Origin of the sequence: Vogesella oryzae, from assembly GCF_902829295.1 — a bacterium.
In the GTDB taxonomy this organism is placed as follows: Bacteria; Pseudomonadota; Gammaproteobacteria; order Burkholderiales; family Chromobacteriaceae; genus Vogesella; species Vogesella oryzae.
Genome location: NZ_CADEPL010000001.1, coordinates 56,258 through 106,082 on the forward strand (window position 1 = coordinate 56,258; position 49,825 = coordinate 106,082).

The 49,825-nt window shown below is 64.8% G+C and carries 44 protein-coding genes and 2 pseudogenes (1 of these 46 only partly in view); 24 read left to right on the forward strand and 22 right to left on the reverse strand.

The window, feature by feature from the left end; all coding sequences use genetic code 11:
- Positions 1-1,683, reverse strand: the 5' portion of a protein-coding gene (gene ilvB, locus HU218_RS00305) for a biosynthetic-type acetolactate synthase large subunit (RefSeq protein ID WP_174872921.1). Its footprint begins 84 nt before the window's first position; only the first 1,683 of its 1,767 coding nucleotides appear in the window; its start codon is at positions 1,681-1,683; its stop codon lies beyond the left edge, outside the window.
- 217 nt (positions 1,684-1,900) lie between these two features.
- On the opposite strand from ilvB, the gene HU218_RS00310 reads away from it, so the two are divergent.
- Positions 1,901-2,413: an RDD family protein gene (locus HU218_RS00310; protein WP_174872922.1), complete on the forward strand. Its 513-nt coding sequence runs from the start codon at positions 1,901-1,903 to the stop codon at positions 2,411-2,413.
- A gap of 66 nt (positions 2,414-2,479) precedes the next feature.
- Here HU218_RS00310 and HU218_RS00315 read toward each other — a convergent pair whose 3' ends face one another.
- The 4 genes from HU218_RS00315 to HU218_RS00330 all read right to left on the reverse strand — a co-directional run bounded on the left by HU218_RS00315 (position 2,480) and on the right by HU218_RS00330 (position 6,232).
- A complete protein-coding gene (locus HU218_RS00315) occupies positions 2,480-3,100 on the reverse strand; it encodes a lytic transglycosylase domain-containing protein (RefSeq protein ID WP_174872923.1) in 621 nt (206 codons plus the stop codon).
- Positions 3,101-3,109: 9 nt separating this feature from the next.
- The gene (locus tag HU218_RS00320) at positions 3,110-4,819 is read right to left on the reverse strand and encodes a proline--tRNA ligase (protein ID WP_174872924.1); all 1,710 of its coding nucleotides are present in this window, start codon (positions 4,817-4,819) and stop codon (positions 3,110-3,112) included.
- An 86-nt stretch (positions 4,820-4,905) separates the two neighbouring features.
- Positions 4,906-5,511, reverse strand: a complete 606-nt coding sequence (locus tag HU218_RS00325) for a flavin reductase family protein (RefSeq protein ID WP_174872925.1) — start codon at positions 5,509-5,511, stop codon at positions 4,906-4,908.
- A gap of 79 nt (positions 5,512-5,590) precedes the next feature.
- Positions 5,591-6,232 carry a substrate-binding periplasmic protein gene (locus tag HU218_RS00330; protein ID WP_174872926.1) on the reverse strand — a complete coding sequence of 214 codons (642 nt, stop codon included), beginning with the start codon at positions 6,230-6,232 and terminating at the stop codon, positions 5,591-5,593.
- Positions 6,233-6,579: 347 nt separating this feature from the next.
- Here HU218_RS00330 and kup point away from each other — a divergent pair, with 347 nt between their 5' ends.
- Entirely contained in the window at positions 6,580-8,448 is a 1,869-nt protein-coding gene (gene kup / locus HU218_RS00335) for a low affinity potassium transporter Kup (protein ID WP_174872927.1), read from the forward strand.
- 97 nt (positions 8,449-8,545) lie between these two features.
- Here the strand turns inward: kup and ampD are convergent, their stop codons facing one another.
- Both ampD and HU218_RS17150 read right to left on the reverse strand, forming a co-directional pair.
- Entirely contained in the window at positions 8,546-9,100 is a 555-nt protein-coding gene (ampD, locus tag HU218_RS17145; RefSeq protein WP_425509237.1) for a 1,6-anhydro-N-acetylmuramyl-L-alanine amidase AmpD, read from the reverse strand.
- A gap of 93 nt (positions 9,101-9,193) precedes the next feature.
- Positions 9,194-9,577, reverse strand: a pseudogene (locus tag HU218_RS17150) (hypothetical protein); the annotation flags it as partial.
- A gap of 149 nt (positions 9,578-9,726) precedes the next feature.
- On the opposite strand from HU218_RS17150, the gene HU218_RS00345 reads away from it, so the two are divergent.
- Both HU218_RS00345 and HU218_RS00350 read left to right on the forward strand, forming a co-directional pair.
- Positions 9,727-10,257: a hemerythrin domain-containing protein gene (locus tag HU218_RS00345; protein ID WP_174872929.1), complete on the forward strand. Its 531-nt coding sequence runs from the start codon at positions 9,727-9,729 to the stop codon at positions 10,255-10,257.
- Between the two features lie 411 nt (positions 10,258-10,668).
- A complete protein-coding gene (locus tag HU218_RS00350; protein ID WP_174872930.1) occupies positions 10,669-11,220 on the forward strand; it encodes a hypothetical protein in 552 nt (183 codons plus the stop codon).
- A 63-nt stretch (positions 11,221-11,283) separates the two neighbouring features.
- Here HU218_RS00350 and tal read toward each other — a convergent pair whose 3' ends face one another.
- From tal to phoB, 4 genes are all read right to left on the reverse strand, one after another.
- A complete protein-coding gene (gene tal, locus HU218_RS00355) occupies positions 11,284-12,345 on the reverse strand; it encodes a transaldolase (protein ID WP_174872931.1) in 1,062 nt (353 codons plus the stop codon).
- Between the two features lie 100 nt (positions 12,346-12,445).
- The gene (locus tag HU218_RS00360; protein WP_174872932.1) at positions 12,446-12,757 is read right to left on the reverse strand and encodes a Dabb family protein; all 312 of its coding nucleotides are present in this window, start codon (positions 12,755-12,757) and stop codon (positions 12,446-12,448) included.
- 63 nt (positions 12,758-12,820) lie between these two features.
- Positions 12,821-14,119, reverse strand: a complete 1,299-nt coding sequence (gene phoR, locus HU218_RS00365) for a phosphate regulon sensor histidine kinase PhoR (protein WP_174872933.1) — start codon at positions 14,117-14,119, stop codon at positions 12,821-12,823.
- 3 nt (positions 14,120-14,122) lie between these two features.
- Positions 14,123-14,812, reverse strand: coding sequence for a phosphate regulon transcriptional regulator PhoB (phoB, locus tag HU218_RS00370; protein ID WP_174872934.1), 690 nt, complete (start codon positions 14,810-14,812; stop codon positions 14,123-14,125).
- 427 nt (positions 14,813-15,239) lie between these two features.
- Between phoB and HU218_RS00375 the strand changes: the two genes are divergently transcribed.
- On the forward strand, positions 15,240-15,683 hold the full coding sequence (locus HU218_RS00375) for an Lrp/AsnC family transcriptional regulator (protein WP_174872935.1): 444 nt from the start codon (positions 15,240-15,242) through the stop codon (positions 15,681-15,683).
- A gap of 342 nt (positions 15,684-16,025) precedes the next feature.
- On the opposite strand, the gene gap is transcribed toward HU218_RS00375, so the two are convergent.
- Together gap and yedA are read right to left on the reverse strand one after the other, a co-directional pair.
- Positions 16,026-17,036, reverse strand: a complete 1,011-nt coding sequence (gene gap, locus HU218_RS00380; protein ID WP_174872936.1) for a type I glyceraldehyde-3-phosphate dehydrogenase — start codon at positions 17,034-17,036, stop codon at positions 16,026-16,028.
- Between the two features lie 306 nt (positions 17,037-17,342).
- The gene (yedA, locus tag HU218_RS00385) at positions 17,343-18,212 is read right to left on the reverse strand and encodes a drug/metabolite exporter YedA (RefSeq protein WP_174872937.1); all 870 of its coding nucleotides are present in this window, start codon (positions 18,210-18,212) and stop codon (positions 17,343-17,345) included.
- A gap of 178 nt (positions 18,213-18,390) precedes the next feature.
- Here yedA and HU218_RS00390 point away from each other — a divergent pair, with 178 nt between their 5' ends.
- The 4 genes from HU218_RS00390 (at position 18,391) to HU218_RS00405 (ending at position 22,701) form a co-directional block, all read left to right on the forward strand.
- Entirely contained in the window at positions 18,391-21,261 is a 2,871-nt protein-coding gene (locus HU218_RS00390; protein WP_174872938.1) for a sensor domain-containing protein, read from the forward strand.
- A gap of 196 nt (positions 21,262-21,457) precedes the next feature.
- Positions 21,458-21,700, forward strand: coding sequence for a hypothetical protein (locus HU218_RS00395; protein WP_174872939.1), 243 nt, complete (start codon positions 21,458-21,460; stop codon positions 21,698-21,700).
- Between the two features lie 79 nt (positions 21,701-21,779).
- Positions 21,780-22,379 carry a phosphorylase family protein gene (locus HU218_RS00400; protein WP_174872940.1) on the forward strand — a complete coding sequence of 200 codons (600 nt, stop codon included), beginning with the start codon at positions 21,780-21,782 and terminating at the stop codon, positions 22,377-22,379.
- Between the two features lie 106 nt (positions 22,380-22,485).
- On the forward strand, positions 22,486-22,701 hold the full coding sequence (locus HU218_RS00405) for an HP1242/YdcH family protein (RefSeq protein WP_174872941.1): 216 nt from the start codon (positions 22,486-22,488) through the stop codon (positions 22,699-22,701).
- A 52-nt stretch (positions 22,702-22,753) separates the two neighbouring features.
- On the opposite strand, the gene HU218_RS00410 is transcribed toward HU218_RS00405, so the two are convergent.
- Positions 22,754-23,041: a hypothetical protein gene (locus HU218_RS00410; RefSeq protein WP_174872942.1), complete on the reverse strand. Its 288-nt coding sequence runs from the start codon at positions 23,039-23,041 to the stop codon at positions 22,754-22,756.
- 205 nt (positions 23,042-23,246) lie between these two features.
- On the opposite strand from HU218_RS00410, the gene HU218_RS00415 reads away from it, so the two are divergent.
- Both HU218_RS00415 and HU218_RS00420 read left to right on the forward strand, forming a co-directional pair.
- Complete coding sequence (locus HU218_RS00415; protein WP_174872943.1) at positions 23,247-24,854, forward strand: response regulator; 1,608 nt, start codon at positions 23,247-23,249, stop codon at positions 24,852-24,854.
- Between the two features lie 115 nt (positions 24,855-24,969).
- The gene (locus HU218_RS00420) at positions 24,970-25,605 is read left to right on the forward strand and encodes a tetratricopeptide repeat protein (protein WP_174872944.1); all 636 of its coding nucleotides are present in this window, start codon (positions 24,970-24,972) and stop codon (positions 25,603-25,605) included.
- A gap of 184 nt (positions 25,606-25,789) precedes the next feature.
- Here the strand turns inward: HU218_RS00420 and HU218_RS00425 are convergent, their stop codons facing one another.
- Entirely contained in the window at positions 25,790-27,601 is a 1,812-nt protein-coding gene (locus HU218_RS00425) for a phosphoenolpyruvate carboxykinase (GTP) (RefSeq protein WP_174872945.1), read from the reverse strand.
- A 346-nt stretch (positions 27,602-27,947) separates the two neighbouring features.
- A complete protein-coding gene (locus HU218_RS00430) occupies positions 27,948-29,807 on the reverse strand; it encodes an ABC transporter ATP-binding protein (protein WP_174872946.1) in 1,860 nt (619 codons plus the stop codon).
- Between the two features lie 239 nt (positions 29,808-30,046).
- On the opposite strand from HU218_RS00430, the gene HU218_RS00435 reads away from it, so the two are divergent.
- A complete protein-coding gene (locus HU218_RS00435) occupies positions 30,047-31,240 on the forward strand; it encodes a winged helix-turn-helix domain-containing protein (RefSeq protein WP_174872947.1) in 1,194 nt (397 codons plus the stop codon).
- A gap of 30 nt (positions 31,241-31,270) precedes the next feature.
- Here the strand turns inward: HU218_RS00435 and rarD are convergent, their stop codons facing one another.
- Both rarD and HU218_RS00445 read right to left on the reverse strand, forming a co-directional pair.
- Positions 31,271-32,176 carry an EamA family transporter RarD gene (rarD, locus tag HU218_RS00440; RefSeq protein ID WP_174872948.1) on the reverse strand — a complete coding sequence of 302 codons (906 nt, stop codon included), beginning with the start codon at positions 32,174-32,176 and terminating at the stop codon, positions 31,271-31,273.
- 60 nt (positions 32,177-32,236) lie between these two features.
- On the reverse strand, positions 32,237-33,139 hold the full coding sequence (locus tag HU218_RS00445; protein WP_174872949.1) for a LysR family transcriptional regulator: 903 nt from the start codon (positions 33,137-33,139) through the stop codon (positions 32,237-32,239).
- 94 nt (positions 33,140-33,233) lie between these two features.
- Between HU218_RS00445 and HU218_RS00450 the strand changes: the two genes are divergently transcribed.
- Both HU218_RS00450 and HU218_RS00455 read left to right on the forward strand, forming a co-directional pair.
- The gene (locus tag HU218_RS00450; protein ID WP_174872950.1) at positions 33,234-33,374 is read left to right on the forward strand and encodes a hypothetical protein; all 141 of its coding nucleotides are present in this window, start codon (positions 33,234-33,236) and stop codon (positions 33,372-33,374) included.
- A 77-nt stretch (positions 33,375-33,451) separates the two neighbouring features.
- The gene (locus HU218_RS00455; RefSeq protein WP_174872951.1) at positions 33,452-33,784 is read left to right on the forward strand and encodes a DOPA 4,5-dioxygenase family protein; all 333 of its coding nucleotides are present in this window, start codon (positions 33,452-33,454) and stop codon (positions 33,782-33,784) included.
- Here HU218_RS00455 and HU218_RS00460 read toward each other — a convergent pair.
- The gene (locus tag HU218_RS00460) at positions 33,781-34,377 is read right to left on the reverse strand and encodes a DUF1003 domain-containing protein (protein WP_174872952.1); all 597 of its coding nucleotides are present in this window, start codon (positions 34,375-34,377) and stop codon (positions 33,781-33,783) included. The genes HU218_RS00455 and HU218_RS00460 overlap by 4 nt on opposite strands.
- 162 nt (positions 34,378-34,539) lie before the next feature.
- On the reverse strand, positions 34,540-37,248 hold the full coding sequence (ppc, locus tag HU218_RS00465) for a phosphoenolpyruvate carboxylase (protein WP_174872953.1): 2,709 nt from the start codon (positions 37,246-37,248) through the stop codon (positions 34,540-34,542).
- A 127-nt stretch (positions 37,249-37,375) separates the two neighbouring features.
- On the opposite strand from ppc, the gene HU218_RS00470 reads away from it, so the two are divergent.
- The 5 genes from HU218_RS00470 to HU218_RS00490 all read left to right on the forward strand — a co-directional run bounded on the left by HU218_RS00470 (position 37,376) and on the right by HU218_RS00490 (position 42,408).
- Positions 37,376-38,194, forward strand: a complete 819-nt coding sequence (locus tag HU218_RS00470) for an AEC family transporter (RefSeq protein ID WP_174872954.1) — start codon at positions 37,376-37,378, stop codon at positions 38,192-38,194.
- 150 nt (positions 38,195-38,344) lie between these two features.
- On the forward strand, positions 38,345-39,280 hold the full coding sequence (gene hemC / locus HU218_RS00475; protein ID WP_174872955.1) for a hydroxymethylbilane synthase: 936 nt from the start codon (positions 38,345-38,347) through the stop codon (positions 39,278-39,280).
- A gap of 1 nt (position 39,281) precedes the next feature.
- A complete protein-coding gene (locus HU218_RS00480) occupies positions 39,282-40,046 on the forward strand; it encodes a uroporphyrinogen-III synthase (RefSeq protein WP_174872956.1) in 765 nt (254 codons plus the stop codon).
- A gap of 125 nt (positions 40,047-40,171) precedes the next feature.
- Positions 40,172-41,203 (forward strand): uroporphyrinogen-III C-methyltransferase, encoded by a 1,032-nt coding sequence (locus tag HU218_RS00485; RefSeq protein ID WP_174872957.1) that lies wholly within the window; start codon positions 40,172-40,174, stop codon positions 41,201-41,203.
- Positions 41,200-42,408, forward strand: coding sequence for a heme biosynthesis HemY N-terminal domain-containing protein (locus HU218_RS00490; protein ID WP_174872958.1), 1,209 nt, complete (start codon positions 41,200-41,202; stop codon positions 42,406-42,408). Before HU218_RS00485 ends, HU218_RS00490 begins: the two co-directional genes overlap by 4 nt.
- A 71-nt stretch (positions 42,409-42,479) precedes the next feature.
- Here the strand turns inward: HU218_RS00490 and HU218_RS00495 are convergent, their stop codons facing one another.
- Complete coding sequence (locus tag HU218_RS00495) at positions 42,480-43,193, reverse strand: pseudouridine synthase (RefSeq protein WP_174872959.1); 714 nt, start codon at positions 43,191-43,193, stop codon at positions 42,480-42,482.
- 146 nt (positions 43,194-43,339) lie between these two features.
- Between HU218_RS00495 and HU218_RS00500 the strand changes: the two genes are divergently transcribed.
- The 5 genes from HU218_RS00500 to ccoG all read left to right on the forward strand — a co-directional run bounded on the left by HU218_RS00500 (position 43,340) and on the right by ccoG (position 49,439).
- Positions 43,340-44,485 (forward strand): GGDEF domain-containing protein, encoded by a 1,146-nt coding sequence (locus tag HU218_RS00500; RefSeq protein WP_174872960.1) that lies wholly within the window; start codon positions 43,340-43,342, stop codon positions 44,483-44,485.
- Positions 44,486-44,754: 269 nt separating this feature from the next.
- Positions 44,755-45,252: a GNAT family N-acetyltransferase gene (locus HU218_RS00505; RefSeq protein ID WP_174872961.1), complete on the forward strand. Its 498-nt coding sequence runs from the start codon at positions 44,755-44,757 to the stop codon at positions 45,250-45,252.
- Positions 45,253-45,330: 78 nt separating this feature from the next.
- On the forward strand, positions 45,331-45,960 hold the full coding sequence (locus tag HU218_RS00510) for a LysE family translocator (protein ID WP_174872962.1): 630 nt from the start codon (positions 45,331-45,333) through the stop codon (positions 45,958-45,960).
- Positions 45,961-46,104: 144 nt separating this feature from the next.
- Positions 46,105-47,949, forward strand: coding sequence for a sensor domain-containing diguanylate cyclase (locus tag HU218_RS00515; protein WP_174872963.1), 1,845 nt, complete (start codon positions 46,105-46,107; stop codon positions 47,947-47,949).
- Between the two features lie 131 nt (positions 47,950-48,080).
- A complete protein-coding gene (ccoG, locus tag HU218_RS00520) occupies positions 48,081-49,439 on the forward strand; it encodes a cytochrome c oxidase accessory protein CcoG (protein ID WP_174872964.1) in 1,359 nt (452 codons plus the stop codon).
- A 24-nt stretch (positions 49,440-49,463) separates the two neighbouring features.
- Here ccoG and HU218_RS00525 read toward each other — a convergent pair.
- Positions 49,464-49,825: pseudogene (locus tag HU218_RS00525) on the reverse strand (PLP-dependent aminotransferase family protein); the annotation flags it as partial.

Genomic DNA, 49,825 nt, shown 5'->3' on the forward strand with positions numbered 1-49,825 from the left:
CAGCCCCTTGCCGTTCTGGATCATCGGGAACACGTTCTCGGACTGATCGGTACGGAAGTCCAGGAACACCAGACGCTCTTTCAGTGCCGGACTGAAGGTTTCGCGCAACACCGGCTCGACGTCGGCCGGGTTTTCCACCTTGAAACCGACATGACCGTAGGCTTCGGCGATCTTCACGAAGTCCGGCAGCGCGTCCATATAGGACTCGGAGTAACGAGTGCCGTAGAAGAACTCCTGCCACTGGCGAACCATACCCAGATAGCGGTTGTTCAGCGCAATCACCTTCACCGGGGTGTGGTACTGCTTGGCCGTCGACAACTCCTGGATGTTCATCTGGATGGAGCCTTCGCCGGTAATACAGGCGACTTGCGCATCCGGATTGGCCAATTGTGCGCCGATGGCGGCCGGCAGACCGAAGCCCATGGTGCCGAGGCCGCCGGAGTTCAGCCACTGCTTCGGACGCTTGAACGGGTAGTATTGCGCCGCCCACATCTGGTGCTGGCCCACGTCGGAGGTGATGATGGCATCGCCGCCGGTAATCTCGTACAGCTTCTGCACCACGTATTGCGGCTTGATCAGCTCGGTGGACGGGGTGTACAGCAGGCTGTTATAGCTGCGCCATTCCTCGATCTGCTTCCACCAGTTGTTCAGGTGCTGCTCGTTGGTTTTCAGACCGGTCTGCTTGAACAGGTCGATCATGTCGCGCAGCACGTGCTTTACGTCGCCGACGATGGGTACATCCACCTTCACGCGCTTGGCGATGGAAGACGGGTCCACGTCGATGTGCACGATCTTCTTCGGCTGCGACAGGAAGTGCGACGGAATGCTGATCACACGATCGTCGAAGCGCGCGCCCACGGCGATCAGCACATCGCAGTACTGCATCGCCATATTGGCTTCGTAAGTACCGTGCATGCCCAGCATGCCGAGGAACTGCTGATCCTGCCCCGGATAGGCGCCCAGACCCATCAGGGTGTTGGTACACGGCACGCCCAGCATTTTCACCAGCTCGGTGACTTCGGCCGCGGCATCGCCCTGCACCGCACCACCGCCGACATAGATGTACGGGCGCTTGGCTTCGGCCAGCAGGTTGACGGCTTTCTTGATCTGGCCCGGATGGCCGCGGGTCACCGGCACGTAGGAGCGGATGCTCACGCTTTCCGGATAGTGGAATTCGGCCTTGGCCTGGGTCACATCCTTGGGCACATCCACCACCACCGGACCGGGGCGACCGGTCTTGGCGATGTAGAACGCCTTCTTGATGGTGGCGGCCAGCTCGTTGATGTCTTTCACCAGGAAGTTGTGCTTCACGCACGGGCGGGTGATCCCCACCATGTCCACTTCCTGGAACGCATCCAGACCGATGGCGGGTGTCGGCACCTGGCCGGAAATCACCACCATCGGAATCGAATCCATGTAAGCCGTCGCAATGCCGGTTACCGCATTGGTTGCACCCGGACCGGAAGTGACCAGCGCCACGCCGACCTTGTCGCTGGAACGCGAGTAGGCATCAGCAGCATGTACCGCGGCCTGCTCGTGGCGGACCAGTACGTGCTTGAATTCCTGCTGCCGGAAAATTGCGTCATAAATTTCGAGTACCGCGCCGCCGGGGTAGCCGAAAACAAATTCGACTCCTTCTTCCTGCAGGCTGCGAACTACGATCTCCGCGCCCGATATCTGCATCTTTGCCTCTTTATATTCAGGTTATTTTTGTCCCGTGATGAACGAACTTAGCTTAAGACCGAAAGGCCGGTCAAGCGCTTTTGTGCAGGTGCAAAAAAGCGGCAAAAACATGCAAAAACAGCCACTTTTACAGGGGTAGGCGGCGTATGCCCGCTTTGGTAACATGCTGTGTTGGCTGCGCCTGCGGCCAACCTTTTCCGACGGTGATTCTCCCCTCATGACATCTGCTTCCGCCCCGGGTTTTGGCCGCCGTTTTGCCAGCCTGTTCTACGAACTGCTATTACTGGCCGCCATCGTGTTTACCACTGCCGCGGTGTTCACCCCCTTGCTGGCATGGAGCAATCATGCCGCGGTAGTGGAATGGCTCTATCGTCTGGGAATGGCCGGCGTGTTGTTCGGTTATTTCGGCTACTGCTGGGTAAAAAGCGGGCAGACGCCGGCGATGAAGACCTGGCGCCTCAAGCTGGTGCTGCGTGATGGCAGCCGGCTGGGCTGGCAGCATGCCGCGGTGCGCTTCTGCGCCGCGCTGCTGCTGTTTGTCGGCGTGCCGGTCATTTCCTTCCTCGCCTGGCAACGCGCCTCCGGCGATACCCGTGTGTCGATGTGGATCGCGATGTGCTGGTGGCTGCTGCCGCTGCTGTGGCCGCTGACCGACCCGGATCGCCAGTACCTGCACGACCGGCTGGCCGGCACCCGGCTGATTACCCTGGCCAAGGGCGAACGCGCCTGATGCGGCCAACCCTGTCAGCCGCAGCATGAAAAAAGCCACCGGGACGGTGGCTTTTTTGTTTGCCGCTTACGGCACGGCGGCGACTTTGTCGCTGCCGGCAGGCAACCATTGCCAGTGCCGCTGCCAGGCACCCACCACCAGATTGGGATACTCCGCCTGCCCCAGGCTGCCGTTGTAGCGGCCCAGCGCGCGGAACAGGTTGCCGTTTTCCATATCGAGGTAGTGGCGCAGGATGGTGCAGCCGTAACGCAGATTGGTGGTGAGATCGAACAGGTTATGGTTGGCCGCACCGATGTTACGCACCCAGAACGGCATCACCTGCATCAGCCCGCGCGCGCCCACCGGCGAGATCGCGTACTTGTTGAAGCCGCTTTCCACCTGGATCAGCCCCAGTACCAGCTGCGGGTCCAGCCCGGCACGGGTGGCCTCGTACTGCACAGCAGTCAGCAAGCGTTCACGCATCCACTGATCCGGCAGCCGCGACTGCAACCGGCGCGACATCTCCGCCAGCCACAACGGCCCTTCGCGCGGGTTGTCGAACACCAGCCGCGGCGCATTGATGTCGGACACGCTGCGCGACATCGCCGAGGCGACGTTGGCCGCCAGCGCCTCTTCCCGCTGCGCACCGGCCCACGCTGGCGTTGCGGCCAACGTGGCAAGCAGCAGGAAAAGGCGCGGGGCGTTCATGACTGAGTTTTAGTCCAGTTTCGCCAGCAGATGGGACAGGATGTCGGCAGCCGCCACGGCGGTGGCTTCGCTGTCGCGACGGTGCTGGTATTCCACCTTGCCTTCTTTCAGGCCGCGGTCGCCGATGGTGACGCGATGCGGCGCACCGATCAGCTCCCAGTCGGCGAACATCGCGCCTGGGCGCTCGCCACGGTCGTCGATGATCACGTCCACGCCCTTCGCCTGCAGCTCGCCGTACAGCTGGTCGGCGGCAGCCTTTACCGCCTCGGAACGGTCGTAACCCACCGGGCAGATCACCACGTTGAACGGTGCGATGGCATCCGGCCAGATCATGCCTTTGTCGTCGAAGTTCTGCTCGATGGCGGCACCGAGGATACGGGTCACGCCGATACCGTAGCAGCCCATCTCGAAGTGTTTCGGCTTGCCGTCTTCGTCGAGGAAAGTAGCATCCATCGCCTTGGAGTACTTGGTACCCAGATAGAACACGTGACCTACCTCGATGCCGCGCTGGATCGCCAGCTCGCCCTTGCCGTCCGGCGAGGCATCGCCCACCACCACGTTGCGGATATCGGCCACTTCCGGCTCCACGCAGTCGCGCACGAAGTTGGCGCCGGTGTAGTGCTGGTCATCCTCGTTGGCACCGATCACGAAGTCGGCCATCTTGGCCACGGTACGGTCGGCGATGATGCGGCCGTTGAAGCCCACCGGACCCAGCGAGCCCGGATTGGCGCCGAAGGCGCGGTTGATCAGTGCCGGCGTGGCCATGGTCAGCGGCTTCTTGATGCCGGCGATCTTCTCGGCCTTCACCTCGTTCAGCTCGTGATCGCCACGCACCAGCATCAACACGGCGGTACCTTCTTCCTCGCCTTCCACCACCAACGCCTTCACGGTGTCCTTGATGTCGATGTTCAGGAAGGTCACCAGATCGGCAATGGTCTTCACCCCCGGGGTGTGCACCTTGGTCAGCGGCTGGCTGGCAGCCGGGCGCTCGCCGGCCGGTGCCACCGCTTCGGCCAACTCGATGTTGGCCGCATAGTCGGAAGTCGGGCAGTAGACGATGGCGTCTTCGCCGGTTTCGGCGATCACCTGGAATTCGTGCGAGCGGTCACCGCCGATGGCGCCGGTATCGGCCGCCACCGCGCGGTAAGTCAGGCCCAGGCGGTCGAAAATGCGGCAGTAGGCGGCGAACATATTGTCGTAGCTCTTGCCGGCATCCTCGGCACTGCGGTCGAAGGAGTAGGCATCCTTCATGGTGAACTCGCGGCCGCGCATCACGCCGAAGCGCGGACGGCGCTCGTCGCGGAACTTGGTCTGGATCTGGTAGAAGTTCTTCGGCAGCGCGCGGTAGCTGCGCAGCTCGTTGCGGGCGATGTCGGTGATCACTTCTTCGGACGTCGGCTGGATCACGAAATCGCGCTCGTGGCGATCCTTGAAGCGCAGCAGCTCGGCGCCCATGCCGTCGAAGCGGCCGGTTTCCTGCCACAACCCGGCCGGCTGCACCATCGGCATCACCAGCTCGATGGCGCCGGCGCGGTTCATTTCCTCGCGCACGATGTTTTCCACCTTGCGCAGCGAGCGCAGGCCCATCGGCATCCAGTTATAGACACCGGCGGCAACTTTGCGGATGAAGCCGGCACGCAGCATCAGCTTCTGGCTGACGATGTCGGCATCGGCGGGGGCTTCCTTCAGGGTGGAAATGAAAAACTGCGAGGCGCGCATGGCTGGTCCTTGAAATTTCTGCGAAACAGCCGCGATTGTAGCGGTTTGCCATGCCTGCGCGAAAGCATGGCACCCATACCGTGCTGTCAGCCGGGTCGCGGCATGTCGAAACGCTCGCGGGTGGCGCTGTAACCATCGCCGCCCAGCTTGCCAATGGCATCGAGCAGCTGGCTGTCCACCATACCATCGCGCAGCACCGCATCATCGACGCTAATGCCCAGCACATCCAGCAGCATCAAGGTGCCGCCCAGCGGCCCGCTGCCGATCTGCTGTATCTCGCGCAAGCGGCATTCGATGCGCGCCGGCGCGAGCGCCACCCCCGGAGCGGCCACCAGCCGGCTGGCGCAGGGGGCGATGCCGGCCGCGGCAAACTCGCTCTCGCCGTAGGGCAGAGCTGCGCAGCTGGCATTCATCGCAGCGGCCAGACCGTGGCTGACGATATTCACCACGCACTCGCCCGTGGCGCGCAGGTTGCGCAGCGTATCCTTGTCGTGGCCGTTACGCGGATTGACCTGACTCACCAGCAGCACCGGCGGCGCCAGGCTGGCGACGGTAAAAAAGGAATACGGCGCAAGGTTGGCCGCACCGTCCGGCCCGACGGTACTGATCCAGGCAATCGGCCGCGGCAGGACCAGCGAGGTCAGCAGCCGGTACAGCTGCTGGCTATCGAGTTGTTGACGGGTGAAATCCATGACAAGCGTGTCCTGATGATCCGGCGTATCCCGGCGTCGCCACCTTGCCGGTCGTGCGCCGAGCCGGCAAGCCCCCGGATCAAGAAGGCGCTTGATAGCAGTCGTGCATCGCCTGTTGCAGGCGGCTGGCGAAATCCGGCCCCTGCTGCTGCAGGAATCTGAGCGACAGATACAAGCCCAGCGGCTTGTCCTGCGCCAGCACCGAGCGCACCTGCTGCTGCACGCCGCGCGCGGCAATCAGCTCGTCCATTGCCAGGTTGGCCGCCAGCACCGCATCGGCACGACCGGCCAGCAGCACATCCAGCATCTGGTCGTGGCCGGGCGGACTGACACTGATCTGGTAACCATGATCTTGCAACCACTGATGCATATTGGAGCCGGCATAGGCACCGACACGGGCCCGCTGCACAAAGTCGGCGGCGTGCGGGTTAAACGGGCTGTCAATCCGCAGATACCAGCGCCACTGTTGCGGCGCGGCCGGCCCGAACCACTGCGCCAGGCTGTCGCGCTGCGCATTGCGCGAGGCCGGGAAATAGCCGTCGGCGGCGCCGGTTTCCACCAGCCGCTGCGCACGCGACCAGGAAATGAAGCGGATACTGGCCTGTTGTCCGCTACGCAACATGGCGCAACGCACCGCCTGCAGCGCGATGCCTTGCTGTTGACCATCCGCGCTCTGCATGGCGTAAGGTAGCTGCTGCTGGGTAAGCAGCAGCGCAGCCATGCTGTGGCCAGACAGCAGTAACAGCAAGCAAATGAAAACGCGCAGCGCCACCAACGACCCCCTGTAAGCAGACAGGCCGACAGCATACTCAAAACAGCTAAACAATGAACAATGTTTTATTGAAAAATATCAAAAAAGATCACAAAAACTGCAAGACAACCGCCACGCCGACAGGCGTGCCGTCATCTGTGGCAAACCATCTACTCCAATTGCATAAAACACCCTGATGCGGAAGGGCAGCGTGGCTGTTTCCCCGGTACAGGAGTACCCTGCGCGCTCACCTGTGGTCGTTTTGCAATGCAACATCGGCTTGCCGACCGACTCCCGACACCAAAAATACAAACATCATGCAGGCACACAACAAGCAAGCACTGGCCGGAATCACCCTGGCGGCCATGGGCGTGGTTTATGGCGACATCGGCACCAGCCCGCTCTACACCCTTAAAGAATGTTTCAGCCCCCACCTCGGTCTCGCCGTCAACGAGGCCAACGTACTGGGCATCCTGTCGCTGATCGTCTGGGGATTGATCCTGGTGGTCTCCCTCAAATACCTCAGCCTGGTGCTGCGCGCCGACAACCGCGGCGAAGGCGGCATCCTGACGCTGATGGCACTGGCGCGCCGCTATGTCATCGGCCCCAAGGCCTGGCTGCTGGGCCTGCTGGGGCTGATGGGCGGCGGCTTCTTCTATGGCGAGGTGGTGATTACCCCGGCCATCTCGGTACTGTCGGCAGTGGAAGGCCTGGAAGTGATCACCCCGGCATTCAAACCCTATGTACTGCCGATCGCCATCGCGGTGCTGGCCGGACTGTTCCTGATCCAGAAACATGGCACCGCCAGCGTCGGCAAGCTGTTCGGGCCGGTGATGATGCTGTGGTTCGCCTCGCTGGCGGCACTGGGCCTGCACGGCGTGGTGCATAACCCGGCGGTACTGGCCGCGCTCAACCCGCTGTGGGGCATCGACTTCATGCTGGAACACCGTGCCGTCGGTTTCCTGGCGCTGGGCTCGGTGGTGCTGGCGCTGACCGGCGCCGAGGCGCTGTACGCCGACATGGGCCACTTCGGCGCCAGGCCGATCCGCCTGGCCTGGTTCCTGTTCGTGCTGCCGGCACTACTGCTGAACTACTTTGGCCAGGGCGCGGAAATCCTTTCCAACGTCGAAGCGCGCGCCAACCCGTTCTTCCACCTGGCGCCGGACTGGGCGCTGCTGCCGCTGGTGGTGCTGTCCACCTTCGCCACCGTGATCGCCTCGCAGGCGGTGATTTCCGGCGTCTTCTCGCTCACCCGCCAGGCGGTGCAGCTGGGTTTCCTGCCGCGCATGGAGATCACCCACACCTCCGACCACGAGATCGGCCAGATCTACATCCCGCTGATCAACTGGGGCCTGCTGGTCGCGGTCATCGCGGTGGTGGTGATGTTCCAGAGCTCCAGCGCGCTGGCCGGCGCCTATGGCATCGCGGTGACCGGCACCATGGTGATCACCTCCATCCTGGTGTGCTCGGTAGCGCTGCGCGGCTGGCACTGGCCAGCCATGCTGGTGGCCCCGCTGCTGGTGGCACTGCTGATCATCGACGTACCGCTGTTTGCGGCCAACGTGGTGAAAATCCTGGCCGGCGGCTGGTTGCCGCTGACCATCGGCGTGGCGGCCTTCATCATGATGAGCACCTGGAAACAGGGCCGCAAACTGCTGATGCAGCGCCTGAACGAGATGGCCATTCCGCTGGAAGGCTTCATCGAGAACATGGAAACCTACTCGCCGGATCGGGTACAGGGCACCGCGGTGTTCCTCACCAGCACCACCAACGGCGTGCCGCATGCACTGCTGCACAACCTCAAGCACAACAAGGTGCTGCACGAGCGCGTGGTGCTGATGACCATCCGCAGCGAGGAAGTACCGTACGTCGAGCAGGCGCAACGCATCCAGATCGAGCGGCTGTCCAACAGCTTCTGGCGCGTGCTGGCCGCCTACGGCTTCAAGGAAACGCCGAACGTGCAGGAGATTCTCGACCTGTGCGAACAGCAGCAGCTGAGCTTCGAGCTGATGGACACTTCGTTCTTCCTGTCGCGTGAAACGCTGATCCAGACCGACCGCGAAGGGCTGGCACCGTGGCGCGAGAAGCTGTTCGTGTGGATGAGCCGCAACGCCTTGCGCGCCACCGACTTCTTCCAGATTCCATCCAACCGCGTGGTGGAAATGGGCGCCCAGGTCGAGCTGTAGCCGTCGGCACTGGCGACCAACGTTGGCCGCCACAACACACAAGGGCAAGCCATGCGGCTTGCCCTTGTCGTTTCCGCACCGGTCACTGCCCGCGGCGTCAATTCTCCGGCAGCGTGCGCCCCAGCGCCGCCGACAGCCGCGCCCAGTCGAAGTACGGCCCGGGGTCGGTCTTGCGTCCCGGGGCGATGTGCTCGTGGCCGGTAATCGCCTGCACCCCGCAGTCGTGCTGCAGCAACTGCGCCAGCGCCGTCAGCGTGCGGTACTGCGCATGCGTAAACGGCTCGAAATCGCAGCCTTCCAGCTCCACCCCCAGCGCGAAATCGTTGCAGCGCTCGCGACCGCGCCACTGCGACACGCCGGCATGCCAGGCGCGGCGGGTGGTCGGCACGAACTGCAGCAGGCGGCCATCGCGGCGGATAAAGAAATGGCTGGACACCCGCAGCCCGGCAATGCCGGCGTAGTACGGGTGCTCGTCCGGGTCCAGCGTGTTGCTGAACAGCTGCTGCACGCCGTCGCCACCGTACTGGTACGGCGGCAGGCTGATGTTGTGTACCACCAGCAGCGGCGTCGCCGCCGGCGGCGCGTACTCGTCGCAATTGGGCGACGGCAGCCACTCCGCCTCGTTCACCCAGCCGGAGTCATCCAGCGTCAGTTGCAGCGGGCTGTCATCGCGCTGCCAGCGCAGTCGCGTCAGCAGCAGGCCGTCCGGCGCGGCCAGCTCGCACTCACGGCGGAATCCGGCCTTGCGGTAACAGCGCAGCGCGGCATAGTTGCCGCTGGCGCTCATCACCGTCGCCGCGCGTTCGCCGGCCAGCAGTGCGGTCAGCAAGCGGCCGGCCCAGCCTTCGCCCAGCCGCGCCGGCGCCACCAGCGTGCGCACGATGTCCACCGTGCCGTCCTCGCTGCGCGCGGCCACCAGCAAGCCGCACAGCGTGCCGGCCTCGTCGTAGGCGGCCAGCACCGTGCGCGTGTCGCCGGCGATGGCGGCCGCGTCCGGCCACAGCCGCGGCAGCGGATAGCCATCCAGCCACGCCACTTCCAGCGCATGGGCGGCATCGTGCAGCGCCAGCGCGGCGGCAAGGTTGGCCGCATCGCGCGGCAGCGGGCACACCTTAAAAGGAACGGTCATTACGGCATTCCGTCATGCGGGAAAACGCGCACTTTACCGCAAGCGGCCGGCAGGCGGCAGAGGCGTGTCTGCCTGAAAATTGAGCAGCATCATAGGCAGCGGCCGCCGGCGGCGCGATACTGCGGCCAACCTTTCTGCCGGAGACTGTCATGCTCAAGCTCGATTCGCTGTCCGCTGCCGCCCCGTCGTTCGATGCCCCGCTGGAGATGCTCAACGCCTGCCACGACAAGGTGCGGCTGTTCTGCCAGCAACTGGATGCGCTGCCGGCTTACATCACGGCCAACGGCAATACCGCGGCGGTCGGCAACACCATCGCCGGCATCGTGGGCTATTTCGAGGTCGCCGGCCCGGCGCACCACCAGGATGAGGAAGACGAGCTGTTCCCGCTGATTCTGGCGCGGCAGCCGGATGCCGCGCCCAAGATCGAACAGCTGCTGGGCGAGCACGGCTACCTGCACGCGCGCTGGAACGCCATCCGCGACGACCTCAACGCCTATGCCGCCGGCACGCTGGCGGCGCTCGACGCCGGCGAGATTCACGAATTCACCCGCCTGTACCGCGAGCATGCCGCGCGCGAGGAAGCCTGGCTGTTCCCTACCGCCGAGGCCTTGATCAGCGGCGACGAACTGCACGCCGCCGGGCAGCGCATGGCGATACGGCGCGGGCAGAAGCCGCGCTGAACGCGGCAGCACGCCACCGCCATGTAGCCACTCTGTATCAGAAACGGCATTGCTGTTAACGGATATGAAGCCCGCCGGATTCACGGCGGGCTTTTGCTACCATGCCCGCCGGAATGACTGCCATATCGGGAAAGAAGCATGAAAAAGCTGTTTGGCTGCGCTGTCGCCGCAGCCTTGCTGTTAGCGCTGGGAGGCTGCTGCGCCCCCGGTTGGTGTGGCCCGTGGGATGGTGGCGGCCCCCACGGCGGCGGCGGTGGTGGCGGGCACGGTGGCGGCGGCCCCGGCGGCTGGCGCTAGCCGCTAGATAAGCGGGTCAGGCAACATAGCCCGGCCCGTTTTACATTTGCAATTTGCCGGCATGCCGCGGCTTTGCCATGCTGAAAAGCGTAGCCATCCCACCGGTACGCCGCCATGTTACGCCTTGCGCCACTGGCCTTACTGCTGGCCAGCCTTGCGGCCCGGGCAGGGCCGCTGCCCGGCGAAATCCTGCAGCAGACCCTGCCGCCCGGTTACCGTCTCGACTACCAGCTGCAGCAGGACCAGCTGCAGATGAGCAGCATGGTGCCGGATGGCCAGTCGGCCCGGCACTGGGACGAGATGATCACCACCCAGATCTTCCGTGGCCTGAAAGTCACCACGCCACAGGCGTTCCGCGACGTGGTGGTGCGGCAGTGGCGCTTCTCCTGCCCCGGCAGCGATTACGACGTGGTGGCCGACGGCAAGGAAAACGGCTACCCGTACGCGCTGTGGTATCTGGCCTGCCCCAGCAATCCGGCCACCGGCAGACCGGAGCACACCTGGTTCAAGAGCATCCAGGGCCACGACAGCTTCTACGTGATCCAGAAAGCCTTCAAGTTCGCGCCGGGCAAGGCGCAGCTGCTGCCGTGGCTGCAATACCTGCGCAGCGTGCAGCTGTGCGACAGCCGCCTCCCGGCCAGCCGCTGTCCGCCGGACCCGCACTAGGCGCGGGCCCGGCGCCAGCAAAAAGGCTCCCCGCGGGGAGCCTTTGATTGTCTGCCGCGACGTTCAGGCGGTGAGCTGAAGCAGCTCGGCAAACGCCTTTTCGAACAGCACCAGCCCGTCCTGCTGCAACTGCTCGCCGATGGCGTCGAAATCGACCCCGGCGGCCTGCGCTGCGGCCAACGTTGCGGCGGCCAGTTCAGGCTCCTGCGTCAGCGTGGCGGCGGCATGGCCGTGGTCGCGGAACAGCGCCAGCGTGGCATCCGGCACGGTGTTGACGGTTTCCTCGCCGATCAGGCTTTCCACGTACAGCACGTCGGAGTAGGCCTTGTTCTTGGTGCCGGTGGACGCCCACAGCAGGAACTGCGGCCGCGCGCCGGCGGCTTTCAGCGCGGCGAACTCCGCACCGTGGAAGCGTGCCAGGTAGCGCTGGTAGGCCACGCGCGACAGCGCCACCGCCACCTTGCCCTGCAGTTCGGCCGGCAGCGTCGGGTCCAGCAGGCTGTCAACGCGCGACAGGAAGAAGCTGGCCACCGCCTTGATGTGCCCCAGCGGCAGACCGGCGGCATGGCGCGCGGCGAGGCCGGCGATGTAGGCATCCCACACCGCTTCCACCTGTTTGAGCGAGAACAGCAGGGTGATGTTGACGTTGATGCCTTCGGCGGTCAGCTGGCGGAAGGCGGCGATGCCTTCGGCGGTGGCCGGTACCTTGATCATCGCGTTCGGGCGGTCGATGGCGGCCCACAGCCGGCGGCCGGCGGCCAGGGTGCCGGCCTCGTCACGCGACAGTGCCGGCGACACTTCCAGCGACACATAGCCATCGTCGCCATTGGTCGCGTGGTACTGCGCCAGGTTCAGGTCACAGGCAGCCTGGATGTCGGCGATCACCAGCGTTTCGTAGCGCTGCTCGGCGCTCAGCGCCGGATCGGTTTTCAGTGCCGCCAACTCGTCGCGGTAGCGCGGGTCGGTGCTGATCGCCTTGTGGAAGATGGCCGGATTGGAAGTCACGCCGGCGATGCCGTCATCAGCCAGCAGGCGGGCGAGCTCGCCGGAGGCCAGCAGTTCACGGGACAGGTTGTCCAGCCAGATGCGCTGGCCGAACGGGCGGATGGCTTGCAGTCGATTCATGTGTGCTACTCGGGCAAAGGCTGGAAACAGGGCGTGCATGACGCCGGAAAGTCTTGTCGGACAAGGCATCCTAACCCGATGCCACGCTGAAGCAAAGCCACTACACGGCCGGCGCCCCGTCGGCAAAATCGAACACCAGCGCCGCGGCCAGCAGCGGCTGCACCCGGGCGACGAACTGCTGGTGCGCCGGATGCAGCAGATAGGCATCGCGTGCCGCGGCATCGGCAAACTGCAGCAGCCAGCCGTGGCTGTAGCCCTGAGCCAGCCCTTCCGGACTGCAATCCGGGCCGTGGCGGAAATCGCGGACCATGCCGGTAGCCGGCACCAGGGCGGCAAAATCGGCTTCGACCGCGGCAATGGCGGCGGCGTCGACCCGGTCGTGAAAACGGAACAGCACGATGTGATGCAGCATGGTCTTCCTTTCGCATAAAAAAAGGTTGGCCGCGGCCAACCTTGTCGGGTTCCAGCTGGCGGTTCAGACCACCTGTTCCGGGCTGAACACCACGCTGAATTCGCTGCCCTTGTCCGGCTCGCTGCGCACTTCCAGCTTGCCATGATGGCGCATCAGCACATGCTTGACGATGGCGAGGCCGAGGCCGGTGCCGCCGTTGCTGCGCGAGCGGCCGCGATCGACACGGTAGAAGCGCTCGGTCAGCCGCGGCAGGTGTTCCGGCGGAATGCCGATACCGGTATCGGCCACCGCGAACGCCACCCGGCCGTCGTCCAGCTCGCGCCAGCGCAGGGTGATGCTGCCGCCTTCCGGCGTGTAGCGCACCGCGTTGGACACCAGGTTGCCGAACGCGGAGTGCAGCTCCTGCTGGTTACCCAGCAGATTGTGCATGCTGTCGCGCAGCAGCTCGATACGGTGCCGCCCCTGCGACAGGCCTTCGGCCTCCACCAGCAGCGTATCCAGCATCGCGCCCATGTCCACCGTGTCATGCGCGGCGGCCGGCGGGCTGTTCTCGATACGCGACAGCGTCAGCAGGTCTTCCACCAGGCTCTGCATGCGCCGCGACTGTTCCAGCATCATCGGCAGGAAATGCTGCAGCGTCGCCGCATCCACGTTTTCAATATCGGACAAGGTTTCCAGGAAACCGCCCACCACCGTCAGCGGGGTACGCAGCTCGTGCGACACGTTGGCGACGAAGTCGCGGTGCACGGTCTGCACCCGCTCCAGCTGGGTGATGTCGCGCGTCAGCAGCAGCTTGCGCTTGATGTCGAACGGCACCAGCTGGATCGACAACACCAGCTCCGGGCCGCTGCCGGCGCTCCGCAGGATCAGCGGCTGGCTGTAGCGCTGCTCGGCCATGTATTCGTGGAATTCCGGCTCGCGCACCAGGTTCAGGATCTGGCTGCCTACATCCTTGCGGCGATCCAGCCCCAGATGCGCCACCGCCATCGGGTTGATCCATTCGATGCGGTCGTATTCGTCCAGCACCACCACGCCATCCGGCATCGCCTCGCTGGCGTTGATGAAACGGTCCAGCACGATGGCCAGCCGGCGCTTGCTCTGCTTCTGCCGCCGTGCCTGGCGGTACAGCGCCATGAACACGGTATTCCACGGTCCGAAGCCATCCGGCACGCGGCGCGGCGCCGGGCGTTCCAGCCAGCGCAGCAACTGCGCCAGGTGATACAGATGAAAGCCCAGCCAGGTCACCAGCAGGCCCAGCAGCAAGGCCAGACCGACCAGTTCGCCCCACAGCAGTCCGCAGATCAGCGACACCACGGCGATGACGACCAGCGCCACCAGCCGTACAACGAGAAATTCGGCCAAAACTTACCCCTGTGCCGAGAAACGGTAACCGGTGCCACGCACGGTCTGGATCAGTGCATCGTGACCGGTGCCTTCCAGCGCGCTGCGCAGGCGGCGAATGTGCACGTCCACGGTGCGCTCTTCCACGAACACGTGGTCGCCCCACACCTGGTCCAGCAGCTGGGTACGCGAATGCACGCGCTCGGCGTGGGTCATGAAGAAATGCAGCAGGCGGAACTCGGTGGGGCCGAGGTCGATGGTGTCGCCGTTGCCCTGCACGCGGTGGGTGACCGGGTCCAGGCGCAGGCCTTTTACCTCCACCGCGTCGTCGGTCATCTGCGGCGCGCGGCGGCGCAGCACCGCCTTGATGCGTGCCAGCAGCTCGCGCGGCGAAAACGGCTTGGTGATGTAGTCATCGGCGCCGGCATCCAGCCCCTGCACCTTGTCCTGCTCGTCGGAGCGGGCGGTGAGCATGATGATGGGAATCTGGCGCGTGCGCTCGTCGGCACGCAGCTTGCGGGCGATTTCCACGCCGGAGGCCCCCGGCAGCATCCAGTCCAGCAGCACCAGATCCGGCAGTGCGTTCTTGACCAGCGTCAGCGCCACTTCCGCGGTGCTGGCGCGCAATACGTGGTGCCCGGCCTGAACCAGGTTGAAAGCAATCAGTTCCTGAATCGCCGGCTCGTCTTCGACAAGCAGAATATTGGCTGGCATGCGCGTAAATCCTCCCGGTAGCAATTATGGCAAGGATAGAAAGCAGCCGTTACAGAAATATGACACTTCACCTTATGACGCTGCGCTGCGTCATGCTGCCGTGCGGCCAGGCGGGCAAATCCGGGAAAAAAAAACGGCCTGTCCGGTAGGGGACAGGCCTGAAGAGGTCAGCTACCGGCGCCAGGCGCCAGCAACCATAAAGACCAGGGACAAAGAGATCACCAGAACAGTTCAAAGATGCCCGGGGACGCGGGCACCCTCACAACAGATCCAGAAGTCAAAGCAACCGGGCGCGGACCCTGCTGCTTCAACACGGGGCGAATTTTACGGAGGATAATCGCTCAGGTTAATAGTGAATCGAAGGTTTTTAGGCCCCTTCACTTTGTATACAATCTATTTTTGGCATCCAAGCTTTGGAATCGAAAACATGGACAAGTTCGACCGCAAAATCCTTGCTGCACTGCATGAAAACGGCCGTCTGAGCTTTGCGGAACTTGCCCGCCGGGTGAACCTTTCCGCGCCGGCAGTGGCGGATCGGGTAGAAAAACTGGAACGAAGCGGCGTGATTGGCGGTTATCGCGCAATCATCCACCCGGAGAAGCTGGGTTACCCGATCCAGTGCATGATCGAGCTGACGGTCAAGAACCTGGAATACTACGGCGTGGTGGAAATCCTGAAAGGCATGCCGGAGATCATCGCCTGCGACTCCATTGCCGGCAGCAGCGGGCTGATGATCCGCGTGGCGGTAGACAGCATGAGCACGCTGCAAGCGGTGATCGCGCGCCTGATGCAGTACGGCGACACCAAGACCTCGATGGTGATCGACCAGCCGGTGCCGCCACGCATGCCGGCGCTGCGCGATGACGACTAAGTAGCAGGCCGACTACAAGCTACCCGACATCGCCGCCGGCGGGTTGCCTGCCGGCTACACGATGACGGCCCGCATTGTGGCCGGCATCGGCAGCGCCAAGGTTGGCCGCAACGCCATGCGGCCAAGCTGTCTGCAGCGTTCATCACCGCCACTGACAGCACGCCGCATGAACCACATGCCACACCAGGCCGGCGGCAAAAAAAATGCCCGCCCTTGCGGGGCAGGCGAGCGGGTCAATGCACAAAGAAGCAACAGAAAACCAAAGAGCGAGGCAACCGTCTCCACACGGCTACCGGCATGAAAGCAGGCTGCCGGCCGCAACGGGCCGGCAGCGGCCAAAACTTACTTGGCGGCAGCCCAGGCCTGGGCGGTATCCAGCATGCGGTTGGAGAAGCCCCATTCGTTGTCGTACCACGACAGCACTTTCACCTGGCGGCCTTCGATCACGCGGGTCAGCGTGGCGTCGAACACGCTGGACGCCGGGTTATGCATGAAGTCGATGGACACCAGCGGCAGGGTGTTCACCGCCAGCACGCCCTTCAGCGCGCCATTGGCGGCGGCGGTCACAATCTCGTTCACCTCGGCCACGGTGGTGTCGCGGTTGGCGGTAAAGGTCAGATCCACCAGCGAGACGTTGGCGGTCGGCACGCGCACGGCGAAACCGTCCAGCTTGCCTTTCAGTTCCGGCAGCACCAGGCCGACGGCAGCGGCGGCACCGGTCTTGGTCGGGATCATCGACAGCGCGGCGGAACGGGCGCGGCGCAGGTCGCTGTGTTCGGTATCCAGCAGCACCTGGTCATTGGTATACGAGTGCACGGTGGTCATCAGGCCGTGGGCCACACCGATGGCGTCGTTCAGCGGCTTCACCAACGGCGACAGGCAGTTGGTGGTGCAGCTGGCGTTGGACACGATGGTCATGTCGCCGCGCAGGGTGTCGTGGTTCACGCCAAACACGATGGTGGCGTCGGCATCGTCGGCCGGCGCAGAGATCAGCACCTTCTTGGCACCGGCTTGCAGGTGCAAGCCGGCCTTGTCGCGCTTGGTGAAAATGCCGGTACATTCCAGCACGATGTCCACGCCCATCTCGCCCCACGGCAGTTCTGCCGGGTTGCGTACCGACAGCAACTGGATAACCTTGCCGTTGACCACCAGCTTGTCATCTTGCAGTTCCACGCTACCCGGGAACGGGCCGTGAATGGAGTCGTACTTGGTCAGATGCTGGTGCAGTTCCGGCTTGCCAAGATCATTAATGGCAACGATTTCAATACCCTTGTCGGCAAAACGTTCCTGCCAGGCGCGCAATACCATGCGGCCGATGCGGCCGTACCCGTTGATGGCCAGTTTCAGTGCCATGTCTCTCTCCTTTATGCGGGTGATTCCTGCGTGCCTGCTGCACGCTAGCGGTGCGACCATCGTTCTCCCATTCCGTCTTGTACTCAACGGTTTTCATGTCTGTAGTGTGCGCACTACCAACACTTTTCACCGTAGCAAAGTGCCATGCTGGTGCATGGTTAATTTGCTTCTTGCCTGGTATCGATACCAATCAGTTTGCCAGCACTGGTAATTGCGAAAAACTGGCCGCGCACGACCAAGGCTGGCCGCCGGCCGGAAAACAAAAAACCGCCCGGAAGGGCGGTTTTTGACGGGCGGCTGGCGTGGCTAGCGCGACTTCTTCAGCCCGATCAGCAGCACGCCGGCCAGGATGATGGTCATCGACAGGATTTCTGCCGTGCCGATGTGTTCGTCCAGCAGCCACACCCCGAGCAACACCGCGATCACCGGATTGACGTAGGCATAACTGGTGGCCGCGGCGGGACTGACGTGCTGCAGCAGGAACATATAGGCGGTGTAGGCGATCAGCGAGCCGAAGATGGCCAGATACAGCATCGCCAGCCAGCCGGCCAGCGGCGGCATGGCGGCCAGCTGTTCGCCGCTGGCGAGGCTGCCCAGCAGCAGTGCGATGCCGCCGGTCAGCATCATCATGGCGCTGGACATCAGCCCCTTGGGCTGGGTGAGATGCTTGCTCCACGCCGAACCCAGCGCCCAGCCGGCGGAAGCGAACAGCAGCGCGGCGGCGCCGGCGGGCGATGCCTGCAGATTGCTGCCCATGTTCAGCACCACGATGCCGGTGATGCCCAGCAGCACGCCGGCCAGATCCATGCGTCGCGGCTTGTGACCGAACAGGCGCGCAAACAGGATGGCAAACAGCGGCACGGTAGCCACCACCAGCGCCGCCACGCCGGACGACACCTCTTTTTGCGCCAGCGTCACAAAGCCGTTGCCGATGGCCGGCATCAGCACGCCGAGAATGGTGGCGCCTTTCAGCTCCGCCAGCGTCGGGTTGGCCGCGCCGCGCCAGCGTAGGTAGCCGTACATCAACAGCCCGGCGAGCACGAAGCGCACGCCGGCCATCAGGAACGGTGGCCAGGACTCCACCCCGATGCGGATGGCGAAATAGGTCGAGCCCCAGATCAGGTACAGGGACAGGAAGGCGGCGACGAGCTTGAACTGATGGCGGCTGAGAGTCATGACGGGAATACCGGAGCAAGACCAGCACAATGCCGCCGGCGTTGGCCGCGCACAAGGGGTAAATGCAGAAAACGCTGTTCTGGCGCCGACCATACCCATGCCGGCAGCGTGGCAAATATCGGTCAGGCTTCCTATGCTGGAATCGCCTCCGGTCATCCGGCTATTCCAGAGTATTGCCATGCCCGATTCCACACCGTCACCCTACGCGGATGCCCGCTGGCTGCATTCCTTGCTGCAGCACCTGCCCGACCCGGTATGGCTGAAAGACCCGGACGGTGTCTACCTGTATTGCAATCTTGCCTTCGAGCAGCTGTACGGTGCCGCGGCCAGCGCCATCATCGGCCGCCGTGATAGCGACTTTGTCGATGCCGAGCAGGCGGATTTCTTCCGCGCCCGCGATCTGCTGGTGATCCACCAGAAAGCCACGCTCAGCAACGAGGAATGGGTGACCTTCGCCCACGATGGCCGCCGCGCGCTGCTGCATACCATCAAGACGCCGCTGTACGCCGGCAGCGCGCTGGTGGGCGTGCTGGGCATCGCCCGCGACATCACCCGCCTGCAGCAGGTTACCGAGCGGCTGGCGGCGCAGGAGCGCACGCTGCGCTATGTAATGGAGGCCACCGGCGAGGGGATGTGGGACTGGGACACGCGCAGCGGCATGCTGCGCCACAACGCTCGCTGGAGCGAGATCACCGGCGTGGCCGAGGATCAGGAGCAGCATCCGCTGGCCGATTTCGTGGCACGGGTACACGAGGACGACCGCCAGAGCATCACCGAGCTGATCGAAAACTGCCTGCACGGCGTCGCGCCCTACCACAGCGAATACCGCATCTATCACCGTGACGGCAGCATCGTCTGGGTACAGGATCGCGGCATCGTGGTGGAGCGCGACGAGCACGGCCATCCTACCCGCATGGTGGGCAGTATCAGCGACATCACCACCCGCAAGCAGGCGGAGCAGGCGCTGCGCGCCAGCGAGGCGCGCTTTCGCGCCATCTTCGAGAATGTCGACGCGCTGGCGATCCAGGGCTACTCCCCGGACGGCACCGTGCTGTACTGGAACCGTGCCTCCACCTTGCTGTACGGCTATCGCCCGGAGGAAGCCATCGGCCGCTCGCTGTACCAGCTGATCATCCCGCCGCCGGCGCGCGAGGCGGTGCGGCAGGAGGTGGCCTGGATGTTCTCCCGGCAGCAGGGCGCGCCGGCCGCCCACCTGCAGCTGCAGCACAAGGACGGCCACCTGGTGGACGTGCATTCCAGCCATACCGTGGGGAATACCGGCGACCAGCTGATGCTGTTCTGCCTGGACATCGACCTGGGCGCGCAGATGCGGGCGGAAAGCGCGCGCCAGGAAAGCGAACAGCGTTACCGTGCGCTGTTTGCCGCCTCGGCCGATGGCGTGCTGGTGGTGTGCGGCCAACATATCGTCGATGCCAACCCCGCCGCCGCGCGGCTGTTCGGTTGCGAGATCAAAGATCTGGTCGGCTTGTCGCCGTACAACCTGCTGCTAAGACACCCGTCGGACAGCATCGAATCCAGCACGATGGAACAGCTCTACCTGCAGCAGCACCAGCACCTGCTGCAATCGGAATGGCGCTGCCGCCGGCTGGACGGCAGCCAGTTCGATGCCGACCTGCAGCTTACCGCCGTGGAATTGGGCGGCATTAACCATGTGCTGATGTCCTGCCGCGACGTCACCCAGAAAAAGAAGGATTCGCTGCTGATCTGGCAGCAGGCCAACTTCGACAAACTCACCGGACTCCCCAATCGTCACATGCTGCAAAGCCGGCTGGAGCAGGAAATTGCCCGCTGCCAGCGCGATGGCCTGCAGCTGGCGCTGCTGCTGCTGGACCTGGACCACTTCAAGGAAGTGAACGACACCCTGGGACATCGCGCCGGCGACGAGTTGCTGCAGTTGGCCGCACAGCGGCTGCAGGCCAGCGTGCGCCACATCGACACCGTGGCGCGGCTGGGCGGCGACGAATTCACGGTCATCATCAGCACGCTGGATAACCCGCAGCAGGCGGACGAACTGGTGGAGCGCATACTGCAGACGCTGAGCGCGCCCTATCACCTGGGCGACGATATCGCCTACCTGTCGGCCAGCATCGGCATCACCATCTGCCCGGACGACAGCAGCGATCTGGAAACCCTGCTGAAAAATGCCGACCAGGCGATGTATGCGGCCAAGGAGCAGGGCCGCAACCGCAGTTGCTTCTTTACCCCGGCGATGCAGCAGGCCGCCCAGATCCGGGTGCGACTGGGCAAGGATCTGCGCCAGGCACTGGCCAGCGGACAGTTCCAGCTGCACTACCAGCCGATACTGGCGCTGGGCAGCGGCCGCATCAGCGGCGCCGAGGTGCTGTTGCGCTGGCAGCATCCGCAGCGCGGCTGGGTCAGCCCGGCCGAATTCATCCCGCTGGCGGAGGATTCCGGCCTGATCATGGAGCTGGGCAGCTGGGTATTTGCCGAGGCCTGCCGCCAGCTGCACGCATGGCGCCAGCTGCAGCCGCAGCTGCGCATCAGCGTCAATGTGTCGCCGGTACAGTTCTTTGCCGACAACTCCAATCTGCTGCAGTGGCCAGCCATGCTGGCCGAACACGGCCTGCCCGGCGACAGCGTGATCCTGGAAATCACCGAGCGGCTGCTGCTGGACAACCGCGACCAGGTCCGCACCCAGCTGCAGGCGCTGCGCGAGTGCGGCATCCGCGTGTCGCTGGACGACTTCGGCACCGGCTATTCCTCGCTGTCCTACCTGAAGAAATTCGCCATCGACTACCTGAAGATCGACAAGTCCTTCGTGCATCAGCTGGAGGCAGACGACAACGACCGCGCCTTGTGCGAGGCCATCATCGCCATGGCCCACCGGCTGGGCCTGCGGGTCGTGGCCGAAGGAATCGAGCAGCCCGCCCACCGCGACTGGCTGTGCCAGGCAGGCTGCGACTTCGGCCAGGGCTTTCTGTTTTCCCAAGCGTTACCGGCAGACGCTTTCGGCCAACTATTGCATCGCGAAAGCCTGGCGCCACCCTGCCAGCCGCCACGCGCCTGACGCCCCTCCCACACGCTCGCACAGCACTCTTTGACCGCCCGCCGGCGCTGCCACGCGGGCGGTTTTGTTTCCGCTTTGTTGCCGGTTTTAAACAATTCGACAATGTTTTTCCGCCATTCGACACACTAGGCTACATGCAACAACAAGGCGGACACATGCCGCCACACGCCAGCAACATCACGGGAAAGGGCAAATCATGAGCATCAATGGCCTGATTGCAGCGGGAAATACCATCGGTAGCGGCTTGCGTCATGTCGGCAGTGGCGTAAGCAAGGTTGTCAGCGGCAGTACCGAAGCGCTGGGCGGCGTCGCCAGCGTCGGCGTCGGCGTGACCCGCGCCGCGGCGGAAACCGCCGACCTCGCCACCCTGGGCACTGCCGGGCTGGCTGGTGCCGCCGGACTGAAAGCCATCGGCAGCCTGATCGACACCGTGGCCTGACCGCTGCGCCGCCGGCACGGCAAAGCGGCTGCCGGCAGCTACAATCGGGTTATCGCCCCGCTACGTTCAAGGTTCCGCCATGAGTATCTGCATCCTGTTTCCTACCGCCAGCGAGGCAGCCCTGTTCCAGCGCGCCGGGGTTACCACCCTGGTCAGCGGTGTCGGCCTGACCGCCACCGCCTACAGCACCCTCAAGACCATCCAGCAACACCGCCCGTCGCTGCTGATTCTGGCCGGCATCGCCGGCATGTATCCGCACGCCGACCTGAATATCGGCGATGTGGTGCTGGTGGCCTCCGAAGTGGAGGCCGATCTGGGCTTCTTCACGCCGGATGGCTTCACCCACCTGGCACACCTGCCACTGGACATGGATTTCGTGCGCCGCCACACGTTGCCCTGCCACCACCTGCCGGCGGAAGGACCCTTCCCGCTGGCGCGCAGCGCATCGCTGAATGCGGCGCTGGCGCCATTTATCGACAGTCGCGGCGTGGATATCGAAAACATGGAAGGCGCCGCCTTCTTCCATGTCTGCCGCGAAGAGAACGTGCCGTTCCTGCAACTGCGCGCCATTTCCAATGTGGTCCGCCCCGGTCACGACGACTGGGATATGGACAGCGCGATCCGCGCGCTGACCGCTGGCCTGCACCGGCTGCTGGATTCACTGGAAGCCACAGCCTAGTCTCGCCGGCCAGCCGTTTTGTGTCCTGGATCAAAGTACGGCCGCAGCAGCAGACTTAGCATGAAGCCGATAGCAATGCGTAACCAACCCCACCCTAGGAGTCAGCATGTTTCCGGAATTCCGCGATCTGATCAGCAAGCTTAAAACCGAAGATGCGCACTTTTCCCGCCTGTTCGAGCGCCACAACGATCTGGATCAGCAGATCAAGAACATGGAAGCCGGCATCGAATCCGCCTCGGCGACCGACATCGAGAACCTGAAGAAAGAAAAGCTGAAGCTCAAGGACGAGCTGTACGTGATCCTCAAGGCCGCCGCCGTTTAAGCGACCGCGACCGGCAAGCCCGCCAATGGTCCGCCATGGCGGGCTTTTGCATTCATGCGTCGCCGGCGGCCAGCGCGGCCAGCAGCTGCTCGCAATCCGGATCACCCGCCAGCGCCCGCGCGATGCGGTTGAATGCCGCCGCCGCCTTGTCCGGATATTTGGCAAACGGCGTCAGGCCATCATGCGGCCAACCTGCCGCCGTCAGCGCCTTGCGGCGGAAATCCATGCCCTGCTGGCCACCACCGGCCATCGCCAGCAGCTTCTGCTCGATCAGCACGTGCGGAAACGGGGTTTTGCGCAGGGTGAGGAAATGGTTGGGTTCCACGGTTTCGTAGTGCATGCTCTGGCTCCGGGTATGACGTACCACACTGGGTGCACGCCGATTTTGTCAAATTGACTACAATTGGCCTGTGCAGAATATCTTAAAGTCATAACTTGCAGATGACTTAATCAATTACCTACCAACATTAGCTTATAGTTTAAAAAAGCGGATACCTGCCGATATCCCTGCTACCACAACATAGATTCATTGGGAACGAGCGCTCGTGAGTGAGTTGAACGAAAAAACCACTGTCCTGATCGTCGATGACTCATTGACCATCCGGCAGTCGCTGCGCGCCATGCTGGGTAATGTCGACATTACCCGCTCCGAAGTCTGTGCCAACGCCGCGGACGCCCTCAGCCGGCTGAAAAACCGCCAGTTCGACGTGGTGCTGTGCGACTACCACCTGGGTGAAGGCATGAACGGCCAGGAGATCCTGGAGCAGCTACGTACCTCCGGCTCCTTTCCGCTGACCTCGGTATGGATCATGATCACCGGCGAGCGCAGCTACGAGCGGGTGGTGGCCGCCGCCGAAGTCGCCCCCGACGACTACATCCTCAAGCCGTTCTCCAGCCAGATGCTGCTGGACCGCATGCACCTGGCGTTTACCCGCAAATACTTCCTGCGCGCCGCACACGAGGCGCTGATGAGCGGCCGCGAGAAAGAGGCCATCGACATCCTGCAGGAGTTGCTGCCTTCCGCCGACACCATGGTGAAAAAGCTGGACGTGCTGCGGCTGCTGGCCGAGACCCACCTGGCGCTGGAGCAGTACGATGCCGCCGCCAAGCGCTACGGCGAGATCATGCAGCTGCGCGTCATTCCGTGGGCCAAGATGGGCATGGCGCGCATACTGCACGCGCAGGACAAGCCGGAGGAAAGCTCGGCGCTGCTGAAGGAAATCATCGAGGAAGCACCGCACTACACCGACGCCTACGACACGCTGGCCCACAACCTGGCACGCTGCGGCCAGTTTGCCGAATCGCTGGCGGTGCTGGAAAAGGCGGTATCGCTGTCGCCACGCAACTTCCGCCGCTTGTGCCTGGCCGGTGAAAGCGCGCTGAACTCCGGCGACCCGGCCAAGGCGGCACACTTCCTGGAAAAGGCGGTACAGGTTGGCCGCAACAACAGCGCCTTCGGCCCGGATGTGCTGATCGACCTGCTGCAGGCGCACAGCGAGGCCGGCAACACCGACAAGATGGACCAGGTCGCCAACCAGCTGTCTAATATGTTCAAGAACGGCGAGGATGCCTTCCTGCCGCACGTCTGCCGCGCCGTCAGCCTGCTGGGCCGCCAGGCTTATGCCGAGGCGCAGGAGTCGCTGCGCCAGGCCGCCGCACTGCTGGGCGCCGGCCGGCTGGCCTGGCGCAGCGGCGTGCGCTTTCTGGAAGCAGTCGCACGCCTGCCGCCGGAGCTGGAAGGCTACTGCGGGCCGGAATGGATATACCAGCTGGCGATGCGCTTCGTACGTACCCACCAGGACGTCGAGCAGCTCACCGCGCTGACACGCAAGCGCGAGGCGCTGGCGCAGACCATCCGTGACGCCTATGCCGAGCTGCAGGTTACCAACGACGAGGCCGTGGCGCTGACCAAGGACAAGAACAAGGCCGCTGCCGCGCGCTTGCTGTACGAAACCGCCTGCAAGACGCTCAACGAGCGTCTGGGCATGAACGCCTGTGCCCTGCTGCTGCAGCAAGGCGATGCGGAAAGCATCAAGCAGGTACACGAAATCATGAGCTGGCTGCCGCTGGAACACGAACGGGTACAGGGCTTCCAGCGCACGCTGGAAAAACTGAGGAAGGCTGCTTCTGCCGCCGAAATCGCGGCCGAGTAACACACCGGTCGTGACTTTTTCCCGCAACAGCAGTCCAAGCCCTCAAGGGTAGCGACCAAGGTTGGCCGCACTGCCAGCGACAAGGCTGGCCCCTGTCAGCGGGAAAGGAGCGATCATGCGACTGCCTTGGCTGTTACTACTGCTGTGCGGCCTGGCCCGGGCTGCCACCCCGCTGCCCGATATCGAAGGCTGGCAGGATTATCAGGCCGGTCGCTGGCAACAGGCGCGCGACCGCTTCCAGCGTGCCGCCGCCGACGGCAACCGCGTCGCGGCCTTCAACCTCGCCATCATGCACTGGCGCGGCGAATCGGTGCCGGTCAATCACGACAAGGCCATCCGCTGGCTGCGTTTTGCCGCCGAGCGCCAGCTGCCGCACGCACAATACGCGCTGGGACTGTTGTACGAGAACGGCGACGGCGTGCCACGCTCGCAACCCAAGGCCACGCACTGGTTCATGCGTGCGGCGCTGCAGGGTTACCGCGTGGCACAGCTGGACCTGGGCACCCAGTACTATCTGGGCCGCGGCGTGAAACAGGATATGCGCATGGCCGCGTACTGGTACCAGCAGGCCGCCGAGCAGGGCGATGCCGGCGCGCAATACCTGATTGCCAGCATGTACGAGCACGGCGACGGTATTAGCCAGGATCTGGAACAAGCGATCCGCTGGTATGCCCGCGCCGGGGTGCAGGGCGATGTCGCCGCCAGCCTGAAGGCCATCGCGCTGGCGCGGCGGGTCAGCCCGTCAAAATAAAAACCATATCAATCAATTGCTTAGCGTTTTGTGACGCGATGAATGGTCACAAAATAGTGTTAAGCACTTATTTCCGTCGTCTGCTGTGGATAAACTTATCCACAGCCTTGCGGCCAACGTTGGCCGCTGCCGTGACACAATAAAAAAGGCCGCCCATGGGCGGCCTTGCTGTTGCTGCGCAGGCTTAACCGGCCAGCGACTCCGCCAGCTTGCTGCGGTGCGCGGCCAGCTGTGGCGGCAGGCGGTCGGCCAGCTTGGTGAACCAGTCGTCGTGCGCGGCCAGCTCCTGCTGCCAGGCCTGCGCATCCAGCGCCATCAGCTGCGCGAAGTGCTCGGCGCTGAATTCGTCCAGCCCTGCCCAGTTCAGGTGCGCGTACTCCGGTACCCAGCCCAGCGCATTGCGCTGCGCTTCGGCCTGGCCCTGCACGCGGCCAACCATCCACTCCAGCACGCGCATATTGTCGCCGAAGCCCGGCCACAGGAAGTTGCCGTCCTGGTCGGTGCGGAACCAGTTGACGCAGAAGATGCGCGGCAGATGCTCGACCTTGCCGGCCATCTGCAGCCAGTGGTTGAAGTAATCGCCCATGTGATAACCGCAGAACGGCAGCATGGCGAACGGATCGCGGCGGGTCACGCCCTGCGCGCCAAAGGCGGCGGCGGTGGTTTCCGAGCCCATGGTGGCGGCCAGGTACACGCCTTCTTCCCAGCTGGCGGCTTCGAACACCAGCGGTACGGTGCTGGAGCGGCGGCCGCCGAAGATGAAGGCCGAGATCGGCACGCCGGCCGGATCGTTCCAGGCGGCATCCAGCGACGGGCACTGCTTGGCGGACACGGTGAAGCGCGCATTCGGGTGCGCTGCCTTGCGGCCGCAGTCCGGCGTCCAGTCATTGCCCTGCCAGTCGATCAGGTGTGCTGGCGCCTGCTTGCTCATGCCTTCCCACCACACGTCGCCGTCATCGGTCAGCGCCACGTTGGTGAAAATCACGTTCTCGCGCAGCATCGCCATGGCGTTGGGGTTGGATTTCTCCGAGGTACCCGGCGCCACGCCGAAGTAGCCGTTTTCCGGATTGATGGCATACAGCTTGCCGTCTGCAGCCGGCTTGATCCAGGCGATGTCGTCGCCCACGGTGGTAACTTTCCAGCCGTCGTAGGTCTTGGGCGGAATCAGCATCGCGAAGTTGGTCTTGCCGCAGGCGCTGGGGAAGGCGGCTGCCACATAGGACTTCTCGCCCTTGGGGTTTTCCACGCCGAGGATCAGCATGTGCTCGGCCAGCCAGCCCTGGTCGCGACCCATGGTGGAAGCGATGCGCAGTGCAAAGCACTTCTTGCCCAGCAACGCGTTGCCGCCGTAGCCGGAACCATAGGACCAGATCTCGCGGCTTTCCGGGAAATGCACGATGTACTTGGTGTCCGGATTGCACGGCCACGGCTTGTCGGCTTCGCCGGCGGCCAACGGTGCGCCCACGGAATGCACGCAGGGCACGAAGTCGCCGTCAGTACCCAGCACTTCGTACACATTGCGGCCCATGCGGGTCATGATGCGCATCGACGCCACCACGTACGGCGAGTCGGTGATCTCGATGCCGATGTGGGCGATCGGGCTGCCCAGCGGGCCCATGCTGAACGGAATCACGTACATGGTGCGGCCGGCCATGCAGCCGTCGAACAGGCCGTTCAACGTGGTGCGCATCTCGGCCGGTGGCTGCCAGTTGTTGTTCGGGCCGGCATCCTCGCGCTTCTCGCTGCACACGAAGGTACGGTCTTCCACCCGCGCCACGTCGGACGGGTCGGAGAAGGCGGCATAGGAATTGGGGCGTTTTTCCGGATTCAGCTGCTTGAGCGTACCGGCGGCGACCATCTGTGCCAGCAACTGCTGGTTTTCAGCGTCGGAACCGTCCACCCAGTGAATGGCAGCCGGTTTGGTGAGGGCGGCAACTTCGGCCACCCAGTTGATCAGTCGTTGATGCTGGATATAAGACGGGGCTTGCACGGACATGGTTACCTCTGCGGTTGTACAGCAGAGCAGCCGACAAAACACGCCCTTGTGCCAGACGGCAGGGCGGGTCTGGTAGGCCGCCCTGAGATGGGGGCTGCGGCATTATCGCCGAGCTGTAGTCGCAAAGGTTCACAACCGACCGAAATATGCCGCCGCACGACGCTTTTTATGCATCGGTCACGGCTTTTTGTTGCGCAAAAAGCGCAAAAACGCAGCCTTACGCTAACGTAAAGTAGCGTGGAAACTACTTTATTGCAGAATCCTGCGCATCTGCGGCCTGCCACCGCCGCCGCGGCGGCAAGAAAAAGCCCGGTGCTTACCGGGCTGTTTTGCTGTGCAGGCGCGATTAACCTGCCAGCGCCGCCTCTTCGTCCGGATCCAGCTCCTCGCCCAGGAAGCCGCCGCTCTGGTGCGCCCACAGCCGCGCATACAACCCGCCCTTGGCCAGCAGGCTGGCGTGGTCGCCTTCCTCCACGATGCGGCCCTTGTCGAGCACGATCAACCGGTCCATCGCCGCGATGGTAGACAGCCGGTGGGCAATCGCCACCACGGTCTTGCCTTCCATCAGCCGGTACAGGCTGCCCTGGATCGCCGCTTCCACCTCGGAATCCAGCGCGCTGGTGGCTTCGTCCAGCAGCAGGATCGGCGCGTCCTTCAGCATCACCCGCGCAATGGCCACCCGCTGGCGCTGGCCGCCGGACAGTTTCACCCCGCGCTCGCCGACATGGGCATCGTAACCGCGACGGCCGTGCGGGTCGGTCAGGCTCTGGATGAACTCGTGCGCCTCGGCCTTCTGCGCCGCGGCAATCATCTCCGCCTCGCTGGCCTGCGCGCGGCCGTACAGCAGGTTGTCGCGCACCGAGCGGTGCAGCAGCGAGGTGTCCTGCGTCACCATGCCGACATTGGCACGCAGGCTGTCCTGCGTGACTTCGCGCACGTCCTGGCCGTCGATCAGAATGCGGCCGCCTTCCACGTCGTAGAAGCGCAGCAGCAGGTTGACGATGGTGGACTTGCCGGCGCCGCTGCGGCCAACCAGACCGATCTTTTCGCCCGGGCGGATCACCAGGTCGAGGTGCTCCACCACCGGGCGCTCGCCGCCGTAGGCGAAGCTGACATTGTCGAAGCGGATTTCACCGCGGCCAACCTGCAGCGGCTTGGCGTCCGCCGCGTCGGTAATCGCCACCGGCCGTGCCAGGGTGTTGATGCCGTCCTGCACCGTGCCGATGTGCTCGAACAGGCTGGACATCTCCCACATGATCCAGTGCGAGATACCGTTCAGCCGCAGCGCCATGGCGGTCGCCGCCGCTACCGCGCCGATGCCGACCTCACCACGGCTCCACAGCCACAGCGTGGCGCCGGCGGTGCTGGCGATCAGCCCCATGCTCAGCACGTGATTCACCACCTCGAAGCCGCTGACCAGCCGCATCTGGCGATAGGCGGTGGCCATGAATTCGCGCATCGCGCTCCTGGCAAAACCGGCCTCATGCGAACTGTGCGCGAACAGCTTCACGGTGGCGATATTGGTGTAGGCATCGGTGACGCGGCCGGTCATCAGGCTGCGGGCATCGGCCTGCGCCTTGGCCGCCTTGCCCAGACGCGGCACGAAGAAGCGCAGCGTCAGCAGGTACAGCGCCAGCCAGGCCACGAACGGCCACAGCAGCAGGCGGTCGAAACTGCCGGCCACCGCCACCATAGTGACGAAGTAGATCACCACGAACACCAGGATGTCGGTGACGATCATCACCGTGTCGCGCACCGCCAGTGCGGTCTGCATCACCTTGGCCGACACGCGGCCGGCGAACTCGTCCTGGTAGAAGCTCATGCTCTGGCCGAGCAGGTGACGGTGGTACTGCCAGCGCAGGCGCATCGGGAAGTTACCGGCCAGGCCCTGGTATTTGCACAGCGCCTGTAGCGCGATCAGCAACGGGCTGGCGAGCAGGATGCCGGCCAGCAGCAGCAGGTTATGTTTTTCCTTGCTCCACAGCTCGCCCGGCGCCACGTGGCTGAGCCAGTCGACGATGGAACCGAGCATGGAGAACAGCAGCGCCTCAAAGGCACCGATGCCGGCGGTACACAGCGTCATCGCCAGGATCAGGCCGCGCAGGCCGTCGGTGGCGGACCAGACAAAGGGCAGCAAGCCGGCCGGCGGCTGTGCCGGCGGGGTATCGGGATAGGGGTCGATGCGACGTTCGAACCACGAGAACATAAAGAACACTCCTATGCCGCAACAGGATCGCTGTTACGGGCAGGTTATCGGGAGGCGGAAAATAACATTGGCATTAACGGCTGGCAACACGGCCTAGCCAAGTGGCCAGTTCCGCCGGCTGGCCGGCTAGAGCAAGGTGGCGGCAATTAGCCACGCTTGTCCATTCTGGATTTTACTGCGGCCAACGTGTTCTGCTGCCTGCGTTATGCTGCACACAGTGTTTTCGCCCGGATGTCATCATGAGCCACCTCCAGCTATCCCTGCCTGCGGCCCGCGCGCTGCACCTTGCCGCGCAAGGCATGTTGGCCGCCCCGCGGCGCAAGGCGACCAAGGCCGATGTACTGGCCGCCATCCGCCGCATGGCGCTGCTGCAGATCGACACCATCAGCGTGGTGGCACGCAGCCCCTACCTGGTGCTGTTCAGCCGCCTCGGCAGCTACGACCCGGCGTGGCTGGACGAACTGCTGGCCGAAGGCGCGCTGTTCGAATACTGGGCACACGAGGCCTGTTTCGTGCCACGCGAGGACTACCGCCTGCTGCGCCACCGCATGCTGAACCCGGCGGCGATGGGCTGGAAGTTCTCGGTGGAATGGATGAAGAAGCACCACGCCGACATCGAGCAACTGGTCAGCCACATCCGCGACCACGGCCCGGTGCGCTCGCGCGACTTCGAGCGCCAGGGCGGCAAGGGCAACGGCTGGTGGGACTGGAAACCGGAAAAGCGTCATCTGGAAGTGCTGTTCACCAGCGGCCGGCTGATGGTGCGCGAGCGGCAGAATTTCCAGCGCGTGTACGACATCGCCGAGCGCGTGCTGCCGGAGTGGGACGACGCGCAGCATCTGCCCGCCGCTGAGGAAGCGCGGCTGGACATGATCCGCGCCAGCTGCCGCGCACTGGGGCTGGTGAAGGCCGGCTGGGTCGCCGACTACTACCGGCTGCGCCGTGGTAACGATGCCGCCAGCCTGCACGCGCTGGCCGATGGCGGCGAGCTGCTGCCGGTGCGGGTAGACGGGCTGAAAGGCGACTTTTTCGTGCACCACAGCCTGCAAGCGAAACTGGCGTTGGCCGCAGACGGGCAGCTCCATGCCAGTGCCTGCAGCGTGCTGTCGCCGTTCGACCCCATCGTGTGGGACCGCAAGCGCGCCAGCGAGCTGTTCGGCTTCGACTACCGTATCGAGTGCTACACCCCGGCGCCCAAGCGCCAGTACGGCTACTTCGTGCTGCCGCTGCTGCTGCGCGGCAAGCTGGCTGGGCGGCTGGATGCCAAGGCGCATCGCGCCCAGGGGGTGTTCGAAGTGAAAGCGCTGTATCTGGAGGACGGCGTGCGCCTCAGCCAGCGCCTGCGCGATGACATCCTCAAGACCCTGCAGCGCGTGGCCGACTGGCATGGCACACCGCAGCTGCGCTTCGGCCAGCTGCCAGCGGGCTGGTAAGCCTGCGGCCAACGTTGGCCGCAGACAGTCTCAGCCCAGACGCAGCTTGCGCTGCTGACGCAGGGTGTGCACGCCGGTGAGCAGGATGGCGCCCCAGATCGGGCCGTAGGTGAGCAGCGCACCGGCGGTCACCGGCTCGCCCAGCACGGAGATGGCCAGCAGGAACAGCAGTGCCGGCTCGACATAACCGAGCAGCCCCCACAACCCCATCGGCAGCAGGTGGCTGGCGGCGATATTGCACAGCAGCGCCACCGAGCTCACCAGCCCCAGCCCCGGCAGTAGCAGCCAGTATTTGCCCTGCTGCAGCACACTCCAGGCGGCCGGATCCTGCCACCACAGCATGCACAGCGCCGCCGGCAACAGCAGCAGCATCTCCAGCGCAAAGCCGCATACCGCGTCCAGCCCGGTCAGGCGGCGCAGCACGAAATACGGCGGATAACCCAGCACCACCAGCAAGGTCGGCCATGCCAGCCCCTGCGTCAGCCAGATCTCGTGCCCTACGCCCAATAGCGCCAGCGCCACGGCAATGGCCTGCAGCCGGTACAGCTTCTCGCCATACAGCAGGCGCCCCACCAGCACCATCACCAGCGGCGCCAGGAAATAACCCAGCGACACCGCCACCACCTGGCCGTGGAACGGCGCCCACAGGAACAACCACAGTTGTACCCCCATCAGCACCGCCATCAGCGGCACCAGCAGCAGCAGCTTCGGTTCGCGCAGCAGCCGGCGGCAGCTGGCGACAAACAGCGGCATCTTGCCGGACAGCTGCAGGATCAGCAGCACCCCGGGCAGGGTGCAGACAATGCGCCAGGCAAAAATGGCGACGCTGTCCAGCGGCGCCAGCAGGGTGACGTAGCCCGGCAGCATGGCAAACAGCGACGAGGCCAGCAGCGACAGCGCGATGCCGCGGCCGGAAGGGGCAACAGGGGATGACATGGCGAATCCGTGGAGGTGGGCCTGCGAGTGTGCCGCATCGGCCAGCCGGCAACAATACGCTCAGGCGCTCCCTAGCAGCGCCGCCGGCAGGCGTGGCAACAGAAAGTCGAGCAGGACCTGGTATTTGCGCGGCACGGGTTGCCGGTACGGGTAGACCAGAAACACCGGCACCCGCTCGCCCTGCCACTCCGGCAGCACCCGCAGCAGCCGGCCCTCGCGACAATGCGGCGCAGCCAGAAAGCCCGGCAGCACCGTCAGTCCCTGCCCGCGCAGGGCAAGGTCGAGGCAGACGATGTAGGCATCGGCACTGAGGCTGGCCGGCCCGCAGTCGAGCAGCACGCTGTCGTCGCCGCGCGTCAGCAGCAGCTGTTCGTGTTCGCCGTGGCTGATCAGCCCGCGCTCGCGCAATGCTTCCGGCTGTTGCGGCCAACCTTGCGCCGCCAGATAGGCCGGGCTGGCGTAGATCCCTTCTTCCACCCAGCCGACCGGGCGGGCCACCAGCGATTCGTCGTGGACCCGGCGCAGCCGCAGGCAGAAATCCAGCACATCGGCGATCGGGTCCTGCACCAGGTTATTCACCTGCAGCATCAGCTGCAGGCTGGGCTGCTGCTGCCCCAGTTCCGCCAGCAGCGGTGCCAGCACCGCCGACAGCGATACCGTGGTCGACAGCGCCAGCCGCCCGGCCACCGCCTGCTGCGCGCTGTCCACCGCCGGCTGCGCCTCTTCCAGCGCCCGCCGCAGCGCCTGGGCGTGCGGCAACAACTGCTGCCCGGCCTCGGTCAGCGCCAGCCGGCGGGTGGTGCGCAACACCAGCACCGCACCGAGCTGTTTCTCCAGCGCCTTCAGCCGCAGGCTGATCATGCTCTTGGTGCAGCCCAGCGCTTCGGCGGCGGCGGTGAGACTGCCGCAGCGCGCCACGGCTTCGAAAGCCAGCACATCGTCTGGCGACGGCATTGTTTTCATTTACTCGACAAACCATCAAGGAAAAGGCGATTTATCCGCCAACACTAGCAGACTAGGCTGTCAACTGTCGAAACCACTCAACAGTGAGGGCATCATGAAACTGCTACGCCGCCTTGCCGCCTATTGGTCCAGCCGCTGGAATGCACTGCCGGCCTGCCCGTTGTCCTGCGCCGAACAACAGCTGGAAAAGCTGCGCCACCAGGCCGAGAGTCTCAGTCGCGGCCGCTGGCTGTGATGCGGGTGGCCATCCGGCCGGCAGGCAGTGCTGCCGGCCGTGGCTACAATGCCGGCTTTCCGGCCGGAGCATCGCCCATGTCGCTCATCTATCACACCCACGTCTATTTTCTGCCGCAGCAGGCCGGGTTCGCCGCCGCGCTGCATGCCACGTTGGCCGCACAACTGCCGGCCGGCTGCTGGCTGGGGCAACTGATCCACCGCGAGGTCGGCCCGCACACCCGGCCGATGTTCGAGATCGACTTCGCTGCCAGCCTGTTGCCGGCGGTAGAGACGCTGCTACAACAGCATCGCGGCCCGCTGCCGGTGCTACTGCATCCGCAACAGGCCGACGAGCTGGCCGCGCACACCAGCGCCGCCCGCTGGCTGGGCGAAGCGCTGCCGCTGAAGCTGGATACCCTCGGCGGCTAGCCGGCCAGCGGCCCGTTGTCCGCCGCGCTATCCGGCGGCGGCACGCCATGCGGCTGGCCGTGCTGCAACAGCTGGCGCTGGCCCTGCTTGATCAGGTCCAGATCGGACAGCAGCTCCCAGGTCAGGTGATCCAGCCGCTTGTGCAGGCCGTCGATCGCCGCCTCGGATTTCAGGTTGACTTCGAAGTCGCGGATCATGGTCATGCGGTCGCGCGCCGTCTGGCGGTTCTGCGACATCATGATGATCGGTGCCTGGATGGCGGCCAGCATCGACAGCATCAGGTTGAGAAAGATGTACGGGTAGGGGTCGAACGCCTTGGTGCCCAGCAGCTCGCTGTTGATGAACGCCCAGCTCAGCAGAAAGCTGCCGAAAATCATGATGAAGGTCCACGAGCCGCCAAACTCGGCGACACGATCGGCCAGCCGCTCGCCGAAGGTCGGGCCCCGGTCCGGCAGCGCGTTTTCCGGCCGTACCGACTGCAGCTTGCGCGAGATGCGCATCAGCGCCTGCAGTTCACGCTCGGCCAGGCCGCCAACGCCGGTGTGCAGCAGGTGTTCTGCCAGGTATTTGATGTCTTTGCTGGACGGGTTCATGGGGCACCTCGGCACGGAAGGAATGGATTCAGCCGCTATTGTCCTGCCGATATAGCTCTGCCGGCTGTATCGTCATGTGTCCACATGTAGCTGTCACAGTTGGCCGCCAGCAAAACGGGCTGCCCGCAGGCAGCCCGTTGCAGTCACCACGCCAGTACGTGCTCAGCCGCTGTTACGCAGCCCGGCAGAGATGCCGTTGATGGTGAGGTGGATGGCGTACAGCGCGTCGCCGTCGTCCGGGTTGTCGCGCAGGCGCTTGAGCAGCTCCACCTGCAGCAGGTTGAGCGCATCCAGATACGGCAGGCGGGTGTCCAGCGAACGCGCCAGCGTCGGGTTGCCCTGCAGCAAACGCTCCTGGCCGGTGATGGCGAAGAAGGCAGCCAAGGTCGCCTCGTACTCGGCTTGCAGCCGGCCGAACAGGCGGTCGGCCAGCGCCTCGTTGCCCACCAGCGCGGCGGAGCGGCGCGCAATCTGCAGATCGGCCTTGGCCAGTACCTGCTCCATATTCGACAGCATCACCTGCAGGAACGGCGAACCGGCATACAGCTCGCGCAGCCGCGCCAGGCCGGCTTCCTCGCCGTGGGTATCCAGGAAGGCGCGCACCGCGCTGCCAAAGCCGTACCAGCCCGGCAACATCACCCGCGACTGCGACCAGGAGAACACCCACGGAATGGCGCGCAGATCCTTGATGCTGGCCAGCGTCTTGCGCGAGGCCGGACGGCTGCCGATGTTGAGCTTGGCGATGGCGCCGATCGGCGTCGCTTCCATGAAGTACTGCATGAAGCCATCGGACTCCACCAGCGCGCGGTAGGTCTTGAAGGCATGGCCGGACAGCTCGGCCACCGCGCTTTCGTCGGTGATGCGGCTGTCGCCGTGCGCCAGCGTCGATTCCAGCGTCGCAGCCACCAGCGCCTCCAGGTTGCGGGTGGCGTTGTCCGGATCGGCAAACTTGGCGGTAATCACCTCGCCCTGCTCGGTAATGCGGATGCGGCCAACCACGGTACCGGCCGGCTGCGCCATGATCGCCTCGTAGGACGGGCCGCCGCCGCGGCCCACCGAACCGCCACGGCCGTGGAACAGCCGCATCTTGATGCCGGCGCCGTCGAACACGCGCACCAGCCGCTGCTCGGCCTGATACAGCTGCCACTGGCTGGTGAGGTAACCGCCATCCTTATTGCTGTCAGAGTAGCCCAGCATCACTTCCTGCACTCCGCCGCGGCTCTTCAGCAGCTGCTGGTACCACGGCAGCGCGAACAGCTGCTGCATGATGGCGGCCGAGGCATCCAGGTCGGCGATGGTCTCGAACAGCGGCACCAGGTTCAGGCTGATGGCCGGCACGCCGCCGTCCAGCCGCAGCAGGCCGCACTCCTTGCACAGCAGCGCCAGCGCCAGGATGTCGGACACGCTGGCGCAGTTGGAGATGATGCACTGCGCGATGGCGCCGTCGCCGAACTGGCGCTGCACCAGCGCCGCCTCGCGGAAGATGGCCAGCTCCTTCTCGCTGTCGGCGCTGTAGTCGAGGAACGGCGAGTACAGCAGCCGCGGTGTGGCCAGCTCGCGCAGCAGCACCCGTACCCGCGCCGCCTCGTCCAGCGCGTCGTATTGTTCCAGGTTGGCGTGGGCGAACAGCTCGCTCACCACGCCGGCGTGTTTCTCGGCGTGCTGGCGCAGGTCCAGCGGCATCAGGTAGAAGCCGAACACATCCACCGCGCGTTGCAGCTTGCCCAGACGCCCTTCGACCAGCAATGCGCTGCCATGCTCGATCAGCGAGTCGATCAGCGTCTGCAATTCACCTTGCAGCTCGGCACTGCTGCGGTAGGGGTTGCCGGCAGTCCAGCGGCCGCGCAGCGGCAGGCCCAGGTTGGCCGCGGTGGCCGACAGCCGGCCTTCGATTGCCGCCAGCGCCAGACGGTATGGTTCTTCCTTGCGGCTGATGGCGGTATCCGGCGACGCGGCGGCCAGGCACTGCACCCCGGCCGACACCTGCACATGGCGCTGCGACAGCGACAGCTCGCGGTACAGCCCGGCCAGCTCGTAGAAGTAATGCTTGAACGCCACCTCGGCCTGCCGTTTTACCGCATGGCGCAGCACGCCGGCATCGACATTGGGGTTGCCGTCGCGGTCGCCGCCGATCCAGCTGCCGACGCGCAGAAAGGACGGGATGTCGGCCTGCTCGCCCCACAACTCGCGGATCTGCTTGCCGAGGCGGTCGTACAGCGCCGGAATCGACTGGAAGAACGACAGCGGATGGTAGGCGACGCCGTTTTCGATTTCATCGGCGACGGTCATCTTGAACGGACGGATCTCGGTGGTCTGCCACAGCGCGTGGATCACGCGGGTGAGCTTGGCTTCCACTTCCTGCTCTTCTTCCGGCGTGATTTCGACCGAAGACAGCTGTTGCAGGAACTTGCGCACTGCACGGTGGCCATCCAGCACGCTCTGGCGCTGCACCTCGGTGGGGTGGGCGGTGAGCACGGCGCTGACGCTGGCATCCTGCAGTGCGGCATTCAGCTGCGCGAACGGCACGCCGGCTTCGTGAATGGTGGACAAGGCGCGCGACAGGCTGCCGCGCTGCGGGGCGCTGCCGGCACGCTGGTGCGCGCGGCGGCGGCGGGCATGGTGCAGGTCCTCGGCGATATTGAACAGCTGCGAGTACAGGCCGCAGGCACGTACCAGCGCACTGGTCGCCGCCGGTGTCAGCCGCTGCACCAGCTCGTCGGCGCGGCGGTCGTGCTGCAGCGCGCCGGCCGGAATGGCGCGGATTTCCTCCACCACATCGTCGCCGGCCTGTTCGCGCAGCAGCGCCTCCAGCAGGCGGTTGAGTCGCGCGAGGTCCTCACGCAGGGGCAAGTCCTTGTCCAGATCTGTCATGCTCCGTTTTCCCTGATAGTCATTGTCATCAAATCCCTGCAGAATCAGCGCCATGCATCCAGCCCTCGTGTTACTACCGGTCTTTCTGCTGATTCTGTGCGGCTTCGCGCTCCGGCGCAGCGGTTTTATGTCTGCCGTTTTTCTGGCCGAAGCGGACCGTTTCATCTACTTCATCCTGTTCCCGCCACTGCTGTTTCGCGCCTTGGCGCGCGCAGAGCTGGACTTTGCCGCCAGCGTGCCGATGTTGGCCGCGGGGCTGTTGTTTACCGTCGCCGCCTTCATGCTGGGCAACGTCGCCAAACCGCTGTTCAAACTGCCGCAGGCGTCGTTTGCCGCCGGCAACCAGGGCGCCTACCGTTTTAACAGTTATGTGGCGTTTGCGGTAATGGGCGCGCTGGCCGGCGAGCCGGGCATCGCCACCATCGCCTTGCTGTGCGGCGCGATGGTGCCGGTGGTCAATCTGTTCGCCGTGTGGCAACTGGCCCACGGCAGCGAGCGCGGCATGCTGTACGAGCTGAGCCGCAACCCGATCATCTGGGGTATCTGCAGCGGGCTGGCGGCCAACGTTTCCGGCCTGCAAGTGCCGGTGCCGCTGTTTGCCGCCATCAGTCACCTGGCCGACGCCGCGCTGCCGCTGGGGCTGATCCCCGTCGGTGCCGGCCTGCGCTTCGAATCGCTGCGCCGCTTTGCCGGCCCGCTGCTGTACTGGAACGGCATCAAGCTGCTGGCCGCGCCGCTGGTGGCGCTGACTGCGGCCAACCTGCTGGGCATCAGCGGCCTGTACCGCCACACCCTGCTGGTGATGAGCATGCTGCCCACCGCCACCTCGGCCTACATCCTGGCGGTACGCATGCAGGGCGACGGCAAACTGGCGGCGGCGGTGGTGACGACCTCCACGCTGGCGGCGATGCTGACCATGCCGCTGCTGCTGTCCTGGCTGCACTGATGGCGCACTCCATCGTGCCGTAAAAAGCCGGCTTCGTGTAGTTAAACTACACGTACTGTTGCAGCTACACACACTGCCCTGTATCAAGGTGGCGGCTAGCGGCCATGCTAGAATCGCGGCCATCCCTTTTTCCCTGCAGGACCGCCGTTCATGAACAAGCTCGTCATCGCCAGTCGCGAAAGCAAACTCGCCATGTGGCAGGCCGAACACATCAAGGCCCGCCTCGAAACCCTGTACCCGCAGCTGCAGGTGGAGATCCTCGGCATGACCACCCAGGGCGACCAGATTCTGGACAAAACGCTGTCCAAGATCGGCGGCAAGGGCCTGTTCGTAAAAGAGCTGGAACTGGCGCTACAGGAAGGCCGTGCCGACATCGCGGTGCACTCCATCAAGGACGTGCCGATGAACCTGCCGCAAGGCTTCGCGCTGGCCGCCATCTGCGAACGCGAAGACCCGCGCGACGCCTTTGTTTCCAACACTTACAGCAGCCTGCACGAACTGCCGGCCGGCGCCGTGGTCGGCACTTCCAGCCTGCGCCGCGAATCGCAGATCCGCGCCCGCTTCCCGCACCTGACCATCAAACCGCTGCGCGGCAACGTGCAGACCCGGCTGCGCAAGCTGGACGAGGGCGAGTTCGACGCCATCATCCTGGCCGCCGCCGGCCTGAAACGGCTGGAGCTGGCCGAGCGCATCCGCGCCGAGCTGGCACCGTCCGAGAGCCTGCCGGCCGTCGGCCAGGGCGCACTGGGCATCGAAATCCGCGCCGACCGCGCCGATCTCATGACCCTGCTGGCACCGCTGAACCATGCCGATACTGCCGCCTGCGTCACCGCCGAGCGCTCGCTGTCGCGCGTGCTGGGAGGCAGCTGCCAGATTCCGATCGGCGGCTTTGCCACCATCACCGACGATGTCATCACCCTCGGCGGCTTCGTCGCCCATCCGGACGGTTCGGTAATGCTCACCGCCAGCGCCAGCGCGCCGCGCGACTACGCCGATGCGCTCGGCCGCGCAGTAGCCAAGAAGCTGCTGGAGCAGGACGCCGGCCCGCTGATCGAAGCCGTCATCGCCGAACAGGCCGCCAAGTAATATGCCGGCCACGCTGCGGCCAACCTTGTCGCCCACGCTGCTGCCCACGCTGTTACTGGTACGGCCGCAGGCGCAGGCCGAGCGACAGCAGGCAGAGCTGGCCGCACTGGGCATCGCCAGCCTGCCGTTCTGCGTACTGGATACCGTGGCCGATGCCGCCGCGCTGGCCACCTTGCCGCAGCAGGCGGCCGCTTGTGACGGCGTGATCTTCGTCAGCCCGTCCGCCATCGACCTCGGCTGGCCGGCCATCGCCGCCAGCCTGCCGCCGCCCAGCCTGCTGGCCTGTGTCGGTGCCGGCAGTGCCGCCAGGTTGGCCGCAGCCAGCGGGCGACCGATCATCGCACCGGCACAAGGCAATGACAGCGACGCGCTGCTGGCGCATCCCGCCTTGCAACAGCTGGCCGGACAACAGTGGCTGATCGTGCGCGGAGCCGATGGCCGCGCGCAACTGGGGGAGACCCTTGCCAGCCGCGGTGCCAGTGTCCGCCATGCCGATATCTACCGCCGCCAGCGCCAGCAGGTGGACTGGGAACGCTATGACCAGCTGCTCAAGCAGCGGCAGCTGGCCGGGCTGCTGGTGGCCTCCAGCGAGGCCGCCGAGGCGCTGTTCGCCAGTGCGACCAGCGCCGGCATCACCTCCCTGGCCGCACAGCATTTCATTACCCTGCACCCGCGCATTGCCAACCGGCTGCAGGCGCTCGGCGCCGGCAGCATCGCCCTGTGCGACGGCAGCAGCAGCGCGCTGGCGGCACTGCTGGCCGGTTAGCGCCGGCGCACAATTCTGGCAGCCCCACTACTTGGGCGTTACAATGCCTCTCAGTTATCTGGCCTAATACGCCACCTTGCTAACCCGGCCGCGCCATGCGGCCAACTTGCGGTTACCTGTATCCCATGAGCGAAGCCAATTCCGTCAACAGCGGCAGCGCACTGCCCGCGAAGAAATCCGTCAATCTGGCGCTGATCATCGCCATCGCGGCACTGGGCGTGAGCGGCTGGCAGTACATCGAAACCCGCCAGCAGCTGACCGCCGCGCAAACCGCGCTGGCCACCCGCCTGGCCGAGAATGGCGGCAATACCAAGGCCATCCAGACCCAGACCGAGCAGGCACTGGCCGCCACCCGCGCCGCCGAAGCCAAGCTGGCGCTGCTGGAAGCCCGCGTCAACGAATCCGCCGGCCAGTACGCCACGCTGGGCGCGATGTACCAGGAACTGACCAAGAATCGCAGCGACTGGCTGCTGTCCGAAGTGGAGCACACGCTGGCGATCGCCAGCCAGCAATTACAGCTGGCCGGCAATGTCAGCGGCGCCATTACCGCGCTGGAAATGGTCAGCGACCGCCTCGGCCGCTTCGACAACCCGGCACTGATCCCGGTGAAAAAGACCGTGGCCAAGGACCTGGAAACGCTGAAAGCGCTGCCATATCTCGACAGCGTCGGCCTGACGGTGAAACTGGACACCCTGATGCTGGGCGCGGAAACGCTGCCGCTGGTCATCGACCATCACCGTCTGGCCAACAGCTTGCCGCCTAGCGCGCTGCCGGCCAATGCGCCGTGGTGGGAGCGCCTGCTGACCGATGTCAGCCACAGCCTGGGCGAGATGGTGCGCATCCGCCGCATGGACAAGCCGGAAGCCTTGCTGCTGGCGCCAGAACAGGGCTTCTTCCTGCGCGAGAACCTCAAGCTGCGCCTGCTGGATGCCCGTCTGGCGCTGACCCAGCGTGACGGCGCCACCTATCAGGCCGACCTGGCCGCCGCCGGCCAGTATGCCAAGCGCTACTTCGACGGCGACGCGCCGGCAACGCAAAAGTGGCAGGCCACACTGGGCGAACTGGCCAGCGCGCAACTGAACGTCACCCTGCCGGACCTGTCCGCCAGCCTGAAAGCCGTGCGCGATGCGCAGGGCGCCAGCGGGAGCACGCCGTGAGATTCGTTTTCTGGATTGTCGGGCTGTTTGCCCTGGCGGTGCTGATCGGCCTCGCCTCCACCCTCAACACCGGCTACGCCATCCTGTTCGTGCCGCCATACCGCATGGAGGTGTCGTTCAACCTGCTGATCGTCGCCATCGTGGTGCTGATCCTGCTGGCCTACGGCGCCCTGCGGCTGATCGGCATTGCGGCCAACCTGCCGGCCGAGGTGCGCACCTACCAGCGTCAGAAAAAACTGAAAGCCTCGCGCCACGCCTTGCGCGAAGCGGCACTGGCTATGTTTGAAGGCCGCTACCAGCGCGCCGAACGCGAAGCGCTGAAGTCGATCGACGACGAGTACTCCAGCGATAACCAGGCGCTGGCGCTGCTGATCGCCGCCCGCTCCGCCGCCAGCGTCGGCGACAACGCCAAACGCGACGGCTATCTGTCCCGGCTGGAAAGCATGCCGGAACGCAGCCAGCTGGCACGCCACATGGTGGAAGCGCAAATCCGCATGGATGCCAAGCAGCCGCTGGAAGCGCTGGCCGCCATCGAACGCGCCCGCGCCATCAGCAGCAACCTGACTTCCGCGCTGCGGCTGGAGCTGAAAATCCGCCTGATGCTGAAACAGCCGGAGCAGGTACTGCAGCTGACCGAGAAACTGCTGAAGGCCGATGCGCTGGAAGCCGACCGCGCCCGCCGCTACCGTCTGGCCGCCTATCGCCAGCAGCTGGCCGGCTTTACCAGCGAGCAGGAAATCCGCAGCTGGCTGAAGCGCATTCCGGAAGTGGAACGGCAGAATCCGGACCTGGTATCCGATGCCGCCAAGCAGCTGATTACCCTGCAGGCTTACGGCCAGGCCGCCGAGCTGATCGCCGGCGCGCTGTCTAACGACGAACAGGCCACGCCGGAACTGGCGCGCGAACTGGGCATGCTGGCCGAACATATCGACAGCCCGCGCCGCCTGACGCTGATGCGCGACGCGGAAAACTGGCTGAAGTCGCGCCCGCGCGATCACATGCTGCTGCTGGCGCTGGGTCGTCTGGCCCGTGCCGAACAACTGTGGGGCAAGGCACAGAGCTATCTGGAAGCCAGCCTGTCGATCCAGCCCACGCTGTGCGCCCATGCCGAACTGCAACAGCTGTTCGCCAGCACCGGCAAGGAAGAAAAAGCCGCCCAGCACCAGGCGCTGGCACTGGAAATCGCGCTCAGTCAGGGCTGCTGAGTGGAGATCTCGACCGCTGTCCAATAAAAAACCGCCGTTACCGGCGGTTTTTTATTGCCTGCGAGCGGCCCTCAGCCCGTCACCACACCCAGTGCGGCCAACTCGTCCGTCGTGAGATGCCGCCACTGTCCTGCCGCCAGCTCCCCGAGACGCACTTCGCCCAGCGCCAGGCGATGCAGTTGCTCCACCCGGTTACCCGCCGCCGCCACCATGCGTTTCACCTGATGGTATTTGCCCTGGGTGATGCTCAGGTCCAGCACATATTCGCTGACCTGCTCCACGCTGTCGGCATGCAGGGTTTCATTCTCGTCATGCAGCAGCACGCCATCGCGCAAGCGCTGCAGCAGCTCCGCCGTTAGCGGATGCTTGGCAGTGACCCGGTACAGCTTGGGCACCTGCTTCTTGGGCGAGGTCATGGCATGCACAAACTGGCCATCGCTGGAAAACAGCAGCAGGCCGGTGGTATCCACATCCAGCCGGCCAACGGCGCTGATGTCCAGATTGGCCATTTGCGGTGGCAGCAGCCGGTAGACGCTGGGGTGATGCAGCGGTTTGTGCGAGGTTTCATAGCCAGCCGGCTTGTGCAGCAGCAGGTACAGCGGCAGGTGCAGCAGCGGCCAGTCCTGACCATCCACCGTCAGGGTGCGGATGTTGGCCGCATCAACCGGCTGGCGCCAGTCATTGGCATCCACGCCATCAATGGCCACCAGGCCATAGTCGATCAGTTGCCGGCATTCCTTGCGGCTGCCGAAGCCCTGTTGTTGCAGTAATCGGTACAGTTCCATGGCGCCATTCTAGCATCGCCACCCATGCGGCCAACCGTGCCAGCAGTTCAGCGCAACAGCATGCTGCGCCGCACATTTTTATTCTACCGCCCGTGCTACCATGCTTCATTTGCAACAAAATACATATAGTTGTCGCATTATTTGCAATGAATTTCGTCGATTCTGCCACGCTCACTTTCTGTCTGGCACTTTTCCACCTGCTTAGCGGCCCGCTGCTGTTCCTGCTGCCGGCCCCGCGCGAACAGCAGCAGGCACGCAATTACTGGCTGGGCTACAGCCTGACTGCCGCGGCGCTGTACGCCAGCACCCTGTTCTCGCCGGCTTGGCCGGCCTATAGCCAGGCGCTGCTGATCAACCTGCTGCTGCTGATCAAGTGCACCTTGCTGCTGCTGGCTTTTTCCAGCCTGCTCGAGTTGCCGGGCCCCTTGCTGCTGCAACGCCAGCATTTATTGCCGCTGATTGCCGTCACTCTGCTGGCAGCACTGCTTCTGCCGGCAGGGCCGGCGCTATCGCTGGCGCTGCCGTTGTTGCTTGGTCTGGCGTTCAACACGCAGCTGGCCTGGCTGCTGCTGCGACAGCATCCCCGCCCTGCCATCCAGACCCTGAGCGGCGGCTATCTGGCCGCATTCTGCGGTTTTGAAGTGCTTTACCTGCTGGATGCCATGCGTGGCAATCTGCCGCAGTTTCCGCTGGAACCGGCGCTGAGCCTGCCGCTGCTGCTGGCCACCCTGCTGCTGACCCTTTGCTTTGCCCTGCTAGGCCAGGAACGCGAACTGTCCAGCCTGCGCCGCCAGGCAAGCGAAGACCCGTTGACCGGCCTGCTCAATCGCCGCAGTTTTGAAGAGCAGGCGCGCCGCATGTGCGCGCTGCATGCCCGCCAGCAACAAACGCTGACCCTGCTGATCATCGATCTTGATCATTTCAAGCGCATCAACGATTGCTATGGCCATAGTCTCGGCGATAGTGCTTTGCGCAGCATGGCGACCATCGTGACGCAGCACACCCGCGCCGGCGACCTGTTCGCTCGCATCGGAGGCGAGGAATTCTGCCTGCTGCTGCCGCATACCGACACCGCCGGCGCGCGTGAAGTTGCCGCCAAGCTGGCCGCCCACATCCGCAGTGTCCGGGTGTTGCCGGAGCAAGCCGATAGCCACCTCACCGCCAGCATCGGCATCGCCAGCCTGCAGCCGGCGGGCGCCCACAGTTGGCCGCAGTTGTTCGAGCAGGCTGACAAGCGGTTGTATCGCGCCAAACATGCCGGCCGTGACCAGCTGGTATGGTGCGACGCCTGAGTTCACCCGCCTCGTCAGCTGCCAACCCCGCCTGCGCGGGGTTTTTTAATATTCATTACGTAATAAATTAATGTAATTCGTAAATTTGTTACGATTTACAGATCGAGTCGCTATTTGCATCCAAAACCTCGAAACTGTACCTGCCATAAAATCAGCCAGTAGCACCGGCAAAATCGGCATGGACGCTGGTTCACAAGCCGCCTGCAGGACATGCACAATGCGGAAAACCACATGCAGCATTGCCACTGCCCATCTATCCGGAGAAACCGATGTCTGAAATCAGCCTGCGCCTGGCTACCCGTGAAGACCTGCCGACCATCGTTGCCATCTACAACAGCACCATCGCCGGCCGCATGGTGACCGCCGATCTGGAGCCGGTATCGGTTGCCAGCCGCGAAGACTGGTTTGCCGCCCACGACCCACAGCGCAGACCACTATGGGTAGCAGAGCAGGATGGCCGCATTGCCGGCTGGATCAGCCTGTCCGATTTCTACGGCCGCCCCGCCTACAACGGCACCGCGGAAGTCAGCATCTATCTGGATGAAGCCTGCCGTGGCCGCGGCCTGGGTCGCCGCCTGCTACAGGAAGCCATCGAACGTGCACCGGCCTATGGTGTCGATACGCTGCTGGGCTTCATCTTTGGCCACAATGCCCCCAGCATGGCGCTGTTCCGCCACTTCGGCTTTGCCGAGTGGGCCAACCTGCCGCAGGTCGCGGTGCTGGACGGTGTGCGCCGCGATCTGATCATCCTCGGCAAGAAACTGTAATTTCATTCTTGATAGCAGCCATTGCCGGCATTTGCCGGACTTTGACTGCCTGATCATCATCGATAACCAGGAGTTGCCATGCTGCTTGGCCCGGAACAGCTGCTCGCCTTTCTGCCCGCCGCGATACTGATCACCCTGTCGCCGGGGCCGGACAATCTGATGGTGCTTAGCCTGGGCATCGCGCGCGGCCGTCGGGCCGGCATGGTGTTTGGGTTGGGCTGCGCGCTGGGCTGTCTCAGCCACACCACGCTGGCGGCGCTGGGCGTCGGGGCACTGTTGGCCGCATCGCCACTGGCACTGCTGGGGTTGAAACTGCTGGGCGGCGGCTATCTGGCATGGCTGGGCTGGCAGGCGCTGCACAGTGCCGGCACCAGGTTGCAGACTGGCGCTCCGCAGGGCGCGGAGCCGTCGCTATGGCGCCTGTTTGCCAAGGGCCTGTGCGCCAACGCGGTCAACCCCAAGGTGATCCTGTTTTTTCTGGCCTTCCTGCCGCAGTTCATCAGCAGCGGCGGCAGCGCCGGCTGGCAGACACTGCAGCTAGGCGCGCTGTTTACCCTGCAGGCGGCGCTGCTGTTCGCCACCCTCGGCTACTTTGCCGGCCACGCCGGCAGCTGGCTGAACACCTCGCCACGCCGCGGCATGTGGCTGGACCGGCTGGCCGGCATGGTGTTCATCGCGCTTGGCTTGCGGCTGATGCTGGCCCGCTAGGCCCGCCACACATGGCCAAAAACCACATTTTTTCATCGCGATTGCATAAACTGCACCAATGTTCTGTTAAAGCCGGAGCCGCACGTGCCGCTACACGTGCTTCATGCCAGAATGGTTTAAGACACGCCATTTGCACCTAAACTTATGCCCCGAATCCAGCAACTGGCCAGCGGTCGCACCCACCGCGTGAAGATCACTGCCGCCGGCATCCTGATCAGCCTCCTGCTGCTGCTAGTCGGCGGCATGGAGCTGGTGACCTCATACCGTACCGTTATCGAGCAGGGCTATACCCAGGCCCGCACCGACAGCCTGCTGTTTGCCCAGTGGATGCAGCAGGACTTCCGCGATGTCGAGCTGCTGCAGAACATGCTGTCCGAGCAGCTGGAAGAACAGGACTTCGCCATCCGCGACAGCAGCGAACGCACCGCGCTGGAAAGCAAGCTGGTCCGCGCCATGCGCGGCGTGCCGCAGGCCTACGACATGCTGCTGGTGGATAACCAGTGCCGTCTGGTGCTGTCGTTCAAGATCTCGCCGGGCTTTGATGCCGGCGAGGGCGGCTACTGCAAGGCGATGCTGATACCGACCCGCGCCGACCGCTATGTCAGCCCGCGCTTCCAGAGCGGCAGCGGCGATACGGTGGTGGTGGTTACCCAGCGCGTGCGCGGGCTCAACGGCCGCGTCATCGGTCTGATCGGCACCGTCATCCGCACCAGCTACTTCCAGCAATTGCTGGACCGCACCGTGGTCAGCGGCCACTACGACACCATGACCTTCACCGACAACCGCCTGCAGGTGCTGGCGCAGTTGCCGGCGCAGTCCACCCTGCCTGCCGCGCCGCTGGCCGACAGCCATGCCAAAGCCCTGCTGCAGCGTGACGAAAATGATGGCGAAGACAGCTACGAACTGCGCTCGCCGCTGGATGATCGCGTGCGCCTGCACTCCAGCCGCGAAGTCGACCACCTGCCGCTGCTGGTCAGCGTCGGACTGGACAAGAACACCCTGCTACGCCCGTGGCAACTCAAGGCCTGGCTGTTCCTGCTGACCTGGCTGCTGGTCAATCTGCTGCTGGCCTACGGCATCCGCCGCTACCGGCAAAACACCCGGCTGGCCGATGCACTGGCGATCCGCAGCGTGGCCATCGATCACGCCGCCGAGGCCATCATCATCGCCAATAGCAGCGGAGTGGTGGAGTACGCCAACCCGGCCTTCGAAAACATGACCGGGCTAAGTAACAGCGAAATCTGCGGCCAGGCGCAGCTGGACGAGCTGTTGCTCGGCGAGCACCCGCAACTGAAGAGCGAGCTGCAGCAGGCGCTGGCGGCCGGCCATATCTGGCGCGGCGAGCTGGCCAGCAAGCACCGCAACGGCAACAGCTACCACGAAACCGTGTCGGTGGCGCCGGTACGGTCGCCGGAAGGCCACATCCTGCACATGGTGGCGATCAAGCACGACATCAGCACCGCCAACCAGCTGCAGGCCGAACTGCAGCGGCTGGCGAATACCGACGAGCTGACCGGCCTGTACAACCGCCGCCAGTTCATGCAGCGCACCGGCGAGGAGATCGCCCGCAGCCAGCGCTGGGAGCGGCCGCTGACGCTGGCGATGCTGGACCTGGACCACTTCAAGCTGCTCAACGACCGCTACGGCCACCCGTTCGGCGACGAAGTGTTGCGCCGCTTTGCCGCCTGCTGCCAGACCACCGTGCGGCTGGAGGATGTCTGCGGCCGGCTGGGCGGCGAGGAGTTCGGCATCCTGATGCCGGATACCGACCGCTACAGCGCCAGCCAGGTGATGGAGCGCGTGCGCGAGGCGGTGGCCGCGCTGCAGCTGGACAATCCGCAGGGCGGGGAGCCGGTGCAGTTCACCGTCAGCATCGGCATCAGCGAGCTGTATCCGGGCGATGCCACCGCCACGCCGATGATGGCGCGCGCCGACGCCGCGCTGTACCTGGCCAAGCAGCAAGGCCGCAACCTGGTGCGCACCGGCTAGCAGCAGTTGCGCCAGCGCAAACGTTGGCCGCATCCGCCGGGCTGTGCCCGCCATTTGTTCGCTATCTGTGCCTGTCCCGCCGCGGGGGTGGCTCCTAAGCTCGGCGCCAGTTCAACTCTCGGGCGCAGAGCATGGCCATCCCCATCCATTTTGTATCCGGCAAGGTTTACCCGCGGCTGACCGGCGGCCGCTTCAACAACTGGCGCATCGCCTTTGTCATCGTCACCCAGCTGCTGTACTTCGGCCTGCCGTGGCTGCAATGGAACGGCCACCAGGCGGTGCGCTACGACTTCGCCAGCATGCGCGGCTACCTGTTCGGCCTGACGCTGCTGCCGCAGGACCTGACCTACCTCGCCGGCACGCTGATCATCGCCGCGCTGGGGCTGTTCCTGTGGACCATGCTGGCCGGGCGGCTATGGTGCGGCTTTTCCTGTCCGCAAACCGTCTACAGCCAGATCATGCTGTGGCTGGAACGCCTGCTGGAAGGGCCGCCCAATGCCCGCCGCAAGCTGGATGCCGCACCGTGGGGCGCGGAAAAACTGCTGAAGAAAGGCGGCACGCAAAGCCTGATGCTGCTGTTCTCGCTGCTCACCGGCCTGACCCTGGTCGGCTACTTCACCCCGATGCGCGAACTGGCGGCCAACCTTGCCGCCGGCCACATCGGCCCGTGGGAGAGCCTGTTCGCACTCGGCTACGCCGCCTTTACCTGGCTGCTGGCCGGCCACCTGCGCGAACAGGTGTGCAAGCACATGTGCCCGTATGCCCGCTTCCAGGGCGCGATGTTCGATGACCACACCCTGCTGGTGGCCTACGACAGCGCCCGCGGCGAACCGCGCGGCGCACGGCGCAAGGAGGCGGCCAACGTGGCAGCGCAGGGCGACTGCGTCGATTGCGGCCTGTGCGTGCAGGTGTGTCCCACCGGCATCGACATCCGTAACGGCCTGCAATACGAGTGCATCGGCTGCGGCCTGTGCGCCGACGCCTGCGATGGCGTGATGGACAAGTTGGCCGCACCGCGCGGGCTGATCCGCCTCACCACCCAGCACGCCTTGCAGCACGCACCGGCACCGCGTGCCTGGCAACGGCCGCGCGCGCTGCTGTACGGCGGGCTGATCGCCACGCTGACGCTGGCGATGCTGGTCAGCCTGTGGCTGCGGCAGCCGTTCCGCGTCGACATCCTGCGCGACCGCGCGGTGATGGCGCGCGAAAACGCGGACGGCAATATCGAGAACGCCTACGCGCTGCGCATCTTCAACACCCTGCCGCAGGCGCGGCAATACCGGCTGGTGGTGAGCGGCGAGGGCGTGGTTGCCGCCCAGCCGGACACGCTGCTGCAGGTGCCGGCCGATGGCGATCGCAGCTTCATCGTCACCGTGGCCGGCGACCCGAATGTGCTGGCGCGCGGCAGCCACCCGATAACCTTCGAGCTGCAGGATGCGGCCAACCCGCAGCAGCAGGTCAGCGAGGAAACGCGGCTGCTGATGCCCTGAGCCGCGTACGACGGATAGTGCGCGTCAGGCGTCGCGGCGCAGCGCGCGCGCCAGCCAGTCCAGCGCCGGCTGCTGGCTGGCGGCATCGAAGTAGCTGGCATTGAGCCGCAAGGCGTGGCGGCCGGCTTCGCCCGGCAGGCACAGCGTGCCCGGCGCCAGCTGGATGCCCTGCTGCTGCGCCTCGGCCGCCAGCGCCACGCCATCCACCGGCAGGTTTTCCAGCCACACGAAATAACCGCCCTCTGCCGGCTGCAGCGCGCAGCCTTCCGGCAAGATTGGCCGCAACGCCGCCTCCAGCGCGCCGACCCGGCTGGCCAGTTGCTGCCGCAGCCGGCGCAGGCCCGGCAGATGGCGGCCACCGGCCAGCAGCTCGGCCAGCGCCAGCT

Bases quoted from the DNA above. Each gene is read 5' to 3' on its own strand.
- HU218_RS00310 (WP_174872922.1), top strand. From the start codon at position 1,901: ATGACATCTGCTTCCGCCCCGGGTTTTGGCCGCCGTTTTGCCAGCCTG.
- HU218_RS00315 (WP_174872923.1), bottom strand. From the start codon at position 3,100: ATGAACGCCCCGCGCCTTTTCCTGCTGCTTGCCACGTTGGCCGCAACG.
- HU218_RS00320 (WP_174872924.1), bottom strand. From the start codon at position 4,819: ATGCGCGCCTCGCAGTTTTTCATTTCCACCCTGAAGGAAGCCCCCGCC.
- HU218_RS00325 (WP_174872925.1), bottom strand. From the start codon at position 5,511: ATGGATTTCACCCGTCAACAACTCGATAGCCAGCAGCTGTACCGGCTG.
- HU218_RS00330 (WP_174872926.1), bottom strand. From the start codon at position 6,232: ATGGCTGCGCTGCTGCTTACCCAGCAGCAGCTACCTTACGCCATGCAG.
- kup (WP_174872927.1), top strand. From the start codon at position 6,580: ATGCAGGCACACAACAAGCAAGCACTGGCCGGAATCACCCTGGCGGCC.
- HU218_RS00345 (WP_174872929.1), top strand. From the start codon at position 9,727: ATGCTCAAGCTCGATTCGCTGTCCGCTGCCGCCCCGTCGTTCGATGCC.
- HU218_RS00350 (WP_174872930.1), top strand. From the start codon at position 10,669: ATGTTACGCCTTGCGCCACTGGCCTTACTGCTGGCCAGCCTTGCGGCC.
- tal (WP_174872931.1), bottom strand. From the start codon at position 12,345: ATGAATCGACTGCAAGCCATCCGCCCGTTCGGCCAGCGCATCTGGCTG.
- HU218_RS00360 (WP_174872932.1), bottom strand. From the start codon at position 12,757: ATGCTGCATCACATCGTGCTGTTCCGTTTTCACGACCGGGTCGACGCC.
- phoB (WP_174872934.1), bottom strand. From the start codon at position 14,812: ATGCCAGCCAATATTCTGCTTGTCGAAGACGAGCCGGCGATTCAGGAA.
- HU218_RS00375 (WP_174872935.1), top strand. From the start codon at position 15,240: ATGGACAAGTTCGACCGCAAAATCCTTGCTGCACTGCATGAAAACGGC.
- gap (WP_174872936.1), bottom strand. From the start codon at position 17,036: ATGGCACTGAAACTGGCCATCAACGGGTACGGCCGCATCGGCCGCATG.
- yedA (WP_174872937.1), bottom strand. From the start codon at position 18,212: ATGACTCTCAGCCGCCATCAGTTCAAGCTCGTCGCCGCCTTCCTGTCC.
- HU218_RS00390 (WP_174872938.1), top strand. From the start codon at position 18,391: ATGCCCGATTCCACACCGTCACCCTACGCGGATGCCCGCTGGCTGCAT.
- HU218_RS00395 (WP_174872939.1), top strand. From the start codon at position 21,458: ATGAGCATCAATGGCCTGATTGCAGCGGGAAATACCATCGGTAGCGGC.
- HU218_RS00400 (WP_174872940.1), top strand. From the start codon at position 21,780: ATGAGTATCTGCATCCTGTTTCCTACCGCCAGCGAGGCAGCCCTGTTC.
- HU218_RS00405 (WP_174872941.1), top strand. From the start codon at position 22,486: ATGTTTCCGGAATTCCGCGATCTGATCAGCAAGCTTAAAACCGAAGAT.
- HU218_RS00410 (WP_174872942.1), bottom strand. From the start codon at position 23,041: ATGCACTACGAAACCGTGGAACCCAACCATTTCCTCACCCTGCGCAAA.
- HU218_RS00420 (WP_174872944.1), top strand. From the start codon at position 24,970: ATGCGACTGCCTTGGCTGTTACTACTGCTGTGCGGCCTGGCCCGGGCT.
- HU218_RS00425 (WP_174872945.1), bottom strand. From the start codon at position 27,601: ATGTCCGTGCAAGCCCCGTCTTATATCCAGCATCAACGACTGATCAAC.
- HU218_RS00430 (WP_174872946.1), bottom strand. From the start codon at position 29,807: ATGTTCTCGTGGTTCGAACGTCGCATCGACCCCTATCCCGATACCCCG.
- HU218_RS00435 (WP_174872947.1), top strand. From the start codon at position 30,047: ATGAGCCACCTCCAGCTATCCCTGCCTGCGGCCCGCGCGCTGCACCTT.
- rarD (WP_174872948.1), bottom strand. From the start codon at position 32,176: ATGTCATCCCCTGTTGCCCCTTCCGGCCGCGGCATCGCGCTGTCGCTG.
- HU218_RS00445 (WP_174872949.1), bottom strand. From the start codon at position 33,139: ATGAAAACAATGCCGTCGCCAGACGATGTGCTGGCTTTCGAAGCCGTG.
- HU218_RS00450 (WP_174872950.1), top strand. From the start codon at position 33,234: ATGAAACTGCTACGCCGCCTTGCCGCCTATTGGTCCAGCCGCTGGAAT.
- HU218_RS00455 (WP_174872951.1), top strand. From the start codon at position 33,452: ATGTCGCTCATCTATCACACCCACGTCTATTTTCTGCCGCAGCAGGCC.
- HU218_RS00460 (WP_174872952.1), bottom strand. From the start codon at position 34,377: ATGAACCCGTCCAGCAAAGACATCAAATACCTGGCAGAACACCTGCTG.
- ppc (WP_174872953.1), bottom strand. From the start codon at position 37,248: ATGACAGATCTGGACAAGGACTTGCCCCTGCGTGAGGACCTCGCGCGA.
- HU218_RS00470 (WP_174872954.1), top strand. From the start codon at position 37,376: ATGTCTGCCGTTTTTCTGGCCGAAGCGGACCGTTTCATCTACTTCATC.
- hemC (WP_174872955.1), top strand. From the start codon at position 38,345: ATGAACAAGCTCGTCATCGCCAGTCGCGAAAGCAAACTCGCCATGTGG.
- HU218_RS00480 (WP_174872956.1), top strand. From the start codon at position 39,282: ATGCCGGCCACGCTGCGGCCAACCTTGTCGCCCACGCTGCTGCCCACG.
- HU218_RS00485 (WP_174872957.1), top strand. From the start codon at position 40,172: ATGAGCGAAGCCAATTCCGTCAACAGCGGCAGCGCACTGCCCGCGAAG.
- HU218_RS00495 (WP_174872959.1), bottom strand. From the start codon at position 43,193: ATGGAACTGTACCGATTACTGCAACAACAGGGCTTCGGCAGCCGCAAG.
- HU218_RS00500 (WP_174872960.1), top strand. From the start codon at position 43,340: ATGAATTTCGTCGATTCTGCCACGCTCACTTTCTGTCTGGCACTTTTC.
- HU218_RS00505 (WP_174872961.1), top strand. From the start codon at position 44,755: ATGTCTGAAATCAGCCTGCGCCTGGCTACCCGTGAAGACCTGCCGACC.
- HU218_RS00510 (WP_174872962.1), top strand. From the start codon at position 45,331: ATGCTGCTTGGCCCGGAACAGCTGCTCGCCTTTCTGCCCGCCGCGATA.
- HU218_RS00515 (WP_174872963.1), top strand. From the start codon at position 46,105: ATGCCCCGAATCCAGCAACTGGCCAGCGGTCGCACCCACCGCGTGAAG.
- ccoG (WP_174872964.1), top strand. From the start codon at position 48,081: ATGGCCATCCCCATCCATTTTGTATCCGGCAAGGTTTACCCGCGGCTG.